The 57,671-nt window shown below is 43.8% G+C and carries 53 protein-coding genes (2 of these 53 running past the window's edge); 24 read left to right on the top strand and 29 right to left on the bottom strand.

From position 1 onward, the window contains the following. Positions 1–1,108 carry the 5' portion of an MFS transporter gene (locus V6259_RS07450; RefSeq protein WP_341584045.1) on the bottom strand. Its footprint begins 74 nt before the window's first position, so 1,108 of the gene's 1,182 nt are visible here — the first part of the coding sequence; it begins with the start codon at positions 1,106–1,108; its stop codon lies beyond the left edge, outside the window. A 133-nt stretch (positions 1,109–1,241) separates the two neighbouring features. Here V6259_RS07450 and V6259_RS07455 point away from each other — a divergent pair, with 133 nt between their 5' ends. Continuing rightward, positions 1,242–2,132, top strand: a complete 891-nt coding sequence (locus tag V6259_RS07455; RefSeq protein ID WP_341584046.1) for a LysR family transcriptional regulator — start codon at positions 1,242–1,244, stop codon at positions 2,130–2,132. A 76-nt stretch (positions 2,133–2,208) separates the two neighbouring features. Here the strand turns inward: V6259_RS07455 and yghU are convergent, their stop codons facing one another. Beyond that, complete coding sequence (gene yghU / locus V6259_RS07460) at positions 2,209–3,060, bottom strand: glutathione-dependent disulfide-bond oxidoreductase (RefSeq protein ID WP_341584047.1); 852 nt, start codon at positions 3,058–3,060, stop codon at positions 2,209–2,211. A gap of 233 nt (positions 3,061–3,293) precedes the next feature. Next, positions 3,294–4,070: a ferredoxin--NADP reductase gene (locus V6259_RS07465; RefSeq protein ID WP_133013203.1), complete on the bottom strand. Its 777-nt coding sequence runs from the start codon at positions 4,068–4,070 to the stop codon at positions 3,294–3,296. Between the two features lie 147 nt (positions 4,071–4,217). On the opposite strand from V6259_RS07465, the gene V6259_RS07470 reads away from it, so the two are divergent. Continuing rightward, a complete protein-coding gene (locus tag V6259_RS07470; protein WP_133013204.1) occupies positions 4,218–5,150 on the top strand; it encodes a LysR family transcriptional regulator in 933 nt (310 codons plus the stop codon). A gap of 343 nt (positions 5,151–5,493) precedes the next feature. After that, entirely contained in the window at positions 5,494–6,075 is a 582-nt protein-coding gene (locus V6259_RS07475; RefSeq protein ID WP_133013205.1) for a porin family protein, read from the top strand. 54 nt (positions 6,076–6,129) lie between these two features. Here V6259_RS07475 and V6259_RS07480 read toward each other — a convergent pair whose 3' ends face one another. Further along, positions 6,130–6,480, bottom strand: coding sequence for a putative quinol monooxygenase (locus V6259_RS07480; RefSeq protein WP_133013206.1), 351 nt, complete (start codon positions 6,478–6,480; stop codon positions 6,130–6,132). Between the two features lie 215 nt (positions 6,481–6,695). Here V6259_RS07480 and nfsA point away from each other — a divergent pair, with 215 nt between their 5' ends. Next, positions 6,696–7,433 carry an oxygen-insensitive NADPH nitroreductase gene (gene nfsA, locus V6259_RS07485; protein WP_133013207.1) on the top strand — a complete coding sequence of 246 codons (738 nt, stop codon included), beginning with the start codon at positions 6,696–6,698 and terminating at the stop codon, positions 7,431–7,433. A gap of 93 nt (positions 7,434–7,526) precedes the next feature. Here the strand turns inward: nfsA and V6259_RS07490 are convergent, their stop codons facing one another. Both V6259_RS07490 and V6259_RS07495 read right to left on the bottom strand, forming a co-directional pair. Next, positions 7,527–8,765, bottom strand: a complete 1,239-nt coding sequence (locus V6259_RS07490) for an NAD(P)/FAD-dependent oxidoreductase (RefSeq protein ID WP_341584048.1) — start codon at positions 8,763–8,765, stop codon at positions 7,527–7,529. Between the two features lie 156 nt (positions 8,766–8,921). Continuing rightward, a complete protein-coding gene (locus V6259_RS07495; RefSeq protein ID WP_341584049.1) occupies positions 8,922–10,082 on the bottom strand; it encodes a TauD/TfdA family dioxygenase in 1,161 nt (386 codons plus the stop codon). Between the two features lie 121 nt (positions 10,083–10,203). On the opposite strand from V6259_RS07495, the gene V6259_RS07500 reads away from it, so the two are divergent. Further along, the gene (locus tag V6259_RS07500; protein ID WP_341584050.1) at positions 10,204–11,103 is read left to right on the top strand and encodes a LysR substrate-binding domain-containing protein; all 900 of its coding nucleotides are present in this window, start codon (positions 10,204–10,206) and stop codon (positions 11,101–11,103) included. A gap of 18 nt (positions 11,104–11,121) precedes the next feature. Here V6259_RS07500 and V6259_RS07505 read toward each other — a convergent pair whose 3' ends face one another. Next, positions 11,122–12,072 (bottom strand): LysR family transcriptional regulator, encoded by a 951-nt coding sequence (locus V6259_RS07505; RefSeq protein WP_133013211.1) that lies wholly within the window; start codon positions 12,070–12,072, stop codon positions 11,122–11,124. A 156-nt stretch (positions 12,073–12,228) separates the two neighbouring features. Here V6259_RS07505 and V6259_RS07510 point away from each other — a divergent pair, with 156 nt between their 5' ends. Next, positions 12,229–12,882: a nitroreductase family protein gene (locus V6259_RS07510; protein WP_341584051.1), complete on the top strand. Its 654-nt coding sequence runs from the start codon at positions 12,229–12,231 to the stop codon at positions 12,880–12,882. 125 nt (positions 12,883–13,007) lie between these two features. Here V6259_RS07510 and V6259_RS07515 read toward each other — a convergent pair whose 3' ends face one another. The 5 genes from V6259_RS07515 to hutU form a co-directional block, all read right to left on the bottom strand. After that, on the bottom strand, positions 13,008–13,976 hold the full coding sequence (locus V6259_RS07515) for a sensor domain-containing diguanylate cyclase (protein ID WP_341584052.1): 969 nt from the start codon (positions 13,974–13,976) through the stop codon (positions 13,008–13,010). 429 nt (positions 13,977–14,405) lie between these two features. Next, positions 14,406–15,236 (bottom strand): N-formylglutamate deformylase, encoded by an 831-nt coding sequence (gene hutG / locus V6259_RS07520; protein WP_341584053.1) that lies wholly within the window; start codon positions 15,234–15,236, stop codon positions 14,406–14,408. Then, positions 15,229–16,452, bottom strand: a complete 1,224-nt coding sequence (hutI, locus tag V6259_RS07525) for an imidazolonepropionase (protein WP_341584054.1) — start codon at positions 16,450–16,452, stop codon at positions 15,229–15,231. Before hutI ends, hutG begins: the two co-directional genes overlap by 8 nt. 15 nt (positions 16,453–16,467) lie before the next feature. After that, positions 16,468–18,006 (bottom strand): histidine ammonia-lyase, encoded by a 1,539-nt coding sequence (hutH, locus tag V6259_RS07530; RefSeq protein WP_133013216.1) that lies wholly within the window; start codon positions 18,004–18,006, stop codon positions 16,468–16,470. A gap of 60 nt (positions 18,007–18,066) precedes the next feature. Next, entirely contained in the window at positions 18,067–19,764 is a 1,698-nt protein-coding gene (gene hutU, locus V6259_RS07535; RefSeq protein WP_341584055.1) for a urocanate hydratase, read from the bottom strand. Between the two features lie 301 nt (positions 19,765–20,065). Between hutU and V6259_RS07540 the strand changes: the two genes are divergently transcribed. Both V6259_RS07540 and V6259_RS07545 read left to right on the top strand, forming a co-directional pair. Next, positions 20,066–21,475 carry a formimidoylglutamate deiminase gene (locus V6259_RS07540; protein WP_341584056.1) on the top strand — a complete coding sequence of 470 codons (1,410 nt, stop codon included), beginning with the start codon at positions 20,066–20,068 and terminating at the stop codon, positions 21,473–21,475. Beyond that, complete coding sequence (locus V6259_RS07545; RefSeq protein WP_341584057.1) at positions 21,465–22,097, top strand: HutD/Ves family protein; 633 nt, start codon at positions 21,465–21,467, stop codon at positions 22,095–22,097. The genes V6259_RS07540 and V6259_RS07545 overlap by 11 nt, the downstream gene beginning before the upstream one ends. A 19-nt stretch (positions 22,098–22,116) precedes the next feature. On the opposite strand, the gene hutC is transcribed toward V6259_RS07545, so the two are convergent. Continuing rightward, positions 22,117–22,875, bottom strand: coding sequence for a histidine utilization repressor (gene hutC / locus V6259_RS07550; protein ID WP_240537167.1), 759 nt, complete (start codon positions 22,873–22,875; stop codon positions 22,117–22,119). Positions 22,876–22,963: 88 nt separating this feature from the next. Then, complete coding sequence (locus V6259_RS07555; protein ID WP_341584058.1) at positions 22,964–23,623, bottom strand: cytochrome b/b6 domain-containing protein; 660 nt, start codon at positions 23,621–23,623, stop codon at positions 22,964–22,966. Between the two features lie 157 nt (positions 23,624–23,780). Here V6259_RS07555 and V6259_RS07560 point away from each other — a divergent pair, with 157 nt between their 5' ends. Further along, entirely contained in the window at positions 23,781–24,812 is a 1,032-nt protein-coding gene (locus tag V6259_RS07560; RefSeq protein WP_341584059.1) for an AraC family transcriptional regulator, read from the top strand. 181 nt (positions 24,813–24,993) lie between these two features. Further along, positions 24,994–26,277 carry a Xaa-Pro dipeptidase gene (gene pepQ, locus V6259_RS07565; RefSeq protein ID WP_341584060.1) on the top strand — a complete coding sequence of 428 codons (1,284 nt, stop codon included), beginning with the start codon at positions 24,994–24,996 and terminating at the stop codon, positions 26,275–26,277. A gap of 100 nt (positions 26,278–26,377) precedes the next feature. Here pepQ and V6259_RS07570 read toward each other — a convergent pair whose 3' ends face one another. Beyond that, a complete protein-coding gene (locus V6259_RS07570; RefSeq protein WP_341584061.1) occupies positions 26,378–26,731 on the bottom strand; it encodes a TfoX/Sxy family protein in 354 nt (117 codons plus the stop codon). A gap of 225 nt (positions 26,732–26,956) precedes the next feature. Here V6259_RS07570 and V6259_RS07575 point away from each other — a divergent pair, with 225 nt between their 5' ends. Genes V6259_RS07575 through arsB form a run of 3 tightly spaced genes read left to right on the top strand, consistent with a single transcriptional unit; the run spans position 26,957 to position 29,067 of the window. Then, positions 26,957–27,292, top strand: a complete 336-nt coding sequence (locus tag V6259_RS07575; RefSeq protein ID WP_341584062.1) for a metalloregulator ArsR/SmtB family transcription factor — start codon at positions 26,957–26,959, stop codon at positions 27,290–27,292. 28 nt (positions 27,293–27,320) lie between these two features. Next, positions 27,321–28,040: an arsenical resistance protein ArsH gene (gene arsH, locus V6259_RS07580; protein ID WP_341584063.1), complete on the top strand. Its 720-nt coding sequence runs from the start codon at positions 27,321–27,323 to the stop codon at positions 28,038–28,040. Positions 28,041–28,050: 10 nt separating this feature from the next. Next, positions 28,051–29,067, top strand: a complete 1,017-nt coding sequence (gene arsB / locus V6259_RS07585; RefSeq protein WP_341584064.1) for an ACR3 family arsenite efflux transporter — start codon at positions 28,051–28,053, stop codon at positions 29,065–29,067. 95 nt (positions 29,068–29,162) lie between these two features. Here arsB and aroQ read toward each other — a convergent pair whose 3' ends face one another. Continuing rightward, the gene (aroQ, locus tag V6259_RS07590) at positions 29,163–29,615 is read right to left on the bottom strand and encodes a type II 3-dehydroquinate dehydratase (protein ID WP_341584065.1); all 453 of its coding nucleotides are present in this window, start codon (positions 29,613–29,615) and stop codon (positions 29,163–29,165) included. A 160-nt stretch (positions 29,616–29,775) separates the two neighbouring features. On the opposite strand from aroQ, the gene V6259_RS07595 reads away from it, so the two are divergent. Next, on the top strand, positions 29,776–30,762 hold the full coding sequence (locus V6259_RS07595) for an aldo/keto reductase (RefSeq protein ID WP_341584066.1): 987 nt from the start codon (positions 29,776–29,778) through the stop codon (positions 30,760–30,762). A 134-nt stretch (positions 30,763–30,896) separates the two neighbouring features. Here the strand turns inward: V6259_RS07595 and oadA are convergent, their stop codons facing one another. Then, on the bottom strand, positions 30,897–32,708 hold the full coding sequence (oadA, locus tag V6259_RS07600; RefSeq protein WP_341584067.1) for a sodium-extruding oxaloacetate decarboxylase subunit alpha: 1,812 nt from the start codon (positions 32,706–32,708) through the stop codon (positions 30,897–30,899). 18 nt (positions 32,709–32,726) lie between these two features. Continuing rightward, the gene (locus tag V6259_RS07605; RefSeq protein WP_133013232.1) at positions 32,727–34,142 is read right to left on the bottom strand and encodes an acetyl-CoA carboxylase biotin carboxylase subunit; all 1,416 of its coding nucleotides are present in this window, start codon (positions 34,140–34,142) and stop codon (positions 32,727–32,729) included. A gap of 120 nt (positions 34,143–34,262) precedes the next feature. Between V6259_RS07605 and V6259_RS07610 the strand changes: the two genes are divergently transcribed. Continuing rightward, a complete protein-coding gene (locus tag V6259_RS07610; protein ID WP_341584068.1) occupies positions 34,263–35,213 on the top strand; it encodes a LysR family transcriptional regulator in 951 nt (316 codons plus the stop codon). Here V6259_RS07610 and V6259_RS07615 read toward each other — a convergent pair. Then, positions 35,207–36,112 carry a DNA-3-methyladenine glycosylase family protein gene (locus tag V6259_RS07615; protein ID WP_341584069.1) on the bottom strand — a complete coding sequence of 302 codons (906 nt, stop codon included), beginning with the start codon at positions 36,110–36,112 and terminating at the stop codon, positions 35,207–35,209. The two genes, V6259_RS07610 and V6259_RS07615, sit on opposite strands and share 7 nt — an antisense overlap. A gap of 346 nt (positions 36,113–36,458) precedes the next feature. Between V6259_RS07615 and V6259_RS07620 the strand changes: the two genes are divergently transcribed. Then, the gene (locus tag V6259_RS07620; protein WP_341584070.1) at positions 36,459–37,769 is read left to right on the top strand and encodes a methyl-accepting chemotaxis protein; all 1,311 of its coding nucleotides are present in this window, start codon (positions 36,459–36,461) and stop codon (positions 37,767–37,769) included. A gap of 167 nt (positions 37,770–37,936) precedes the next feature. Here V6259_RS07620 and V6259_RS07625 read toward each other — a convergent pair whose 3' ends face one another. Then, entirely contained in the window at positions 37,937–38,416 is a 480-nt protein-coding gene (locus V6259_RS07625; RefSeq protein WP_133013235.1) for a peroxiredoxin, read from the bottom strand. An 84-nt stretch (positions 38,417–38,500) separates the two neighbouring features. Continuing rightward, the gene (locus tag V6259_RS07630) at positions 38,501–40,477 is read right to left on the bottom strand and encodes a methyl-accepting chemotaxis protein (RefSeq protein ID WP_341584071.1); all 1,977 of its coding nucleotides are present in this window, start codon (positions 40,475–40,477) and stop codon (positions 38,501–38,503) included. A 216-nt stretch (positions 40,478–40,693) separates the two neighbouring features. Here V6259_RS07630 and V6259_RS07635 point away from each other — a divergent pair, with 216 nt between their 5' ends. The 3 genes from V6259_RS07635 to V6259_RS07645 all read left to right on the top strand — a co-directional run bounded on the left by V6259_RS07635 (position 40,694) and on the right by V6259_RS07645 (position 43,321). After that, on the top strand, positions 40,694–42,145 hold the full coding sequence (locus V6259_RS07635) for an aminotransferase-like domain-containing protein (protein ID WP_341584072.1): 1,452 nt from the start codon (positions 40,694–40,696) through the stop codon (positions 42,143–42,145). Between the two features lie 240 nt (positions 42,146–42,385). Beyond that, positions 42,386–42,796 (top strand): energy transducer TonB, encoded by a 411-nt coding sequence (locus V6259_RS07640; RefSeq protein WP_133013238.1) that lies wholly within the window; start codon positions 42,386–42,388, stop codon positions 42,794–42,796. 9 nt (positions 42,797–42,805) lie between these two features. Next, positions 42,806–43,321 carry a DUF501 domain-containing protein gene (locus V6259_RS07645; RefSeq protein WP_133013239.1) on the top strand — a complete coding sequence of 172 codons (516 nt, stop codon included), beginning with the start codon at positions 42,806–42,808 and terminating at the stop codon, positions 43,319–43,321. 152 nt (positions 43,322–43,473) lie between these two features. Here the strand turns inward: V6259_RS07645 and glpK are convergent, their stop codons facing one another. Continuing rightward, positions 43,474–44,961 (bottom strand): glycerol kinase GlpK, encoded by a 1,488-nt coding sequence (gene glpK, locus V6259_RS07650; protein ID WP_133013240.1) that lies wholly within the window; start codon positions 44,959–44,961, stop codon positions 43,474–43,476. Between the two features lie 165 nt (positions 44,962–45,126). On the opposite strand from glpK, the gene V6259_RS07655 reads away from it, so the two are divergent. The 3 genes from V6259_RS07655 to V6259_RS07665 all read left to right on the top strand — a co-directional run bounded on the left by V6259_RS07655 (position 45,127) and on the right by V6259_RS07665 (position 48,499). Next, on the top strand, positions 45,127–45,900 hold the full coding sequence (locus V6259_RS07655) for a DeoR/GlpR family transcriptional regulator (protein WP_341584073.1): 774 nt from the start codon (positions 45,127–45,129) through the stop codon (positions 45,898–45,900). A gap of 195 nt (positions 45,901–46,095) precedes the next feature. Beyond that, entirely contained in the window at positions 46,096–47,595 is a 1,500-nt protein-coding gene (glpD, locus tag V6259_RS07660; RefSeq protein ID WP_133013242.1) for a glycerol-3-phosphate dehydrogenase, read from the top strand. A gap of 130 nt (positions 47,596–47,725) precedes the next feature. Then, positions 47,726–48,499, top strand: coding sequence for a TSUP family transporter (locus V6259_RS07665; RefSeq protein WP_133013243.1), 774 nt, complete (start codon positions 47,726–47,728; stop codon positions 48,497–48,499). Here the strand turns inward: V6259_RS07665 and gcvA are convergent. Then, on the bottom strand, positions 48,479–49,441 hold the full coding sequence (gene gcvA / locus V6259_RS07670) for a transcriptional regulator GcvA (RefSeq protein ID WP_133013244.1): 963 nt from the start codon (positions 49,439–49,441) through the stop codon (positions 48,479–48,481). The genes V6259_RS07665 and gcvA overlap by 21 nt on opposite strands. Positions 49,442–49,979: 538 nt before the next feature. On the opposite strand from gcvA, the gene V6259_RS07675 reads away from it, so the two are divergent. Further along, complete coding sequence (locus tag V6259_RS07675) at positions 49,980–50,144, top strand: hypothetical protein (RefSeq protein ID WP_341584074.1); 165 nt, start codon at positions 49,980–49,982, stop codon at positions 50,142–50,144. 39 nt (positions 50,145–50,183) lie between these two features. On the opposite strand, the gene V6259_RS07680 is transcribed toward V6259_RS07675, so the two are convergent. The 3 genes from V6259_RS07680 to V6259_RS07690 form a co-directional block, all read right to left on the bottom strand. Then, the gene (locus V6259_RS07680; protein WP_341584075.1) at positions 50,184–51,557 is read right to left on the bottom strand and encodes a glyceraldehyde-3-phosphate dehydrogenase; all 1,374 of its coding nucleotides are present in this window, start codon (positions 51,555–51,557) and stop codon (positions 50,184–50,186) included. A gap of 262 nt (positions 51,558–51,819) precedes the next feature. Continuing rightward, on the bottom strand, positions 51,820–52,149 hold the full coding sequence (locus V6259_RS07685) for a DUF3392 domain-containing protein (RefSeq protein ID WP_133013248.1): 330 nt from the start codon (positions 52,147–52,149) through the stop codon (positions 51,820–51,822). Between the two features lie 36 nt (positions 52,150–52,185). Further along, complete coding sequence (locus V6259_RS07690; protein WP_341584076.1) at positions 52,186–52,767, bottom strand: uridine kinase; 582 nt, start codon at positions 52,765–52,767, stop codon at positions 52,186–52,188. Positions 52,768–53,115: 348 nt separating this feature from the next. Between V6259_RS07690 and V6259_RS07695 the strand changes: the two genes are divergently transcribed. Further along, positions 53,116–53,727 (top strand): uridine kinase family protein, encoded by a 612-nt coding sequence (locus V6259_RS07695; RefSeq protein ID WP_133013416.1) that lies wholly within the window; start codon positions 53,116–53,118, stop codon positions 53,725–53,727. 35 nt (positions 53,728–53,762) lie between these two features. Here V6259_RS07695 and dnaJ read toward each other — a convergent pair whose 3' ends face one another. The 3 genes from dnaJ to grpE form a co-directional block, all read right to left on the bottom strand. After that, on the bottom strand, positions 53,763–54,896 hold the full coding sequence (gene dnaJ / locus V6259_RS07700; protein WP_133013415.1) for a molecular chaperone DnaJ: 1,134 nt from the start codon (positions 54,894–54,896) through the stop codon (positions 53,763–53,765). 213 nt (positions 54,897–55,109) lie between these two features. Continuing rightward, positions 55,110–57,038 carry a molecular chaperone DnaK gene (dnaK, locus tag V6259_RS07705; RefSeq protein ID WP_341584077.1) on the bottom strand — a complete coding sequence of 643 codons (1,929 nt, stop codon included), beginning with the start codon at positions 57,036–57,038 and terminating at the stop codon, positions 55,110–55,112. A gap of 100 nt (positions 57,039–57,138) precedes the next feature. After that, positions 57,139–57,671 carry the 3' portion of a nucleotide exchange factor GrpE gene (gene grpE / locus V6259_RS07710; RefSeq protein ID WP_341584078.1) on the bottom strand. It continues 46 nt past the right edge of the window, so 533 of the gene's 579 nt are visible here — the last part of the coding sequence; the start codon falls outside the window, past its right edge; it ends in the stop codon at positions 57,139–57,141.

Genomic DNA, 57,671 nt, shown 5'->3' on the forward strand with positions numbered 1-57,671 from the left:
GCACAATAACGCCGCCGACCCATGCGGTGTCTATTAGTTGGAATTTATCCACTATGTGGCCACCAATAAGCGCACCAAGCGCAATTCCCACATTAAACGCCGCAATATTCAGTCCAGAGGCGACGTCTACCGCATGTGGCGCTTCTCGCTCAGCAATCTGCACCACATAGACTTGTAGTCCTGGCACATTACCAAAGGCAAAGGCTCCCAAAATCAATACCGTTGCTAATGCCAACCATGGATAAGGCGCTGTAAAGTAAAATAAGAAAAGTACCGCCGCTAATGCTACAAAAAGGTAAGACAAAGCCGACACAGGTCCCATGCGATCCGCCATTCTGCCGCCGTAAATATTACCAACCGCCACAGACACACCATAAACCAGCATGATTAAACCAATCGCAGAAGAGGGAAAGCCACTCACCGACTCAAGAATAGAAGCCAGAAAGGTAAAGGCAACAAACGTGCCGCCGTAGCCTATCGCGGTCATCGCATAGACCAACAACAAACGCGGTTTCGCCAATACAGACAACTGTTTCACCAAGCTCGCACTGGCAGATTGAGGCAAGTTATTAGGTACTAAGATCGCGCTGCCAATCATGGCAACTAAACCAAGAGCAGACACCACTAAAAAGGTCGCACGCCAACCAAAGTGCTGACCGATCCAAGTTCCTAAAGGCACCCCTGTCACCAAGGCAACCGTTAAGCCGGTAAACATCAAAGCAATCGCACTGGCTTCTTTTTCTTTCGACACCAAGCGAGTCGCTATCGTCGAACCAATAGAAAAGAACACACCATGGGCTAAGCCGGTTAATATTCTGGCGGTAATCAAGGCCTCATAGCTAGGTGCAATCCACGCCAGCATATTACCAAGAATAAACAAGCTCATTAAACCAATCAGCAGCCATTTTCGGTTTAACTTACCTGTTAACGCCGTTAATACAGGGGCGCCAACGGCCACACCTAGCGCGTATAAGCTGACCAGCAAACCTGCACTTGGCAAGCTCACAGAAAGATCGTTTGCAATGGTTGGGATCAAGCCAACAATAACAAATTCAGTCGTACCAATTGCAAAGGCGCTGAGCGCCAGTGCCCAAAGAGCAAGCGGCATAATAATGCACTCCTATTAAAAATGAGGTTCAAGTTTTGTTGGAGTGGAGTATGAAGCTTGTTAATATTTACAAAAACAGCATTAATAACAAATCACCTTTTCATAATCGACAACAATATACGAGTGATGCAAGATGAATGGTATACGCTCAAAGACAGAAGACTTAGAAATACTCCTTGCCGTCGCGGATCATGGGGGCTTTTCTGCCGCGGCCAATGCGCTCGACATACAAGTCGCCAAGGTTTCTCGTGCCATCTCACGCCTTGAGCAAGAGCACGCCTGCAGCCTGTTTACTCGTACCACTCGAAAGGTCACAGTGACTCAAGAAGGCGAGCAATTTATTCGCTCGATTCGTGATGCAATGAAGCAAATAATGGGCGCGGAATTCGCCCTCACTGAACAAAAAATACGCCCTAGTGGCCGTTTACGAATCGACGCTGCCAGCCCCTTTGTTCTTCATCAGATTGTTCCTTTGATCAAGCCGTTTCGAATCGCCTATCCAGACATCGAATTAGAGCTGGTATCAAATGACAGCATTATTGATTTGATCGAAAAACGCACCGACCTAGCCATTCGGATCGGCGGCTTAAGTGACTCAGGACTGTACGCGTCACTGCTTGGACGCAGCCCTTTGCATTTAGTGGCTGCGCCTGAATATCTCATGCGCTCAGGCACCCCTAGCACACTGGATGAGCTAAGCCAGCACGATATTATTGGCTTCTCTGATAGTGCGAACTTAAACAAGCTACCCAATACCCCTCCCGTCAATCTGGCGGTTAGCATCAAAGCCAACAGCGGAGAGACCATTCGCCAGCTGTGCTTAGAGGGTAACGGCATTGCCCTGCTGTCTCATTTTATGATTGCCAATGATCTTCAATCTGGCCGCCTAGTTAACTTACTGCCAGACACCATCCAGACACCAAACCCACGAGAATTGATTCAAGCTGTGTATTACAAGCACACAGCACTTGCCTCTAGAATCGACGCGTTTTTGCAGTTTATTGCAGGAAAACTCAGCTTTTAACGTTTTTCAAAGCCATAAAAAAGGGCTAACCATGTTAGCCCTTTTGCTTAATCAATAACGATTCAATCGAGTCGAATTAGTCGAGTAAACCATCAAAGTCGGAAGCGTCATGACGCTCTAGCAGTTTGGCTCCGTCACCAAACCCTTTATTGACGATGCGTCCGCGCTGAACCGCTGGGCGTGCTTCAATTTGTTTTGCCCAACGCATCACGTTTTTGTAGCTTGCTACGTCCAAAAACTCAGCAGCATCGTACAGATTACCTAATACTAGGTTGCCATACCAAGGCCAAATCGCGATGTCTGCAATCGAGTACTCTTCACCTGCAAAGTATTCATTGTTTGCTAAATGCTGATCAAGTACGTCTAACTCACGCTTTACTTCCATTGAAAAACGATCAATTGGGTACTGCATTTTAGACGGTGCGTAGGCATAAAAATGACCAAAACCGCCACCTAAATAAGGCGCTGAACCCATTTGCCAGAATAGCCAATTACGGCATTCTGTTTTGGCTTTAAAGTCACTCGGCACAAGCGCATCAAACTTTTCCGCCAGATACTGCAAAATAGCACCTGACTCAAATACGCGTGTTGGCGGTGTTGTGCTGTGATCCATTAAAGCGGGGATTTTTGAGTTTGGATTAATCTCTACAAAACCGGAACCGAACTGATCACCCTCACCAATGTTAATCAAATAAGCATCGTATTCGGCGGCGTCGATACCCATTGCCAACAACTCTTCCAGCATGATCGTCACTTTCTGACCATTCGGTGTTGCTAAAGAATGCAACTGAAGTGAGTGCTTGCCTACCGGCAACACCTTTTCATGGGTTGCTCCTGCTGTAGGTCGGTTAGTGCTAGCAAATTTACCACCATTTTCAGACTCCCATTGCCAAACCTTTGGCGGGACGTAATTTGTATCAGAACTCATAAATTCTCCTAAGCGTCTTTTCGCAAACCAAGTAGAAAAGCCTTTGTCACCCAATGGCATACAAATGTTAACTGGCTTATCCGTAGTCTCTATCTATATGGGACCTTGCTTAAGGTTAACAAGGCTGCTGCCAGCAAGGCTTAACCACGCCAACAGTGAACGCTAAAATAATGACACAAAAAATCCTTTGTGCACTAGAGCACAAAGGATGAATAAATGGGGAAGTAAAAGCCTTATTTCTCGACAAAAGCCCGTTCGATAACGTAATCCCCTGGCACACCGATCTTAGGCGATTCGTTAAATCCTCGCTGATCCAATAAAGCGGCGGTGTCTTTAAGCATGTGCGGGCTACCACAAATCATCACACGATCATTTTCTGGGCTCAACGGTGGCAAGCCAATATCGTCAAACAATTTTCCACTGTTGATCAAATCGGTCAAACGCCCTTGGTTACGAAACGGTTCTCGCGTCACGGTTGGGTAGTAGATCAATTTCTCTTTCACTAGATCACCAAAGTATTCGTTATTCGGCAGCTCGTTTTCAATAAAGTCCGCATAAGCCAATTCACTAACGTGACGAACACCATGCACTAGGATGATTTTCTCGTACTCATCGTAGGCTTCAAAATCTTGAATCACACTTAGAAAGGGGGCTAGACCCGTTCCTGTTGATAAAAGATAAAGATGTTTACCCGGATGAAGATCACGTGTTACCAAGGTGCCTGTTGGCTTGCGGCTCACTAAAATGTCATCGCCTGCTTTCAGATGCTGCAAACGAGATGTCAAAGGGCCATCGGCTACTTTGATGCTAAAGAACTCTAAGTGCTCACTGTAATTTGGACTAGCGATACTGTAGGCACGCATCAAAGGTCGAGTATCTGTTTCCAAACCAATCATCACGAATTGACCATTATCAAAACGTAGACTCGGATCTCGTGTCACTTTAAAGCTAAAAAGATTATCGTCCCAATGATGGACGCTCAACACTTGTTCTGTTGCAAATGCACTCATGGTTATCCTGTTTTAAATCTATAAGAGGGTTTAGCTGAGGGTTAAAAAGACGTCAGCATTTCATTGTCGTCTATTTTATAAACGACTATAGTATTTGTTAAGTTGATTATTTAGATATTATCCATCTATAAAATAGATATAGCCCTTATGAAATTCACTTTAAGACAACTCGAAATATTTGTCGCTGTTTCGCGAACGGGTAGCGTATCTAGAGCTGCCGAAAAACTGTTCATGTCTCAATCTGCCACTAGCACGGCATTGGGCGAACTCGAACGTCAATACAACTCGCAATTATTTGATCGAGTAGGAAAATCTCTTAAAATAAATGAGATGGGACGTCGTATATTACCCCTTGCCGTAGAACTTTTGGATCGAGCAGAAGACATTAATAACACGTTAAAAGGACACCAAGGTTATGGCTTGATGAAAGTTGGAGCCACCTTAACCATAGGTAACTATCTTGCGGCGTTATTAATCGCCGAATTCCTTCATTTACATTCAGATAGCCAAATTAAATTAGAAGTACACAACACTAGTACTATTATTCAACAAATCAGTAACTACGAACTCGATATAGGTTTAATAGAAGGCGCTTGCCATCACCCGGACATTGAAGTGGAAAAATGGATGGCTGATGAGCTCGTCGTTTTCTGCTCTCCAGAGAATCCTTTGGCGTCATTAGAACAGGTCACAATGGATGAGCTAATTAAGACGCCTTGGATATTAAGAGAAAAAGGCTCTGGGACACGCGAAACATTTGATCATGCTTTTCATCATTATCACGCTCAACTTAATATTCGCTTAGAGCTGGAACATACCGAAGCCATCAAACGCGCGGTTGAGTCTGGTTTGGGCATTGGTTGTATTTCACGCCTAGCCTTAAAAGACGCCTTTCGACGAGGTAGCCTAGTCCCGATTGAAACACCTAATTTAGATTTACAGCGCTACTTCTACTTCCTTTGGCACAAGAAAAAACACCAAACACCTGGCATGCGAGAGTTTCTCACCTTATGTAGAGAGATAACGGAAGGCATAGAGCGCAGTGATCAAGTAGATTTATCCCGCATCCATAATGACTAGCAAATGTAAGCGTCTCTAAATCAGCTCGTCTACCCATCTGCTTGGACGCACTGACGTTTGCTGGACCGTTGTAACTATTTCAAACAACATGAATAAACTACACATAATAGAAATAGAAACCTAAAAAACGGGTCTTGGCATCATGATAACGTTTTCGGATCTAAGAAATTAAATTCGTTCGCATGTTAATAAAGCGACAGTTTTACTGATCTTTTCGCATAGAAAATGAAGGAAAGATGAAGAAAACGCCGCCAAACTAAAACTGGCACACACCTTGTTACTTATCTTAATCAAGCGATACAGCTTGTTTAATTATTTGAAAAAGTAACTGAGGAGTAAGCACATGAAGAACTTCATTCCCGCACTTGCAACCACTATCGCGTTAGCTTCTTTTAGCACAATAGCCAGCGCAGATGAGACACCAGCCAACACTCACGGATTTTATGTTGGTGGTAATTACGGTTATTTAAAACTAGATGGCGACGATAACTTTGATCAAGACAGTAACCACGATGTGAAACAGGGTGTCATCGGTTATCGCATTAACCAATACCTCGCATTAGAAGGCAGTTATATCGATTTCGGACGCTATGGCAATGACGTCACTAGTGCAAAAACAGACGGCTATACTGCTGCTGTGAAAGGTACCATCCCTGTCGGCAATCGAGTGGAGTTGTTCGCGAAAGCAGGTCAGCTTTGGTATTCAACCGATTATTCCGTTGCCTCATACAATGACAGCTCCAACGATACTGGCGTCTTCGCTGGTGCAGGTGTTGGCTTCAAAGTGACTAATAATTTCCTAGTCAACGCTCAGTACACTTGGTATGACATGGATCTGGACGCGAAAAGCGCGACCGACAGCTCTAGTACCCGTACTAATACGGACTTTAACCAAGCTAGCGTAGGTGCAGAATACCGTTTCTAATCGCTATTTGCTCGACAAGTATTACTTGTCGAGCATCATTAGGCGGTTAAAAAACTAGCCTAATTTTGGCGCATCAAAATCTTCTGGTTCATCTGAATACACGCACACATTCCAATCTTCGATTAAGCCATCGCTCGATTTACATTGGCTTTCAAAAAATGCCACCAATTCGCTACGCTGGTTATGCGCTTCGAACGATGCCATGTCTTTCCAAATTTCATTAAAAACAAGAGGGAAACTGGTTCCAGTGGCCATAGGGCAGGCGATTTGGCGCGTGACGCGATATTGGATACAGCCGTCTTCACGTAGCGCATTGGCTTCAAGTCCCTGTAATAACTTGAACACGGCCTTTTCTTGACCTTTTTTGGGTAAAAACTGCGCAACACAATACACTTTACTAGACATAAATAAGCCCTTTCAAAAAAATGGAAAATCCTTTTTGATCTTATGATAAAAAGTCATTCGACCATAACCAATGGTCAACGTACAAACAAGCTCACTGACAACACTTCCCCATGTTGTTCTCTTTGTGCAGAAAAATGCGAAAGATAATAACGACCTTCCATTTTGGTGACTGTCTAATTACTATCTGACCCTATCATTCCCAAGGTAATACCACTATGAACCCTATTATTGACGCTCAATTAGCCCACAAATCCATTCGTAAGTATCTGAATAAAGACATTGAACCAACGCTATTACATGAACTGATTCATAGTGCACAAGGAGCCGCCTCCTCTAGTTTTATCCAAGCCTATTCATTAGTACAAGTCACCAACAGCGAAAACCGCAAGAAGATCGCCACCTTAGCAGGCGGCCAAAAATGGGTAGAATCCGCGCCTGAGTTTTTAGTGATTTGTGCGGATCTAAGTCGAGTAGAATATGCCTGTGTAGAGCAAGGTCTTGGCGCTCTTGAAGGTTACGCTGAGCACTTTCTAGCGGCTACGGTTGATGCGGCCTTAATGGCACAAAACCTAATGCTAGCAGCGGAATCTGTTGGCCTTGGGGCTGTTTTTATCGGCGGCATTCGTAATGACCCAGCACAAGTCTCTGAGCTGCTTGCCTTACCTGAACAGGTTTATCCTGTCTTTGGACTTTGCCTTGGTTACCCTGATGCCGAGCCGGATGTAAAACCTCGCCTACCAGTAGACGTAATCCTTCATACCGACCGTTACGATGCTTCTCGTTGCGAAGCTGATGTCAAAGCGTATGACAACCAAATGGAGGCGTATTACCAAAGTCGTGGCGACAACCAAAAAGTTAGCAACTGGTCAGAGCAAACGGCCGCAGCCGTACAGAAAAAGAAACGTGAGCACATGCTAGGATTCTTACAAGAACGCGGTTTTCTAAAACGCTAAAAACACTAGAAAATTACCCTTATTCATACCAAAAAGCGCGACTCACCCTGTCGCGCTTTTTTATTACTTGCTTACTAAAGCACCATGTTAAAGCTAGTGATTTAGCCTATTCATTGGAGAAAGCGCATCAATCAACTCATTCGATTCACCCGCCATTGCTTTGACCAACAAATCTGACGTGGTTGGACCAAGAGTAAAGCCTTGATGACCATGCCCAAAATGAAACCATAATCCAGTATGGTTGGGAGCGGCTCCCACCAGCGGTAACATATCCGGCATACAAGGTCGCGTTCCCATCCACTGTGGCTCGTCAACCTTTTTACCTAGGTCCATTATTTCATTTAACGCCTTAGTACCGCGCGCCAACTGGCTAATTTCTATTGGCGAGTCCATTGGCACCAAAGCTGCGCCTGTTGTTACTCGCAAGCCTTTCGTCATTGGTGCAGCCAACACACCATTTTCCACATCAAGAAAAGGACGAATCAGAGAAGCTTGTGTATCAAAATGCCCATGATAACCACGTTTATAAATCATCGGGATTTTGTAACCAAAACGTTTCAGCAATTCAGGTGACCAAGGACCTAAAGCAACCACCACGTTCTCTGCGTGCAAATCACCTTCATTGGTTAAAACCTGCCAGCCTGAAACCGTATGTTTCAGTGTATTTGCGTCACCTGAAACAAACCTTCCGCCACGAGATAAAAATAAGTCACAGTAAGCCTTAGTTAAATCACCCGGAGAATGACAGCTCCAACTCTGGTCAAAATGCACCACACCAGCAGGATCTGCCGTTAAAGCAGGCTCTTCTTGGCGATAGCTTTTACCATCGATAATACGTGAAGTGACACCATACTCACTGTCTAAAAAGGCCGCTTTTTTCGTTGCTTTCTCAAACGCCTCAGGCTCACGATAAAGCATCGCTAAACCATTACGTTCGATAAGATGCTCTGATTTAGAATCGCGAATTAAGTCAGCATGATCTGCTGTAGAACGACCCGTTAATTGAGAGTAAATGTGAGAGATTTTCGCATGTTTCTGAGGGGATGAATGCCGAAAATACGACCAAAGAGCGGGGGCCATTTTCAATGCACCACCTACTCGCCAAGTCACATCATTACTGATTTCTAATGAATACCGAAACAACGTTAATAAATCTCTTGGTAAAGCGTAAGGTTCTGCCGCCTCAACCTGAATAATACCAGCATTACCATAACTGGTTTCACAGCCTGCATCAGTCCGATCTATTATCGTCACTGTGTGCCCTTCTGCCTGCAGCGCCAAAGCGCTACTTACACCGACCATTCCCGCACCAAGAACAAGAAAATCTGCCATATCGCGACCTCGATATTATTCCAGCGTATTTAAATCATTGTATTTTTACTATCGTTATACATTCCTACATCACGCTATAGACTTCAACCTGAAATTCCTATTTCCATCCGACAATATTGGTGATTTGGTGCATTCGTAGCGTTTTAACCATGTCCATTACGACCCATGCTGTTGAGCAAGCACCCGTAAGCGGCTTTTGAATTCAGAACGATCAACATAACAACCATGTAAATGACGGCGACCGCTGGTGTCTTCAAATTTGTTACGCCCGTGCAGCACGCGTCGGTTATCAAACACCACCATTTGGCCCGCTTGTAATTTGAGCTCGATTTTAAAGCGCTCATCACGAAAACGTGCCATCAGGTTACGATAAGCAAGGTAATAATCACGCATAATGTCACTGGGTAAGTCAAAAACTGCGGCGATATGTGCGTTGTATTTCACTTCAACAATATTGCCGAAATCATCGACGTTGATCACGCTATGGTGTTGGCGAATATCCTGCTCTTGATCATGGTAACGAAAAGGAATGACTTGCTCGGACAATAACGTAAAGTGATCGGGGCACTGTTCACGCAACTCTTCAGCCACTCGTAAGCCATCAACAAACGTGGACTCTCCGCCTTCGCATTCATTGGCTAGGCAATGTAAAAACTGGTAACCCGGTGGGGTTTCCTGATTGGGCAAATCCGTGTGAAGTGGTAAGGAAATCGAGGTGTAAGCCAAATTAATGGGAGACTCAACAGATACTACATCAAACGTGGTGCCAAAATTTGTCTGACGCAAATAATCTATACGAGTTGCCAACGACACAGTCGATTCAGTGGTGTCTGGCATGCCTTCAATAATGGTTAAGCCAAGCTTATCTAGCGCCACCATCCACTGATACAGCGCCTTATCATCACTAATCACGGCGTCATAATGGGCTCGTGGAATGCTCTGAAGAAAGGACGAATCCCAGCTTTGATAACCACTAATATGGCGTACTTGATCCACACGAGAATAGTCATGTTCATGGAGCCACGACCATAAAAAAGCGCTTTTATGCCCGCCTTCTGACCAGATAATATCCAGACTCATCTCACCAATCTGAACACTCAACGGATGAATGTCTTCACTCACACTCAACAAGTCAAAATCTCGCTCTTGTGTATCAGAATGAAACGCAGAAGAGCAATTGTCTCTTAGCCAAATATAGTGATAAAGAGACTCTGAGCCATCATCCCACGTAACCGTTAAGCTGTGTTCTTCCTGTTGAACTGACGCTATTCGTCTATTGGTAAGCCGGCTATTTGAATGGCTAATATTGGCGATCATGGAGCGCTCCTGAGGGCAAAAAATTCATCGACTCAAATCATAGGACCATGCTAGATCTATTGTATTTTTTATTCAAACAACATATTTTGACAAAGTTGATAAGCAATTGTGATGGATCAGTATGAAAACAGACCTTCCTCCCATGAACTGGGTCAAAACCTTTGAAGTGGCTGCTCGCCTGCTGAATTTTAGTGCGGCGGCGCGTGAACTCAACATGACACAATCCGCTGTTAGCCAGCAGATTAAGCTACTCGAGCATCATTTAGGCGATCCCTTGTTTATTCGAAAACACAGAAAAGTCAGCCTCACGAATAGTGGGCTCGCGTATCTTCCTGTGGTACAAGGCGTGTTGAATAATGTGCAGCGCAAAACGGCAGATATTTTTTCTCCCATTGGAAAAGGCCGCTTAGTATTGAATGTGAATTACGCTTTTTCGTCGCTCTGGCTAACCCATCACCTTTATAAGTTTTGCGCACGTTATCCGGGGATTAGGCTGCAATTAATGCACTCGAATTGGGAAAGCGATTTTTCTGAAAGCAGCTACGACTTGTCTATCATGAATGGCAATGGTCGCTGGCCCGGACTGAACTTAGAGGCTCTGCTGCAAGCCAATGTGCAGGCCTTTTGCTCGCCTAACCTTGCCAAACATATCGACTCGCCTAATGACCTCCTTTCATTACCACTCATTGAAGTCATGGGCAGTAGCCACTCTTGGTCTCAATGGTTTGAAAAAGTAGGCATCGACATGGACGATAGCAAGGTCGTGTGCCACAAGGTAGACACCCTAACCGCCGCAACCCAAATGGTAACATCCGGACTTGGCGTGATGCTCGCTTACCCAGATTTCTTTATCGGAGAAGAGTTTGAAGACACATTATGCTCTCCTTTCAAGGTTCAGTTGCCCACAGAAGACAATTACTTCCTTGCCTTTCCTGAAGGCAAACCGCTGTCTAAATCCGCCACGGTTTTTCGCGACTGGCTGCTTGAAGAACTAAGAATCGTCGCTATCAATGTCTCCTAACACTCTGTAATGAAAAGGCTATTTATCTTTGGTTTCTTCCAATGCGCTGCTGTCGATAAAGCCTTTTTCTACCAATTGCGTGAGCAGAACTTTGGTTTGTTCTCGAAATAAGTCTCTAAGGAGGCGCACTGTCGGTGTAATTGACTGGCGGCTAGAACAAATTAACCAAAGCTCGCCTTGAGCAACTTTATAATCCTGCATCAATGGCAAAAGACGACCCGTTAGCAGATCATTAGTAATATCTAGCGAGGATTTAATCGCTACACCTTTTCCTGCGATACACCAACGCCTCACTAGATCACCATCGTTTGCAGCACAATACGCTTTAGGTTTCACCTTGTAGCTACGCTCGTTATCAGAGAAGCGCCATGTGTCGTTTAGAATGTCTTGCAGCTGGTAAAACAACCCCTTGTGGCTCAAGAGATCCTTTGGCTGTAATGGCATGTCGTGCTGATCAATATAGTCTGGACTGGCCACCAGCAAGCGCGGCACATTACAAATTTTAAAACCATACAAATTCGAATCCGCAGGCGGCCCATAGCGCAGCGCCATATCCAAGGCATCCCGATAGAAATCGATATTACTGTCGCTGATGTGTGCTCTCAGCGTCACTTGTGGATGCTGCACCATAAAATCGTCAATCCAAGGAATCGCAAGGTTGCGACCTAAATCGGATGAGACAGCAATACGAATCTCACCACTAATAATATCTAGATCGTTATGGATAGTTTGCTTGGCTTGCTCAAGTAACGATAATGCCTCTGCGCATTGTGGCAAATATCGCTCCCCAGCACTCGATAAACGCAAATGCCGTGTCGTCCGCACAAACAATTCCACCCCTAATGACGCTTCAATTCGTTTCACCGCGGCGCTGGCTGTGGCCATTTGCATATCGAGGTGTCGCGCCGCGGCCGTAATGCTACGGAACTCCGCAACGTTCAATACCACTCGGAGATCTTCAAGTTGCATAATTCCGCCTTTCTCATAAAAATGTCATGAAAAGATTATCAAATAAGAATTGATAATAATTCAATAAAAACCATGTTTTTCATTCGATAAAGAAGCGTTACTATAGCGCCATCTTACTTGGTAAACGCCAAGCTATTTCTTTTTAGGGAAGCAAACATGTCAAACCAGATCATTACTGAATTAGAAAAACGTCACACTGTAAAACATTACGATGCCTCTAAACGCATTTCACAAGCGGATTTAGAGACTATTTACGAAGCGATTCGCCTATCTCCGTCTTCTATCAATTCACAACCTTGGAAATTCATTGTGATTGAAAGTGACGAAGCGAAACAACGTTTCCACGATACTTTTGCAAACAAATTCCAGTTCAACCAAAAACACGCTAAAGCCGCGTCACACACTATTCTTTTCGCTCAGAAAAAACAGTACACACGTGATGATTACTCAAAAGTAATCGACGCCGACATCCAAGCAGGCCGCACTAAAGCAGAAAACAAAGAACAAGCTTTTGGCGCTTTCGCTTTCGTTGACATGAACACAGACGATAAAGGCATCAACGCTCCTTGGACAAGAGCACAAACATACATTGCGCTGGGTAGCACAATGACAACGCTAGCTCGCATGGGCATCGACTCCACACCTATGGAAGGCGTTGATCACGAACTTATCAGTGAATTGTTCCCTGAACTTGAAGGCTACCAGTGCGACGTTGCATTAGCGATGGGTTATAACGATCCAGAAAACGACTACAATGCCGCGCTACCAAAATCTCGTCTAGCACTAGCAGACGTTATGACTGTTCTGTAATACTGCCATCAAGTATTGCACTTATTAGCTGAAGCTAGATAGTCAAAAAAAGCAAACCATGAATTTGGTTTGCTTTTTTTATGGGCGTTTTATGACACAAAAAACCGTCTAATCTTGTTCTAGTTCTAGTTCTGGCTATTACTTTCTAAAAGGGCAGAAACTGAATCGGACGGAGAGACAATAAAACTGACCACTTTATTTCGACCGCTTTCTTTGGCTTTATAAAGCAGATCATCCGCTTGTGCTATCAAGTCTCTGGGCTCCAAAAGCCGATTCGGTGTCATCTCCACTAAACCAATGCTGGCGGTCAAATACGGCGCAATAGGCGAGCATTCATTGAGTATTTTTAGCTGACGAATTTCCTCCAGCAACGCCTTGGACAACACCTCAGCCTCCAGCAAGGTCGTATAACTCCAAATAACCGCAAACTCTTCTCCACCATAGCGGGCACAGACATCGCCCGTGCGTCGAGCAAAGTTTTTTAACAATGAACTCACCGCGATTAAACAATCATCCCCACTTTGATGACCATAATTATCGTTGAGCAATTTAAAATGGTCTAGGTCGATCACCGCCAAACTTATCGACTGCTTCAGGGTTAAACATTGCTGCCATTGTTCACTCAAAATCTCATCAAACGCCCGTCGGTTATAAATGTTGGTCAGGCCATCTCGACGCGCCAGCTTTTCCACCGCTTTTTCAGCCAGTTTCCTCTCGGTAACATCCTGATGGGAAATAACAAAAAAGCGCTCTTGTTTAAGCGCAAAAGGAGACACTCGCATGATAAACCAACGCTGTTCGTCAGCACTGTGACAAGGGTATTCTAAATTGAAATACGCCTCTTTTTGATCGATAACACTTTTAATCCCTGCCCCTGCTTGAATCCCAAATTCATCCCCTGCCAATGCAGCGCTATCGCAAACAGCAAGGTAATTCACCTTATTCCAATCAAGCGCGACGGAGCAAGCATTATCATTACCAAACTGAGCCCAACTGCGATTAATAAAACGGATATCTCCACACACATCAATCACCGCAATATTCTCTGCAACCGAGTCTAGAATTAATCTCAAAAAATCATCTGACTCTTCCACGTAAAGCTTCCTTATCCTAAAAAATCGCTCTATTAACCCTTGGTAGATCAACCCAATACGGTGAAAATCAGCCAGTTAAACGGGTCATGGCTTTTATTCTTTATACCGCTAAACACACAATAGCGTCGCATCAAAAAACACACTGTATGTAAGCCTAGTACAGCCTTAACAACATCACTATTCAGAATTGTAAGCTTTTGAAAAAGGCCCTAATCAAGACCTATTTTTAGAAAATATAGAAAACCCACTTAACCAAAAAGCCAAATTCGCCTTGGCGAGAAGGTCTGGTGGAAGATGAATCTATCTACAGTCAACGACGGTCAATAAAAACGCCCGTCTTTTACAAGACAGGCGTTTTTGTTTATTAACAATAGAGAGAGAGCTCAACATAAAAAAATTCAGCTCATAATAGAAAGAGATAAAAGCTAACTAAAGCTTAACTCTCAACAAAGCGTCCACCAGCGTACTAAGCGGTGTCTGGATCACGGGTAGTTTGTGTTCATCCAGTAGGTATTGGCCTTGCTTTACTAGCTCATCATTGAGGTAAGTGGCTTGCGAAAGCTCTAGCTGAATCGCATGAATACCTTTGGCTGGTTGGCCAAAGCCTCGGGTGATGTAGCCCCCTTTGAAGCGGCCATTGGCGACTTGACTATAGTCTGTTGATAAACACGCTTGAGCGCTTTTTAATACCGCAGGATCACAAGACTCACCGGCATTGGTGCCCCAGTTAAAGTCTGGTAATTTGCCTTCAAACAACATAGGCACTTCGGCGGCGATGCTGTGTGCATCCAGCAAAATAGCATAACCAAATTTCGCTTTAATACGCGCTAACTCATCTTCAATTTGCTGATGATATGGGCGCCAGATCTGTTCTTTGCATAGCGCATGATGGACATCGGTTGGCTCTTTTCCTGCCAAAAACGTCGGGCTTTCATCAAACAAGATCTCTGGAAACAAGCCCGTTGTCTTGCTTGCGTATAACGCGGCATCGTCATAAGGGCGATTAAGGTCAATGACATAGCGTGAATAATTCGCTGAGATCACACTCACACCCCGTGCCGCTAAATCACCATAAAGCTCTGGAATGTACCAGTCAGTATCCGGCAAGCGTTTCGCTTTGTCGGTCAGTAATTCCTCTTCTGTCGCTGTTAAGCGCAGTCCAGAGTGAGGCATACTAATTAACAGCGGCGAATCCCCTTGATGGAACTCAAAAGGCGATTCAATCCGATTATGAACAGGCTGAAGCTCTACATTACTCATGGGATACTCCGTGTTGGATACGTTGTTTTACTAATTGCCCACCTAACCAATAACAAAGTTCACCAGGACTTTCCACATCCCAGCAGACGAAGTCGGCCACTTTGCCCACTTCTAAAGAGCCATGGGAGTCACCGATCCCCAAGGCTTTTGCCGCATGAATCGTTGCTCCTGCGAGTGCTGCTTCAGGTGTCATACCAAATAAGGTGCACGCCATGTTCATCATCAAACGCAACGACAGCGCAGGCGATGTGCCTGGGTTCGCGTCCGTGGCAATAGCGATGTCTACGCCATATTGACGTAATAAATCCATCGGCGGCAATTGGGTTTCTTTCAAGGTGTAAAACGCCCCCGGTAACAACACAGCCACAGTGCCTGATTCAGCCATGGCTTTTACATCCGCCTCTTCCATAAACTCCAAGTGATCCGCTGACAACGCCTGATAAGACGCCGCCATCCTCGTGCCACCTAATGCCGAAAGCTGCTCCGCATGGATCTTAACCGGCAAGTCTAGCTCACGGGCTTTTTGGAAATAACGTTCAACCTGCTCAGTACTAAAGGCAATGCCTTCACAAAACGCATCGACCGCATCAGCAAGACCCAAAGCGGCCACTTTCGGCAATAGTGTCTCACATAGATAATCAATGTAGGCATCTTTATCGTCATATTCTGGCGGCATGGCATGAGCTGCCAAACAAGTTCGCTTAATGGTCACTGGAAATTGCTGCCCCAATAGCGTTGCCACTCGCAGCATTTTTAATTCGCTGTCTAATGACAAACCATAGCCCGATTTGATTTCGACGGTAGTCACACCATCCGCCATCAGGCTTTTTAAACGTCGCGTTGCACTGGTCATCAATTCGGCTTCACTGGCTGCACGAGTAGCGTTCACAGACGACGCTATCCCGCCGCCTTGTTTGGCAATGTCTTGATAACTCACGCCATTCAAACGCTGCTCAAATTCGCCCGCTCGATTACCACCAAACACCAAGTGCGTGTGACAATCGATCAAACCAGGCGTGATCCAACCACCATCGAGAGTGTGTTCTTGTTCTGTCTGATAAGCGGGTAATTTGTCGGCTTCGCCCAACCAAGCGATGCGACCATTAACCACACCAATGGCGGCGTTTTCAATCACACTGTAACGACCCTCTTTCATCGTCGCTAGGTGCGCGCCGCGCCACAGGCTATCTAGTATTAATGGCGTATCGTTTGTCATATCTTTCTCTTCTTCCTAAACCGCCAGACTTGGCAATAAACCGGCTGGCATGATCTCGTTATGCACCGCTTCTAATAACAGGTCATTGGCTTTTTCAATGTCGGTCGCAAAATAGCGGTCTTTATCGTAAAAAGGCACACGCGCACGCAATGTGGCACGAACTTCTTCAAGACGTTTGGTGGATTTCAATGGCGCACGGAAGTCCAATCCTTGTACCGCAGACAAAATCTCAACCGCCAAAATACCACGGGTATTTTCCGCCATGTCTTTCAAGCGGCGTGCCGCGAATGTCGCCATGGAAACATGATCTTCTTGGTTCGCCGACGTTGGTAAACTATCAACTGACGCTGGATGTGCGTAGCTTTTGTTTTCACTCGCCAATGCCGCTGCGGTAACTTGAGCGATCATAAAACCTGAGTTCACGCCACCATTGTCCACAAGAAAAGGCGGTAATTTACTTAAATTGCTGTCGATCAATAGCGCCATACGACGCTCAGACAAACTGCCAATTTCGGCAATGGCCAAGGCCAAATTATCCGCCGCCATGGCAACAGGTTCGGCGTGGAAGTTACCACCAGAAATAATGTCGCCACTTTCTGCAAATACCAATGGATTATCAGACACCGAGTTGGCTTCAACACACAAGACTTTCGCTGTGCTGCGAATTTGTTCCAAACACGCACCCATAACTTGTGGCTGACAACGCAGAGAATACGGATCTTGAACCTTCTCACAACCTTGATGAGAGTCACCCAGTTCACTGGTTTCGCCCAATAAATGGCGATACGCGGCCGCCGAATCAATTTGTGTTTGATGGCCACGAGCTTGATGAATACGATCATCAAACGGACTACGACTACCCAGTGCAGCTTCCACAGAAAGAGAGCCACAAACTACCGCTGAGGCAAACAAATCTTCTGCTTCAAACAGCCCTTCTAGGGCAAATGCCGTCGATGCTTGAGTACCATTTAACAGCGCCAAACCTTCTTTTGGCGCCAAGGCAATCGGCTCAAGTCCTGCAATAGACAAAGCGGCTTGACCTGAGATCACTTCGCCACGGTAACGGGCTTTGCCTTCTCCTAGCAAGATCGTACTCATGTGTGCCAACGGCGCTAAATCGCCCGATGCGCCTACTGAGCCTTTCTTTGGAATGCATGGATACACTTCTTTATTGATCAGCGTTAGCAAGGCTTGGATTACTTTTAAACGAATACCAGAAAAACCTCGCGCTAGACTGTTTACTTTCAGCGCCATGATCAGTTTCACGGTTTTATCGTCCATCAATTGGCCTATTCCCGCCGCATGAGACAAAACAATACTGCGTTGCAATTGATCCAAATCTTCTGGTGCAATTCGGGTATTTGCCAACAAACCAAAACCAGTATTAATCCCATAGACGGTACGATTTTCTGCAATCACGTCATTGACCACTTGAGTGCTTGCGTGGATCGCAGGAAACGAACTTTCGTCTAAGCTCAACTTTACCGAGCGACGGCTGATTTGGCGTAATTCATTTAGCGTCAACTGACCTGGTTTAATCATTAATTCAAACATGATGATCCTTAATTTTAATTCTCTGCGTTGCAATGTTGTTCGCACCAACGCCTAGGATTTTTATTTTGTTTGGTTGCCCGTAATCATCGGCAAATTCAAGCCTTGCTCTTTCGCGCAGTCAATCGCGATATCGTAGCCCGCATCTGCGTGACGCATAACGCCTGTAGCTGGGTCATTGTGAAGAACACGAGCAATACGCTCAGCCGCATCATCACTGCCATCACACACAATCACCATACCGGAATGTTGTGAGAAGCCCATGCCAACGCCGCCGCCGTGGTGCAAAGACACCCAAGTAGCGCCTGAGGCTGTGTTCAACAAAGCGTTCAATAATGGCCAATCCGATACCGCATCAGAACCGTCCTGCATTGCTTCTGTTTCTCGATTTGGGCTTGCTACTGAACCAGAATCCAAATGATCTCGGCCGATCACAATAGGCGCTGACAATTCACCGCTGCGAACCATCTCATTAAATGCCAACCCAAGCTTCGCGCGCTGACCTAAACCAACCCAACAAATACGCGCAGGAAGACCTTGGAACTGAATACGTTCACGCGCCATGTCTAACCAATGATGAAGATGTTTATCATCAGCAATCACTTCTTTTACTTTCGCATCGGTTTTATAAATATCTTCTGGGTCACCAGATAACGCTACCCAACGGAATGGACCAATACCGCGACAGAACAACGGACGAATGTACGCAGGCACAAAACCTGGGAAATCAAACGCATTTTCTACGCCTTCTTCCATCGCCATTTGGCGGATATTATTGCCGTAGTCAAACGTTGGTATGCCTATTTTTTGAAAATCCAACATCGCTTGAACATGCTTCGCCATAGATTGCTTCGCGGCCGTCACTACCTCTTTTGGCTGTGTTTTTGCCTTCTCACGATACTCATCCCAGCTCATGCCGATCGGTAAATAACCGTTCAAAGGATCATGGGCAGACGTTTGGTCGGTCACCATATCGGGGCGTACTCCGCGTTTTACCATTTCAGGCAAAATCTCAGCGGCATTACCACAAAGCGCAATCGATACGGCTTTGCCTTCTGCTGTGTATTTTTTGATGCGCGCTAGTGCGTCGTCTAAATCCGTCGCTTGCTCATCCACATAGCGTGTACGTAAACGGAAATCGATGCTGGTCTGCTGACATTCAATGTTCAATGAACACGCACCGGCTAAGGTCGCCGCCAATGGCTGAGCGCCACCCATACCACCAAGCCCTGCTGTTAATACCCAACGACCGGTTAAATTGCCATCGTAATGTTGACGACCCGCTTCAACGAAAGTTTCATAGGTACCTTGTACTATGCCCTGACTACCGATGTAGATCCAAGAGCCCGCCGTCATTTGGCCATACATTGCCAAACCTTTCACATCCAACTCATTAAAATGTTCCCAGTTAGCCCAATGTGGCACTAGGTTTGAGTTTGCAATCAGCACCCGTGGCGCGTTGCTGTGAGTTTTAAACACGCCGACCGGCTTACCTGACTGGACCAATAAAGTTTCGTCATCTTCTAGCTCAGTTAGGGATTCAACGATTTTGTCGTAGCTTTCCCAGTCACGAGCGGCGCGACCAATGCCACCATAAACGACTAAGTTTTCTGGGTTTTCTGCTACATCAGGATCTAGGTTATTCATTAGCATGCGCATTGGCGCTTCGGTGAACCAAGATTTAGCCGTCAGCTTTGTACCCGTTGCAGCTTTAACGACACCAGCACGATAGCGTTTTTGAGTAATCGTTTGTTTAGTCATTTTTGCACCTTTTAAAAGAAAGCCAATTAGGCATCTTGAGATAAAACAGAACCTACATGTATATACAATTAATATAAAGATAAAATCTAACATTTATAGTTGCAAGTCTTTTTTCTACAAAACATCGGAAAAATACACTCAGACTCGGACGAAAAGCACCAAAAAACGCGTCAATCCCTTATAAAACAAGGAGTCTATTCAGCTGATAAATAAGTCGATTTAAAACAGACAAAAACAAACTTGTATATACATTATTTTATCTATTACACTCAAACTATTCTAATTAACCTAGGAATTAACAGTGAACAGCCTTAATCAAGCCAATTCTGACCTTCAACACTTCTTTGCGGAACGCGCCTTACTGCCATCAGGTTGGGCGGATAATGTGCTTTTTTCTGTTAAAAACGGTCGATTTCATTCATTTTCAACAAACTGCGCAGCAACCGATCAGGCCACAACTTTGTCGGGGCCGGTGTTGCCGACCATGGCCAACGTTCACTCTCACGCCTTCCAGCGGATCATGGCAGGCGCTGCAGAAGTCAGCCTTAACCCAAACGATAGTTTTTGGAGTTGGCGTGATCTGATGTATAAAATCGTCCAAAAACTCACTCCAGACGATGCGCACATTATTGCGAAGCAGCTCTACATCGACATGCTAAAAGCAGGCTATACCCAAGTCGGAGAGTTTCATTACTTACACCACGACATCGGTGGTAAGCATTATGGACAGCTCGGTGAAATGTCGAATCAACTCATCAGTGCCGCTGATGACGCAGGCATGGGATTAACCTTGCTGCCGGTACTCTATAGCCACTCAGGCTTTGGCGGGCAAGCCCCCAACGCAGGGCAAGCACGCTTTATTCACTCCACCGATTCTTATTTAACCTTGCACCAAGCGTGCGCGGAAAAATTAGCCAATCACGCGACTCATAAGTTAGGGATCTGCTTTCATTCATTACGCGCGGTCACTAAGTCACAAATTGACACCGTGTTGCAGACACTCAATACGACGCCTCACAAAACAAGTCCGATCCACATTCACATCGCAGAGCAACAAAAAGAAGTACAAGACAGCGTGAGTTGGAGCGGACAGCGTCCGGTGGAATGGCTGCATAACGAAATCGGTTTGAACGATCGCTGGTGTCTGGTGCATGCGACCCATTTAACGGATACCGAGCGCCAAGCCATCGCCACCAGCCAAGCGATTGCCGGACTTTGTCCGACCACAGAGGCCAACCTAGGTGACGGTATTTTCCCTGGGGTTGAGTTTGAACAAGAACAAGGACGCTGGGGTATTGGCTCTGACAGCCATGTGAGCTTGTCTATTGTCGAAGAGCTACGTACTCTAGAATACGGCCAACGCTTACGCGATCAGCAACGCAACCGGTTATACCGACCAGAGCAAACCAGCGTTGGCGACAATCTCTACCAGCAAGCATTATTAGGCGGCAATCAAGCCTGTGATGTGTCTTTGGGCTTGGCCGTTGGCCATCGCGCAGATTTTATGGTGCTTGATGAAAGCCAGCCGTTTATCGCCGCTAGCGAGAGTAAAGACTTACTAAATCGCTGGTTATTCGCGACCAATGAAAACCTAGTAAAAGACGTATTCGTGGCAGGCCAACAGCGCATCAAAAACTTCCACCACGAAGAGGAAGAAGCCAGCCGATGTGCCTTTATTCAAATCATTAAAAAGGTGATGTATGACGCTTAATACTCCGCTTCACTATCAAATTATTAAACAAGATAGTTACCTGCGAATGCCATGGAAAAATGGCTTAGGAGAAACGCTTGAAATACAGCGTCATGACGATGAGCAAGGCTTGCGTTTTCGCATTAGCCAAGCGTCTGTTAAAGACGATGGCGTATTTTCAGATTTCAGCGGTTTGCATCGTACTCTGGTTTTATTGTCTGGTAATGGCATGCTGCTTAGCCATCGTAATGCGAGCTCTGAAAACGATGAAACCACAGAGCATCAGCTGACCACGCTACTCGATATGGCGAGATTTTCCGGTGGCGATGAAACCCACGCCAGACTCATCAATGGCGTGATTGAAGATTTGAACATCATGGTGCGAGACAGTGATTGTCGCTCGTCCGTACAAGCAGGCTTTGCCCCAGCGTTCTTATCACTAGCTCATGAGGCAACATTGTTTACAGGGTTTTATGCCAACGAAGATTCGATTGTCGCGTTTCAGGCAGATGAGACAGGCGAAACAAATACACTCTTGATTCCTTCACAAAGTTTGATGCTTCTCAGCCAGCACGCTATTAATCTAGACGCTATTCAGCTTATCAGTGGCTGCGGTATTTTGATCGAAATAGCAGACCATTAACAATATTGCTCTGCTCGAATCAGCCGCGCCCAAAATGCCCAAATAACTGAAAGCGAGAGCCTGGGTGAACTAAACGAGCAGCAGTAATAATATCCTCACCCGCCCAAGTACGACGTTTTATTTGTAAACAGGGCTCATTCGCAGCGATCTGCAAACGCTCGCATTCTGTTTCGCTGGGTAAAATAGCTTCAACCAAATGTTCGCCTTCTGTCATTGGCGCTGTTGTCATCAGGTATTCGTAGGAAGTGTGTTGGGAAAAATCCTGTTTGTCGTAATCTGGTGCTCGACTTGCATTAACGATACGTTCTTCAATTTGAATAGGGATATCGTTTTCATAATGCAAAACAACAGAACGAAAAATGCCATGATTAGTGCGAACACCTAACATCATGGCCTCTTCAACACTGGCTCTAGCAGACTCCAGTGTTAATAATTTTGATACATGCTGATGACCACGAGCGGCAATTTCTTCAGCAATGTTATGCACTTCAAACAAGGCTGAATGCGCTTTTTTTTCTGCGACGAATGTCCCCAGTCCTTGGTGGCGAATCAGCAATCCTTCAGCGGTTAATTCGCGTAATGCACGGTTTACAGTCATGCGACTAACACCAAGAAAATTAACAATCTCAGCTTCAGATGGAACCCGTTGATTCGTTTGCCATTCACCCACGGAAATTTTATGCGAAATGGCTTGCTTTAATTTTGCGTAAATGGGCTGTGGCACATCTGGCAAGCCATCAAATAAGTGTTCTAATATCGTTGTAGTTTGATCAGACAAAGCGTATTCCATCTGTTTATCAATTAAGTAACATCATTATATCGCTAGTATCATTCAGCAAACAATAAACCTGTATAGACAATTAAAACTAAACAGGTAATGTCCATAGCCAAACGAGCCACGCAAAACCGATTATCATTGAAAAGATAACCCCCCAACGCGGAGTTTTGATATTAAAATTCGAGGCTATATCAGTGCGCTTTTTACCCGTAATCATTGCCAATGTAAGACGTTCTTTTAGACATAACTCATGATACAAAACAGCGGCAATATGTAGCCCGACAAGCGCTAATAATATATTTGGTAAAGCATGATGAATCCATGACATTTGGCCTATCCAGTCATTGGACGCATATTGGTTTAAAGGTCCAAACCAAAAAATATCATCACTGGTGAATAAACCTGAGACCCATTGAAATGTTAATGTTAGAAGCAAAATAACAACCATCCATCCACCGGCTGGATTATGCCCTAGATAGACCCGAGACTCGCCATTTAACATGCTCTTCATAAAGGAAAAGACCGCTTTAGGCCCTTTAAGAAACTGGCTAAACTTCGCATATTTAGAGCCATATAGGCCATATAACAAGCGAAAAACAATCACGCTGGATAAGCCATAACCTAAATAAAAGTGGTATTGAAAGAGATCACCTTGAAGTTTCCCTGTAACAATCAGCCCCGTGAATAAAAACGCCATAAGCCAATGGCTGACTCTGATAGGCCAATCCCACACAAGTACGGATTTCATATTCCACACCACCTTTATTTTGGTCATTTATATTCTTCTATAAAGTACTATCACCAGCCAACTATCCATATAAAACAACGTGTTTACCAGCAGATTTTCCTATTCGGCACTATAGTTAGCCATTGGAGAAATCATTTATAAAAGTTGGAGTCACGGCATGGCAATGAGCTTTATTGTAATCACAGTCGTCATTGTTCTTTTGTTGTCTTATTATTTCTTTTGCGAGGATCGATTTGTCGTCAGACGCAACGCCGTCATTAATTTACCAATAGACACTATCGCACAAGACTTAAGCGACTTAAATCAGTGGCCTCATTGGATACCTTGGCTTATTTATGAACCTAACGCTAAAGTGGATTTTAATTACTCAAATACAGGCAACAATGCTGTTTTACCTTCTTATTTAGAGTGGCAAGGCGAACTTGTAAAAAACGGTTATATTTCAATTATTCCAGCCCGTTCTAACGTTCATTATTGCCATGCAATCATTGAAGTTGAAGCGTTTTTCCCTGGTGAACTGCACTTTAATATTGATCTTAGTAAACAAGGTTCCCACACCCTAGTTTCCATACAGATTACCGGCGACATACCCTTTTTAAAACGCTGGCAAGCAGCCTGTTATTTAGTCCGTGCGACTCGTGATTTAGAACTGTCTATCATCCGCTTAACCGCGCATTTAGCACGATATAACCAATCTGATCATTATCAATACGACAACCCTACTTTTAGAGCATTAACTCAGACGAAGCTTAAGCATTTCGATGCTGTCACTCGGCCTTTTACTGTCCGTGACCAGCCTATGTCACAAAAAATGGAGCAAGGTTTTCATGATTTACTCACTCTATTAGGACCAAACAATCCACCCGCTGGCCCTAGCTTCGCTATTTATACAAAAGCTGACCCTGTTCATCATTATTTTTCGGGCAAGCTTGGTATTTCGACACAAAACCTCGAACCCTGTGACTCACGTCCAGAACGCATTACTTTAGATGGAAATTACCTAACCATACTTTATGGTGGAAACTATCAGAACTTATCGTTAGCTTGGCATATCGCCCATAATCTAAGGCGCTTGCATAACCTTCGGTTTGATCGTAAACGCCCCGGTGTCGAAATATTTGAAAATGGCCCTTGCGATACATCTGATTCTAAAGACTACGTCACAAAGATTTGTTTGCCGATAAAATAACGTGTTTATGTGGAGACTTTAAAATACTCAAAAAAGAGTATCAAGGAGCTGAAACAAAGCCCCCTATTTGATGTATCCTAATGGCTTGGAATCTCCCCCCTTAATGTTGTTAATTTGTCCGCCAATCCTTTTTGATATTTGGCTGGCTGACGCTTCCTTTTACCAATACGAGTTCCGATTTATGAATACATCATCTTATCAAGAACATATCGCGACGCTACAAGCTCGCTACGCCAAAGCAATGCAGCACTTTAACCTCGATGCTATTGTTCTCGCTTCTGGCCAAAAAACCTATTACTTCCAAGACGACCATACTGCGCCTTTTCATGCTTATTCAGGCGCTCAACAATGGTTACCATTCACCTTAAATACCGACACTTATCTCATTATTCAAGCCGGGCAAAAGCCACGTATTGTTTGGCCTATTCGTGACGATTTTTGGCATGCGCCTAATCCTGTTCCTGCCGGTGAGTGGCAAGACGAATGGGATATTTCTCCAGCTCGGGTAGACGACAAATGGTTTTCTGGCTTACCTCAAAAATGCGCTTGGTTAGGGCCTCAACCTCAGTCTTTTGCACAAACAATTGAAGGCCTAAATGCCTATGTCGATTTTTCAAAAGCCGTTAAAACACCCTTCGAAATCAATGCTATGCGCTTAGCAACCGAGCGAGCTGTAAAAGGCCATCTTGCCGCTAAAGAGGCTTTTTTAGCTGGCATGAGTGAATTAGAAATTCATTTGGCGTTTTTACAAGCCAGCCAACAAACGGCAGCTCAAGAACCTTATCCAGGCATTGTTGGCGTTAATGAACACGCCGCGGTATTACATTACGAGCACAAAGACATTAACCGTTCGGCTCGTCCGCTGACTCTGCTTATCGATGCAGGCGCCAATGAACATGGCTACGCCAGTGACATTACCCGCACCTTTGTACGTCATGATGACGAATTTAGCGCGTTGGTAAACAGCTTAGACACTATGGAACAACATTTAGCCTCCAGCGCCATGTCAGGTGTAGATTATCGTTCCATTCATCAAGAGGCATTAGTGGGTATTGCTCATATTCTTCATGACCATAAAATCTGCCGATTAAGTGTCGATGAGCAAATGGCGAAAGCCATTCCACAAGTATTCTTTCCACATGGCATTGGTCATTTACTTGGCTTACAGGTACACGATGTAGGCGGTTTTCAAATTGATGAGTTGGGCACAACAAGAAAAGACGAAAACTCGCCTTTCTTACGACTCACTCGGACGCTTAAAAAAGACATGGTCATCACCATCGAACCGGGGCTCTACTTCGTACCAATGCTGTTAGAAAAAATGCAGGCGGATATTCCTCAGCATGGCTGTGATCTAGAGCTAATCGAACGCTTCAAGCCTTACGGCGGCATTCGTATAGAAGACAACATCGTGGTTAAAGATGATTTGCCAATCAACCTGACGCGTAACGCGTTCGGACAGTAAAACGGTCATTAGAAATCGTAACTGATCTTAAAAGGGCCTAATCATAGGCCCTTTTTATATGGAATTTTATGTTCATCACACGATCTAGTTTGCTCTAATGCTACAGACTGTTTTTTAGTTTTGGCCGCTTAGGCGGTAAAGACTCAGCAAACGACACGCAAACACTAAGCCATCCATTTAATTCCTCATCAGACTCCAGTCCCGCAGACGCAACATACACCATGGTTTTTATCGGCTTGCCCGTAAAATCCATTTCTCTTGCGTGAGGCTTGGCTAAATATTTTTCATAATCCTTTGGGCCAACACGCACCATCAACTCATCACCGACGATGACACAGCACATATGCTCAGACAGTAAAAAGCACAAACCACCAAACATCTTCCTAACGTCTAAATCTGGTCGCCCTTGAAAGTACTCACACAACCTTTCTTCCAACCCTCTGTCATACGCCATCACTATTCACTTTTCTAGGATCAACACCGGGATTATAGCAGCGAATAATTAACCTCCTATTATCTTTTACCCTAGTCCATAGCAATTCTTCGCGCTTGCATGGGGAGCGAGGTGTTGTACATGGAAGCATCTCTACCAATGAACAAACCCGTCTAAACATTTCTCTTGTTGACTTTTATTTCAATATATTCGAAATTACACATATGTTATTTTTCGGATATGTATATGAACCCTTGTAAGTTTTATAAGTGCCTCGCCGACGACACTCGTTTGAAGTCCATCATGCTGATCCAGCAAGCAGATGAAGCCTGCGTTTGCGACCTAATGGCTGCGCTGGAGCTTGATCAACCCAAGACCTCGCGTCACCTTGCTGAACTGCGTAAATGCGGCATATTGCAAGACGAACGGCGTGGCAAATGGGTGTATTACCGTTTGCATCCTGAGTTGCCGGACTGGGCGAAAACGGTAATAAACACAACCGCTCAACATAACAAAGACTACTACCAAGCCGCGCTGGACAAACTGTTGTCCTGCAAATCATCCGTCAATAATTGCTGCTAACACCACTTACGCACAATGGAGAAGAGTAATGCCGTCACTTGAAAACAGCTTACCAAACATCAATCATGAGCAACTTAACATTCCTAGCCATGAGCAGTTTTCCGCCACACCAAGCACCCACAAACCGCGTCTATTATTGCTCTATGGATCGCTGCGTGAGCGCTCTTACAGCCGCCTAGTGATTGAAGAGTCTGCCCGCTTATTAACGTCCTTTGGTGCCGACGTGAAAATATTCAACCCAGCGGGTTTACCACAGCCAGATTCAGAAGACGACAGCCATCCAAAGGTACAAGAACTTAGAGAATTAATGATGTGGTCTGAAGGTCAAGTATGGTGCTCGCCAGAGCGTCATGGCTCGATGACCAGCATATTGAAAAGCCAACTTGATTGGATGCCTCTCAGCATCGGCAGCGTGCGCCCGACACAAGGAAAAACGCTGGCGGTTATGCAAGTCAGTGGCGGTTCTCAGTCGTTTAACGCGGTCAATCAAATGCGCATTTTAGGTCGCTGGATGCGCATGGTGACGATTCCAAATCAGTCATCTGTGGCGAAAGCCTTTTTAGAATTTGAAGAAGATGGTCGTATGAAACCCTCTGCTTACTACAACCGTATTGTCGATGTACTGGAAGAGTTGATGAAGTTCACGCTCTTGCTTCGCGATCAAAAAGACTACTTAGTAGACCGGTATTCTGAGCGTGCCGAAAGCGCAGAACAGCTTAGTAAACGGGTTAATCAAAAATCGATATAGGACGAATACCATGGGATTGTTTGAACGTTATCTTACCATCTGGGTTGGATTGGGTATCATCGGTGGCATTCTGGTCGGCAGTCTAATCCCCGATGCTTTCTCAGTGATCGCCGGTGTAGAATACGCCCATGTTAACTTCGTGATCGCCGTGCTTATCTGGCTGATGATTTACCCTATGATGGTGCAAATCGATTTTTCATCCATTAAAGACGTTGGCAAAAATCCAAAAGGGATTCTACTGACTCTCGTGATTAACTGGCTGATTAAGCCCTTCTCTATGGTGCTGTTGGGCTGGCTCTTCTTTAAAGTATTGTTCGTATCTTGGGTCGATCCAGAAACCGCGAAAGAATACATAGCAGGGATGATTTTGTTGGGCGTTGCTCCTTGTACTGCCATGGTGTTTGTCTGGAGTCAGCTGACTAAGGGGAATCCGAATTATACCTTGGTACAGGTGTCTATTAACGATGTGATCATGATTTTCGCATTCGCCCCTATCGCCGGTTTCTTACTCGGCGCGACTGACATTAGTGTGCCTTGGGACACCTTACTGATTGCGGTGGTTTTATATGTATTAGTGCCTCTTTTAGCGGGTTTATTCACCCGTAAAGCATTAGATAAAAACAATGACCACTCAAGACTCGATGCTTTTTTGCGTACCATGAAGCCTTGGTCTATCGTCGGTTTGCTTGCCACTGTGGTTTTGTTATTCGGTTTTCAATCTGAAACTATTTTGGCAAAACCACAAGCGATTCTATTGATTGCGATTCCTCTGCTGATCCAGACTTATTGTATTTTTGCCGTCTCTTACTGGTTAGCAAGAAAATTCAAATTGCCTCATTCTGAAGCGGCTCCTGCCAGCCTTATAGGAACGTCTAACTTTTTTGAATTGGCCGTCGCTGTCGCTATTTCGTTATTCGGATTGCACTCTGGTGCTGCGCTGGCGACCGTTGTCGGTGTGTTAGTAGAAGTGCCGGTTATGCTGTCATTGGTTTGGTTTATTAACCGCACCCGTCATTGGTTTGCCTAAGCTATTAAAAACAGCACAGTCTCAAACGAAAAAGACCGTATTGATGTCACTTCATCAATACGGTCTTTTTTGCATTAACCCAAGAGCAAATCTGTTTAGGCTTTGAGTTTATGAACTAGCCCTTGAATGCCCAAGGCATAACCTTGCACGCCCATACCGACCACGATACCCAAAGCAACAGGTGAAATGTAAGAATGATGACGAAAAGCTTCGCGGGTATGTACATTAGAAATATGCACTTCAATCACAGGCACATCGGCCCCTTTAATCGCATCGTGCAATGCGACAGAAGTGTGTGTGTAAGCGGCTGGGTTAAACACCACACCTAGCACTTCCCCTTCTTTAATACGACGACCCGCTTCATGAATGTAATCGATCAGCACGCCTTCATGGTTAGATTGGCGAAAATCAATATCATGTCCTAATGCCGCGGCAGTATCTCGGCACAAGACTTCCACATCAGTAATAGTTTCATGGCCGTACATTTCTGGCTCACGAGTACCCAATAAGTTCAGGTTCGGGCCGTTCAATACCATAATGGTAGACATACAGAGTTCCTCGATAGACTGAGATTTACACTAAGCAGTGCATAAGAAATATTGTTAAGTAAAAAGATAATACGATGATGCTGATCTAGGTACTAGAGCAAACCTCTTTCAAAGTGCAATATAGCTATTCTAATAATCCCTAAACAGCCATGAGGTACCTATGCCTAAACATCCCCACCTAAGCAACCCAACGATTGGCTTAGGCTGTATGAATCTTTCCCATGCTTATGGCGCACCGCTGACAGAAGACGCGGGTATTGAAGCGCTGCAAGCGGCGTTTGAAATGGGTTATCGCCACTTTGATACAGCGACATTATACGGCGCTGGCAAAAACGAGATGCTGGTTGGCATCGCATTAAAAGATCGTTGCAACGAGTTCTTTCTTGCCAGCAAATGTGGCATGGAAATGGTCGATGGTAAACGCATCATCAATGGTCGCCCTGAAAACCTACGTCGCCAATGTGAAAATAGCCTAAAGCGCTTACAAACGGATCACATCGATTTGTATTATTTGCATCGCATGGACCCAGATGTGCCGATTGAAGAAAGCGTGGGTGCGCTCGGTGATCTGGTTAAAGAAGGCAAAATTGGTGGCATCGGCTTGTCTGAAGTGTCTGCTGAGGTAGTCGAACGTGCTCATAAAGAATCTCCGCTTACTGCATTACAGACCGAATACTCTCTTTGGACTCGCAACCCAGAAATTGCTGTATTGGAGACAACGAAAGCCCTCGACATTACTTTTGTAGCCTTTAGCCCGGTCGCTCGTGGTTATTTGTGTGGTGAACTGACCGATGTTACGACACTAGTAGACACCGACATCCGCAAAACAATGCCGCGCTTTAGTGTGGAAAACTATCCTAAAAACATAGACTTGTTGCAGGATTTTCTCGCTATGGCAAAAGACATCGGCTGCACACCAGCGCAATTGGCCTTGGCATGGACCCGCATGAAAGGCGAACATATTGTGCCGATTCCTGGTACTCGCTCGATCTCTCATATGCGAGATAACCTTCATGCGGGACAACTTACCTTGGACAGTAAAAAAATGATTCTGCTGGATGACATAATTAACCAAAATAACGTCTTTGGTTCTCGTTACAATCTGGCACAACAGGCTGATGTGAGTACCGAAATGTTCGACGCATAATTCAGTTATTGATAACCCGTATTTTCACAGTAAAAAGGTCGCTTTCCTAATAAAGGAAGCGACCTTTTTTGAGTCTATTTAGACTGAAAACTCATTTTATAACGTGATAAAAAAAGCGTTAATCCTGAAATAGATCACACAATTTCAATCAACATTTCACCTGGCGTGACACGATCACCTTTCTTAACGCTAACCGTTTTCACTGTGCCTGCGATATTAGCATGTACTTCGGTTTCCATTTTCATGGCTTCCGTTACGAGTACTGCTTGCCCTGCTTTCACTGTGTCACCTTCGGCTACCAATACATCGATGATATTGCCCGGCATAGCAGCACTAACATGACCTGGCTCAGTGGCTTTAGAACGACCACTACCACCTTCAGAAACGTATTCATTCAATGATTCAAATACGACTTCTTCAGGCATGCCATCAAGGGACAGGTAAAGTTTGCGCTTACCGGCACCAAAGTCACCCACACCTGTGATAGCAACGTCATAAACTTCGCCATGTACATCAATTTTAAATTCAGTCGCCAGACCAGCAGCCGCAGTCGCATTGCCCGCTTGTTCAGGCGGTAGTAATACTTCTGGTTGTAACGCTCCATCAGCACGTTGCTGCAAAAATTCACGTCCTAGCTCTGGAAACATAGCAAACGTTAGTACATCTTCTTCTGACTTAGCCAACTCACCAATGTCTTTACGCAACTTAGCTAGCTCAGGAGTTAATGAGTCTGCAGGGCGACCTTCATTAACGTGCTCATTGCCTACTGCTTTTTTCTGTACATCGGCATTCACAGCCGCTGGTGGTTGACCGTAACCACCCAATAAATAGCGTTTTACTTCATTAGTAATCGTCTTGTAGCGCTGACCAGCTAAAACATTATAGACAGCTTGAGTACCTACGATTTGCGATGTCGGCGTTACTAATGGAGGAAAGCCTAGGTCTTCACGGACACGAGGAATTTCGTCAAATACATCACGAATTTTGTCTAGGGCATTTTGCTCTTTCAGCTGATTTGCCAAGTTAGACATCATGCCGCCCGGTACTTGATTGATCTGTACCGACACATCTTCACGAGTAAACTCACTTTCAAACTGATGGTATTTTTTACGTACATCACGGAAATAGTCAGCAATTTCAGACAATAGAGCCAGATTTAATCCGGTGTCATAGTCCGTATCTTTCAAGGCCGCAACTTGAGACTCTGTCGCTGGATGGCTAGTGCCGCCCGCAAAAGAAGAAATCGCGGTATCAATATGATCAGCGCCCGCTTCAATTGCTTTTAACTGACACAATGGCGCTAGACCAGAAGTTGAGTGGCTATGAACAACAAGCGGTAAATCCACCGCTTCTTTGATGGCTTTGACCAAATCATATGTCGCGTAAGGCGTTAGCAAACCAGCCATGTCTTTAATCGCAATAGAGTCTGCACCCATCGCTTGCATCGCTTTCGCTTGTTCAACAAACAATTGAGCGGTATGAACAGGGCTAGTGGTATAACAGATCGTACCTTGAGCATGTTTACCGGCTTTTTTAACCGCTTTCATCGCTGTTTCAATATTACGCAAATCATTCAATGCATCAAACACACGGAATACGTCGATTCCGTTATCCGCTGCTTTTTGTACAAAGGCTTCCACAACATCATCTGCATAATGACGGTAACCCAATAAGTTTTGACCGCGCAATAGCATTTGTAGACGAGTATTCGGTAGCGCTTCTTTAAGTTGACGTAAACGCTCCCATGGATCTTCTTTTAAGAATCGTACACAGGCATCAAAAGTAGCGCCGCCCCATACTTCTAGGGACCAAAAACCGACTTGATCTAATTTCTCACAAATAGGCAGCATATCTTCTGTGCGCATACGTGTCGCAATAAGAGACTGATGTGCATCACGCAGAGTAACGTCCGTGATTTCGACTTTTCTTTTGTTAACTTGACTCATGTTACTTCCTCCTGCGGATTATCGACCAACGTGTGCGGCAATAGCCGCCGCTAATACAAGCGCAATATCGCTTGGGTTACGTTTTACGGAATAATTTAATAGCTCTGGATGGGCTGGTACAAAGCCCGTATTGAACTCACCTTTGATAAAATCAGGGTGTTTGAGAATTTCTTGGTAATAGTTGGCTGTTGTTTTGATACCGTGCAAACGCATATCATCGATCGCCCGGCGACCACGAGCTAACATTTCATCCCAAGTCAGCGCCCATACAACCAACTTCAAACACATGGAGTCGAAGTAAGGTGGGATTTCATAACCTGTATAAATAGCCGTATCAACTCGAACACCTGGACCACCTGGCGCATAATAATGAGTAATACGTCCAAAACTTGGCATAAAATCATTTTTAGGGTCTTCGGCGTTGATCCGAAACTGCATCGCGTACCCGGTATAGCTAATATCTTCTTGGCGAAAACTTAATGGCAAACCAGAAGCAACACGCAATTGCTCGCGTACAATATCTACGCCTGTAATTTGCTCAGTAATCGTGTGCTCTACTTGAACACGCGTGTTCATTTCCATGAAGTAGATTTCATTACCAGACAACAAGAACTCAACGGTACCCGCATTTTCGTAGCCCACTGCTTGGGCTGCGGTAACGGCAAGATTACCAATGTATTGGCGCTGCTCTGGTGTTAATTGCGGGCTAGGTGCAATCTCAATCAATTTCTGATTACGGCGTTGAATCGAACAATCACGCTCATAAAGGTGAATCACATTGCCTTGAGAATCTGCCAAAATTTGTACTTCGATGTGGCAAGGGTCGACGATACACTTCTCAAGAAATACTTCTGCAGAACCAAAAGCCTTAGTCGCCTCAGAAATAACGCGAGGATACTGACTAACCAACTCTTCTGGTGTATCACAACGACGTATACCACGCCCGCCGCCACCTGAAGTGGCTTTAATCATGATGGGATAACCAAATTTATCCGCTAAAGATAAAGCCTCATCAAGATCTTTTAAATTTCCTTCCGAGCCAGGAGTAACAGGCACCCCCGCTGCACGCATGCTGTCTCGTGCTTGGGTTTTATCACCCATTTTATTGATTACAGTGGATTTTGGCCCAATAAACACGATACCTTTTTGCTCACATAGTGCGGCAAAATTTGCATTTTCTGATAAAAATCCATAGCCAGGATGAATCGCATCACAGCCGGTTTCTAATGCTAAATTTACAATGCGTAAGGGATCCAAATAACCAGCGATAGGGTCGTCGCCTAATGAATAGGATTCATCCGCACGCTTAACGTGCAATGCATAACGGTCCGGCTCGGTAAAAATGGCAACAGAACGAATATCGGACTCTGAACATGCACGTATTATACGAACCGCGATTTCACCACGGTTAGCGATCAACACTTTCTTCAACATGGGTCACTCCTTAACTTGGTGTTCATTTAGCCTACGCAAAGAAAGACAAAAGTAAAAATTGATATTTCAAAGGTTATCTATAAGGTATACGTGATAGATAAACAGAAAATGAGAGAAGAAATGTCATCACCCGTCCAAAATATAGCCAATCGGTTAACCTTTAGGCAGCTACAAGTATTCAAAAGCGTCTATGAGCTAAGCAGCTACAGTCGTGCTGGTGACATGCTCGGCTTAAGTCAGCCCGCGGTAAGCAATCAAATCCGCCAATTAGAGCAAACCATCGGTCAACCTTTGTTCGAATACGTCGGCCGTCAGCTTTACAGCACGGCCATCGCGAAACGCTTAGCAGAATGTACTTTTTCTGTTTTCAATGAAGTTCAACGATTTCAAAATGACCTTGCCGCCGAGACAGGATTGATATCAGGAGAGCTGAAGTTAGTTGCCGTTTCCGCGGCTCAATACATAGTGCCATATTTACTTCGCGCTTATTCAGATCTAAACCCTGACGTCACTATCTCGCTGGAGGTGGTTAATCGAGAAAAAGCCATTGATCGATTAGAAAAAAATCGCGATGAGTTAACGATTATGGGCATGGTGCCAAACGATAAACCTATGCTGAGCATACCTTTTTTAGGTAATAAGTTGATTGCTGTGGCGCCTAAAGGCCACCCTCTACTACAAGAGGAAGAGGTCACATTATCGATGTTTTTAGAGCAAACATTGCTGCTTAGAGAAGTAGGTTCTGGTAGTCGCTTAACACTCGAACTACATTGCCAAAAACAGCGAGTGCGCTTTCAGAATAAAATGGTTCTTGGTTCAAATGATGCCATTAAACATGCTGTGCTGGCGGGGTTAGGCGTTGCTGTTTTACCGCGTTTAGCCATTATTTCCGAGTTAAAACTAGGCAGTTTAGTCGAACTGCCTATCAAAGATTTTCCATTGCGACGATCTTGGTGTCTAGTCAGCCCTCAAGGCCAACATCCAACGCCAACCATGCGCTCTTTTATTGATTATGTGCAACAGAATATTAGCCAGTTTGAGCCTATGTTTCAGCGCATGATAGATCAATAACTTATCTCTGAATCCATGGCCCACAGGTGGGCGCCAACTAGCGCCCTCCAAGGTGAATAATCGGCTAACCATTGTTCCGTTGCCTTGGCATCTAACGGCACTGACGACTTTAGTAAAGTGGATAGATTGCGGCGTACAGCCACATCCCCGTGTAACGAACCATCAAGCCAACTAAAGCCGCGCAACAAGCCATAACTAACCGTCCAGGGACCAATGCCTTTCAAGGCAAGCAATTGCTCTGTCAATGACTCGATTGCCAATCGATCAGGTTGAGAAGGCCAAATCAACTTTCCTTGACGGAGATGCTCAGACAAAAGCAAAAGCGCAGCGGCTTTCGCTTTAGAAAAACCTGTTGCTTGTAAATCCTCAGGGACAACCTCGCTCAATGATTTAGCCGTTGGATAACACATTAACCCACTTGAGTGTTGCACTCCAAAGGCTTGAATGAATCGCCGACGTATTGAAATAGCAGCCTTGACACTAATCTGCTGACCAACAATAGCCCAACTAAAGGCTTCAAAAGGTGAAGCGCTCTGTGGAATACGCAATCCCATTTGTTGCTTCACTAACGATGACATAGGCGAGTTTTGTGTAATACATTGCGCTTCGAAAGTATCAACATCTTGATCTAAACCCAGCATATGATCCGCTAATTCGGACAAAGCTATTTTATCAGCGTCTGTCACTTCCCTTGATATATCTAATAAAATAAGTACCTGACCTATTTGATTGAAATTAAACGAAATAACCGCAGCTTCATCCTGCCAAAAAAGCCCTTTCTCAATAATGTTTCCACTGCATCGCTCTGCAATAGATTCACTATCGCGACCATGAAAATCTAGAAAACCTTGTCGTTGAAAATGGCATGGAAGTGGTTTAATCAAAGACAATATTGACATGGTATTCCTTAAGAAATGAGTGAAACTATTTTATTCCTAAACCGCACCCTATGAACCGCTCGATCAAAATAGGGCTTACTTAATGATTAGGTTGCTTCACTATCCTACTCAACATGACATTGATCTAGAAGCGCATCTTGCTTTGTAACAATAAGTAACCAAAATATCTAAAAAGTCGGTATTTTATCATTTTCTAATCAATATCAATTTTTCAAGTCACCTTTCTAAACAAAAAACCAGCATCAATCACACTAAAATTTTTTTATACTACTTAGCTGTAATGTAGGAATCAGCCTACAAGGAAAAGTAATAAAACTTACTGATCATAGAAGTAAAAAGGATAATTATGTTTTTTAACAAAAAAGACAACGCGGCTGCCCTTGAGCAGCAAGCCCTTGCGGAGTCTAATCGCGCTTTCATCAACTCACTACAAAAACACTGCGCGATGATCAGCTTCACCCTTGATGGTAAAATTATAGAAGCGAATCCTCTTTTCCTGAATGCTACAGGTTACACACTAACAGAAGTCAAAGGCCAACATCATTCCATGTTTTGTCTTGATAACCTAACGAACAGCGCAGAGTACAAACAGTTTTGGCAAAATTTAGCAGCAGGAAAAAGCCAAAAAGGCACCTTTCAACGCAAGCGCAAAGATGGCTCTGATATCTGGTTAGAAGCCACTTATGTCCCTATCGAATTAGACGGGGAAATCATTAAAATCATCAAAACGGCCAATGATGTTACCAAAGAAAAACACCAAGCAGATAATCAAAAGGCCGTTTATACCGCCATTAATCGTTCCTCTGCTCTCATTGAGTTTTTACCAGACGGCACGATTCAATACGCTAATAAAAATTTCTTAAGTACCATGGGCTACCATTCTAAAAAAGAAGTCATTGGTAAACATCACCGAATGTTCTGCCAAGATGATTTTTATGTGTCGCATCCAAATTTTTGGCAAGAATTGGCTGCAGGAGAATTCAAAACAGGGCAGTTTTTACGCCTTGATAAACAAGGTAATAAAGTCTGGTTAGAAGCCAGCTATAACCCCATCTTTGATGATCAAAATAACGTCATAAAAGTAGTAAAATTAGCCTCTGATATTAGCGAACGCGTATTGGCTCAAATGGCAGTACAAAGTGCCGCAGAAGTCGCCCACAGCACCTCAATTCAAACAGCCAAAGTATCTGAAAACGGTGTGCAAATTTTGCAGGATACGGTCAGCTCCTCGAATAAAATCATCAATGAGGTCAATCAATCTACAACATTAATCGAGCAGCTAAACAGCCAATCAGAAAACATTGCAAAAATTGTAACAACCATTGCCTCGATTGCAGATCAAACGAATTTATTAGCGCTGAATGCCGCCATTGAAGCTGCACGAGCCGGTGAACATGGACGAGGCTTCGCGGTGGTCGCCGATGAAGTCAGAACCCTAGCGTCACGCACCAGTACTTCTACCGTTGAGATAGAAACCATGGTGGCACAAAATAGCGAACTTACCCGCAAAGCAAAAAATAGCATGAGCAGCATTCGGGACTATTCGAGCGACAGTGCGCAATTAATAAGCCAAGCAGCCGACATCATCAATGAGGTTTTAGCTGGCGCAGAGCATGTGTCAGAAACCGTTGATAAACTACTAAAAAGCTCTACCTAATAAGGGGATTAGGTGGATAAAGACTATATTACTACTCTCTTGTATGGTGCAGGTTCAATAATTTTCGAGCCGGCATGATCGCTATAATTTTGACAACTAATCATTTGTACTAAAAACAAAAAAGCCGCTTCAAATAGCGGCTTTTACGATTACTTCAACATTATGTTCTAGATTTGTGTCAATACATATTCAGCTGAACTAACTTTGTATTCACCTGGCTCATCAAGCCAAAGTTTCTGTACTATTCCGTGGTCAATTAGCATCGCATAACGACGACTGCGAACACCCATCTTTGCTGCTGATAGATCTAATTCTAAACCAAGAGAGCAGGTAAATTCGGCTAAACCATCCGCTGCCATCACAAGGTTTTCGGCATTGTTAGCATCACTCCATGCTTTCATAACGAAAACATCATTCACAGATAAACACATTAGTTCGTCGATACCTTTTTCTTTAAACGCATCGTAATGAACAATATATCCAGGTAGATGGCTCGCGCTGCAAGTCGGTGTAAACGCACCATGCAAAGCAAACATAAGCACTCGCTTTCCTGAGAAAAATTCAGTCACGTCAACACTTTCAGGGCCTTCTACACCCATGACCTGAAACTGACCATTAGGCAACATATCCCCAACTTGAACAGCCATATATTTTCTCCACAAAGTAATAATGGCGATATATTACATGAAAAACACTTAAAGTCAGGAGTCTATATTTTAAATATTCATTCATTAAATAATTTTAAATTGTGCCAGTAGCTGCTTTTGATACGTTGCCAAATCAGAAAGTCCCTCGCTGTCCTTTTCACTTTGATCGGCACTGCGTGTTGCTTGGTCAGACATATCGGAGATTTCATGAACACTTTTACTGATATCTTGAGCCACCAGCGATTGCTGTTCTGCGGCCGTGGCGATCTGAGTACTTAAGTCACGAATTTCTGTCATACCGCTTTGTAGTTCATTGATGGCAAGGCCGACAGCTCGAGTATCTTCAACACTAGAATAGGCGCTATCACGACTCTCTTTCATACTTGATACTGTCTTTTTCACCCCTTGTTGCAGCTGATTAATAACACTTTGAATCTCTTCTGTTGAGCTATGTGTTCGTGTAGCAAGGGTTCGGACCTCATCCGCAACAACGGCAAAACCACGACCATGTTCTCCCGCTCGAGCGGCTTCAATGGCGGCATTTAGGGCTAACAAATTAGTTTGTTCAGCAATTTCTTGGATCACCACCAAAATGCGACCTATATTTTGCGAATATTCATCGAGTTGATTTACCACTTCTGTGGATAGCTCAAGCTGCTCAACAAGACGCTCAACCTCTTTTACATTACGGCTCATTTGTTCGCGGCTTTCACTTGCTCGCTGATCCACATGTTGAATTTGGCTTAATGTGATTTCTGAGTTTTTCGCAACCTCATGAACTGTTGCCGCCATTTCGGTCATTGCAGTTGCCACATTGGATGTTTGATCGTTTTGTGAGCGCATCAAAATTTTCGTTTCACCAGACAAGCGAACGTTATTTTGTGCCGATTCTGAGACGTTATTAGAAGCTTTGTCTATTTCCACCATGACCTTTTGAAGTTTTGCTACTAGGTTATTAACCCAGCGGGATAAGTCGCCAAACTCATCTTTCGTTTTCACATTACTGCGTTGTGTGAAGTCACCTTCCGATATTTTACCCAGCACATTCATTACTTCATTCAAGGGAGTACGAATACTACGGCTCACCCAGATAGCAATTAAAACAGCAATAATGATAGAGATGAGTAAAACAGTACCTATCATAATAGTAGAAAACGATGATGTTTCTTTAGCATCTAGCTCTACTTGGTTTCGCATCGCGGTTGTGCTAACAAGTAGCTTTTCAGACAACGCATCTACTTTGTTCATACTACCTGATAGCTGTTTAGCCAATACTTCTGATTCTTGGCTTAAGCGCATGTAATCATAGAAATGATTAATCACGCTGTCTTTACCTTGAATTTCATGACTTACCGTATCGATAGACTCTTTAATATCTCCGTTATTTAAATAACTTAATTTATCATCAAGCCCGACAAACGCTTTTGACATGGTTTCAATCATATTTTTCAGATCTTTTAGACTTCTAGTATCAAAATAATCATCAATCGATACCTGAAGACTTTCTAAACGACTGCGTATATAAGCAGCCGCAAATTTAGATTGTTGTGATCCATCGCCTTCTTCTATGGCCTTAAGATCATCAATGGTATAAGACAAGTCATCCTTAAGATCAAACTTCTCATCTGGGATTTTTGCTTGTGTTGTAAGCATCAGTTGATGGTTCGCAAACGCTACTTTTGTATACTTATAAAAAAGCTGAACCTCATTATTCACGTCTTGCAAAAGCCCAGACATTTCCGTGTCATTACTCACCTGTTTTTGCAGCGTATCTGACAAGGTATTGAGAGCTGTTTGTTGCTCCTCGAAGGATTTTTTTAAGCCACTTAATGCTGACGGTGATTTGCTTAACAAATACTGTAGAACTGTTGAATTGGCTAATGATAAGTCATGGCTTAATTCATTGCTGGAGGCCGTGATTTTCGCCACATGACCCGTTATTTCATCCAGATTCTTCTCTACTTGGTTAATCCCTGTAAAACCTGAAGCGGCAATCACCAACAATAGTAACAATAGAACGCCAAAGCCCAACAGGATCCTCTGGATAACAGATAATGACATAACCAACCTCTAAAAATTGAGTGTACTTCATACTAAAAACAGACTATATATTGGCAGAAAACTGACCTATTAGACAGATTATACCAAGCGAATTATTATCTTTTTTGTGCTGTGACACTAAAAACAAACATCTGCTAGAAATCGAACGTTAATTTCCTTCCACAAAAGGATCTGTTAAATTCAGGTCACAATAGCGAACCGACGTTGCCTATCATTATGGATCACCTTCTTTACGAAAAAGTGGCAGAACAAATAGAAAAACACATTACCGAAGGTACTTTTCTGCCCAATACACGCATCCCTTCCGTCAGAAAGTCTAGTAAACAATTCAACGTCAGCATTGCTACTGTCATGCAAGCTTATAGCGTATTAGAAGACAAAGGCATCATTAAAGCGCGTCCGCAGAAAGGCTATTTTGTTCAAACCAATCAGCCTACGACGGAAGCAACGCAAATATCCCCAAAAAAATACGATGGCCATATACACCTGCTACTAAACCGGCTATTACATGCATCTCAAGATGCAAACATCGCGCCATTTGGCGCAGCCATTCCACAAAGTGAATTTTTACCACTTAAACAACTACAGCGCTCCGTTGGGCGCTTGATGCGCACAGAGCCAGAGATTTGTGCAAGCTATGAATTCACACCTGGCTCATTAAACTTACGCCGACAAATCGCCATCCGAATGCTTGATACAGGATGTCGCCTTCAGCCCGATGACATCACCATCACACTCGGGTGCCAAAATGCCATCATGCTGGCTCTTCAAGCAATCACACGACCAGGCGACACTATTGCCATAGAAAGCCCTGCCTATCATGGCGTATTACAAGCCATTGAAGTACTCCATCTTAAAGCAATAGAAATCCCCTGCTCAGAACAGCATGGGATAGATTTGACACTGCTTGAACAAGCCGCTCGACAATGGGACATCAAAGCCTGCATTGTGACCCCAAACAACCAAAATCCAACCGGAGCAACACTCTCCAGTGAAGCTAGAAGAACACTGCTAGGAATTGCTAACGAGCATGACATTATTTTGATTGAAGATGATGTTTATGGAGAATTGAGCTATCAAGACAAACGTGAAAAAGCATTAAAAGCTGACGACCATGAAGGCCGTGTTGTTTATTGCAGCTCCTTTTCAAAAAGCATAGCGCCGGGGTTTAGAATCGGCTGGATTGTGGGCGGGAGGTTTCGTAATGAGATAGAGCATTATGCTTATGTTCAGTCTCTTGCCATTCCTACTATCACTCAAATTGCCATCGCCAACTTTTTAGAACACGGCGCTTACGATCGTCATCTACGAAAAACACGACAAGCCTACCAAGCTAATTTAGCTCGCTGTCGAGCCCTCGTTCTTGAGACGTTTCCTGAGGGCACAGAAGTTTCCAACCCATGTGGTGGTTTCTTGCTTTGGGTGACTCTCCCTGAAACCATTAATGCTATGCAGCTTCATCAAGAAGCACTAACTGAGCAAATCGGCTTACTACCAGGTCTAGCCTTCGGTCTTTCTAATCAGTTTTCTCATCACTTTAGACTGAATTATGCTGTTATTTGGGATCAAAAAAACCTAAATGCGCTTTTAGAACTAGGGAAACTAGTACATACACTGCAAAACGACATATTGACCGATAACGACATTTACACCCAGTTCACGACATAATTAACAGAAACATATGATTTAAAAGGTGTTTTTAGTGACAAAAGCAGTGAAAATGAATTACTCATAAATAGCGTCTCAAGAGAGATATCTTTCTTATAAGCTGAGGTTATGAAAGTCTGTTTTGACATCTTAAAATTCGTCTGTACAGCCCGAACGAAAAGCGTACAATTCGCATTCTTTTTTAAACACTCTGCCCTTGTGGCCGATAACTTTAATACTTGAATTAACTGGCTCGTTGCGATGGAATTTGTTGCACATCCGAAAGAACTTCCTTTAGAGATAACTCTCATAGAGGATCAAGCCTTTCCGACTTTAATGGAAGAAAGGGATGGGTTCGTCGGAATTACCTACCTTGCCGCCCAACATCTCGAACGTGGGCGCTCAGTGCGTATTACCCTTCAAGAAATTGATCCTAATTTTTGTGTCACTGGACGCGTCGTCTCGTGCTGTAATGAAGTAGGTGAATACCGAATTGCAATTGAATTCCCAATCAAAGACGAATGTTACTGTGTTCGTATGGTTGAACAGCTTTCTCAAATAGAACATTACCGACGTCAAGCAAAAACACAAGGCCGCCGCCTTAACTATAATGAGGCCGCTGCTGAATGGATTCAGAAATTCGCCGCCTCTTTTCCTGCATTCATTATTTAAAAGACCGCTATGACCCAACCTCTTTCTCAACGTGATATTGATATTATCACCACCCAACTTGGCCGTACGCCTAGTGGTATCAGTGCCATTGCTCATTACTCTCCAAATCAAATCCCTCAAGTTCTCGAAATGGAAACATGGGTGTTTAATCAGCCCTTCCCGACATTGTATTGGTTATCGAGTAAAGCGATTGATAAAGCGTTGGCTAAAATCGAAAGCCAAGGTGTTGTAAAAGAACTAGAGCAACGAATTAAAGACGATGAAGTATTGCGAGAAGCGCACCATAACTCTCATCGTGATTACATTGCTCGCCGCTGGGCAGCAATGAACGACGAGCATAAAGCTATCCTTGAAGAGAAAGGCTTTAAACCATTGTTCGAAGAGCTTGGCATTGGCGGCATTAGGAACTGGGATCAAGTACGTTGCCTACACATGCAATATGCCCATCATTTAGCGGGTGATAATGTGATTGGTCGCATTCTTGATGAAGAATACGGCATTAGAGCAATCGCTGACGCAGAATAATTTGCACCGAAATAGACCGTTATCTACGCTAAGGTCAAATGTTTGGTATAAATCATAGCAATAGAAAAGCCAAAATAAGACACCTCTTATTTTGGCTTTATTGTTTAGACTTAGTCACCCAGAGTATTTAGAGCATCAATACACTTACAGGCTTATTCAGGTCGGGTACGAACTCGATTCACCGCTTCTTGCCATCCTGCATACAATTTTTCACCCGTACCTTTCTCCATACTAGGTTCAAAATGTTTCTCCGCTTGCCATAATTCTGTAATGGCCTCGAGTGAGGTATAAATACCGACATGCAATCCAGCCAAATACGCGGCGCCTAATGCGGTTGTTTCCGTAATTTTAGGACGTTCAACCTCTACTTCTAATAAATCGCTCAAGAATTGCACCATGACATCATTAATCACCATGCCGCCATCTACTCGCAACGAGCGAAACGTCGCGCCATCCTGCGCCATAGCACCGACTAGATCTTTGGTTTGATAACACACAGACCTCAATCCAGCACTAACGATATCCGCAACGCTGGTGTCTCGCGTTAGCCCTATCATCGCGCCTCTAGCATCCGGGTCCCAATGAGGTGCACCTAAGCCAGTAAACGCAGGCACTAAATACACAGAATCGCCATTAAGAGCTTGTTTCGCCAAGCTTTGCGTCTCTTTCGCGTCTTTAAACAGATTTAACCCATCTCTCAACCATTGAATAGCGGCTCCAGCAACAAATATACTGCCTTCTAAAGCATATGTTACTTTTCCATTTAGTCGATAACCTACTGTTGTTAATAGCTTATTTTCTGAACGTAATGGTTTATCACCGGTATTTAATATAAGAAAGCAGCCAGTACCATAAGTGCTTTTCACCATGCCAGGTTTGAAGCATGCTTGCCCGACTAGCGCAGCTTGCTGATCGCCAGCCATGCCATTAACAGGAATACTCGCACCGAGCCATTCTTCGTCAATAACGCCAAAATCAGCGCTGCAATCCATCACTTCTGGTAACAGGACATCCTCAATACCTAAAGAATGAATCAATTCCTGATCCCATTCTTGAGTATGTATATTAAATGCCATGGTACGTGCCGCATTAGTCGCATCCGTTTTATGAGACTGCCCTTTGGTTAAGCGCCACAATAAAAAGCTATCAACAGTGCCAAACGCTAACTTTCCAGCTTTTGCCTTATCTTTAGCACCTTCAACATTGTCCAATACCCAACGAATTTTAGTCGCAGAAAAGTAAGGGTCTATAAGCAGGCCTGTTTTATCTTGGACTGTTTCACTTAAGCCTTGGTCATGAAGCATGCGACAAAACTCACTGGTTCTCCGGTCTTGCCAAACAATGGCATTATAAACCGTCTCACCTGTTTCTATATCCCAAAGCAGCGTGGTTTCACGCTGATTGGTAATACCAATACTGGCTACCGATTTGGCATCGATACCTGTATCCTTAAGTACAGACTGGCACACACTTAACGTTGAGCTCCATATATCTTCAGGATCATGTTCCACCCAACCATCGTGCGGAAAATGCTGTGGAAATTCTTGTTGTGACTGCCCAACTCGTTGACCTAATTCATCAAATAAAATGGCACGAGAGCTTGTAGTTCCTTGATCGATTGCAAGAATATATTTTTTCATAGAGAGTACTCTTTTATGTCTCAGTCCCCTGGCAACGAAAACAACACCAGTGAACTTGTATTTTTGTCATTTTGAACATTGATGTTCAGATATGAATATGACGTATTAAAAACCAATCTAGGCTTCTTTAGCAAGCAGTAAACTTTTTTAGGAGTATGTATAAAGATGGGGCAACAAACTCGCCAAGAGAAAATAGTCGCGATTACTAAAGAAAAAGGCTACGTGACGATTGATGAATTGGCCAACAAATTTGCTGTGACGCCTCAAACCATTCGCCGCGACATCAATGCGCTTGCCGAAGCGGAACAGATCCGTCGTCACCATGGCGGTGCAAGTTACGACTCTAGTACAACCAATGTGGCCTACGCTACACGACAAATATTGCAACTATCAGCCAAAGAACAAATTGCTAAAAGAATCGCCGCCGAAATACCTAATAATGCCTCATTGTTTATCAACATAGGCACAACGACAGAAACTGTTGCACGAGCCTTACTAAACCATCAAGGTCTACAGGTCATCACGAACAACCTAAACGTCGCGGCTATTCTTAGCGGCAAAGAAGACTTCACTGTCATTATTGCTGGCGGTACCGTCCGCTCTCGCGATGGTGGCGTTATGGGTGAAGCGACCATTGATTTCATTAGTCAATTCCGAGTCGATTACGGCATTATCGGCATCAGTGGTATCGACCCAAATGATGGTTCATTACTTGACTATGATTATCAAGAAGTTCGTGTTGCACAAAGCATTATCGTTAATTCACGCAATGTTTTTTTGGCCGCTGACAGCGCCAAATTTGGACGAAATGCAGTAGTAAGATTGGGGAATATAACCCAAGTGGATCGCTTATTTACCGAAGAGCAGCCACCAAAACCAATTCTTGAATTAATGAAAGAACACCAAGTACGTCTAGAACTGTGCTCTTCACAAAACTAATACTTCTCCATAATAAAAGCAGCCTTTACCTCTAGTCGGCTGCTTTTATTTCTCTTTGCTTATTTTTTGCCTCGATACCTTTTAAAAACCTTAATTAACGACTTGCCATCGTGCATATCAGGGTCTAATATCGAACATTAATGTTCGTTTTCGAAAATGAAGACGTAAAAACCGAAATAATTAATGAGGCAAGGCATGGCACAAACACATTTTGACTTATTTGTCGTCGGCGGCGGCATCAATGGAACAGGCATCGCTGCCGATGCAGCAGGACGCGGCTTAAATGTTGGATTGTGTGAAATGGGCGACCTTGCTCATGCGACGTCTTCCTCAAGTAGTAAGTTGATTCATGGTGGATTACGCTACCTTGAACATTATGAATTCCGCTTGGTTCGAGAAGCACTCACCGAGCGTGAGGTACTATTAAAAATAGCGCCACACCTTGTTACCCCATTGCGCTTTCAAATGCCTCATCGACCTCATCTACGACCTGCTTGGCTAATTCGCATTGGCTTATTTTTATATGACAATCTAGGTAAAAGGGAAACGCTGGCCGGATCTAAAGGCGTTAAATATGGCGCTGACAGCCCTTTAAAAAAGGACATTACTAAAGGATTTGAGTATTCAGATTGCTGGGTAGATGATGCAAGATTAGTCGTGATCAATGCTTTGAGCGCCCAACAAAATGGCGCCAACATATATGCTCGTACGCGCTGCACATCAGCCAAACGTGTAAATGGAAAATGGCACATTACGCTTGAAGATCAAATGACGAAAGAATCTCAAGACATCACAGCGAATGCACTCGTCAATGCCGCTGGACCTTGGGTATCTTCTTTTATCAAAACACAAATGGATCTAAAACCGCCCTACGGTATTCGCATGATCAAGGGCAGTCATATTGTTGTGCCGAGACTTTATCAGCACTCTAATGCTTTCATTATGCAAAACACAGATAAACGCATTGTCTTTGCCATCCCTTATCGTGAAAATTACACACTGATAGGCACAACGGATGTGGAATATCATGGCGACCCTGACAAAGTAAAAATCTCTGAAGAAGAAACCCAATATATTCTTGGCGTAGCCAATCAGCATTTTAAAAAGCAATTAACCCCTGCAGACATTGTTTGGAGTTACTCAGGTGTTCGTCCGTTATTAGAAGATGAGTCATCAGACCCTTCTGCCGTAACTCGTGACTACACATTGCACTTAGATGATGAGGATAATAAAGCGCCATTATTAAGCATTTTCGGTGGAAAAATAACCACTTATCGTAAATTAGCGTTATCTGCTATGAAGCACTTGGCGCCTTATTTCCCTTCTATGGGAGAAGCATGGACACACTCAAAAGCCTTACCAGGCGGTGACTTGTCTATGTCTCTTGATGCTTTTACTTTGCAAATTCAGAAAAGATATCCGTTCCTGACAGCTCATATGGCACGACGCTTTACCATGGCATATGGCACCTTAACCAATACATTATTGAATAAGGTTACGTCACAGGAAGGGCTAGGCAAACACTTTGGCGGTGAATTATATCAAGCAGAAGTAGACTACTTGATTGAGCATGAGTGGGCGCATACTGCAGAAGACATTCTATGGCGCAGAACAAAGTTGGGGCTTGAATTTACACCAGAGCAAACAACTTCTTTGGAAAGCTATCTTAAAGAAAGGTTTGAAAACGCAGCTTAACCTTCACTGAATACTATCGAAGTCCACTTAAGATGTTGTCTAAGTGGACTTTTTTTGGTCTACTCCTAAGTAACAAACACCAAGCCTGCCAACGTCTCATTTCTGTAGCTTACTAGGAATTGTCTCCAACATGGACTTTATGATTTTCGATGTTTCATTATGGGTTTACCTTGCCCTATTTGCCGCAGCATTCTTGGCCGGTACCGTTGACTCTATTGCCGGTGGAGGCGGGTTAATTACGGTTCCTGTTCTTTTGGCTGCTGGACTTTCTCCCGTAGAGGCATTGGCCACCAATAAATTACAAGGCTGTGCAGGCACCCTATCCTCTTCTTATCACTTTATTAAAACAAAAAAAGTTAAACTGTCTGAGATGTGGCTGCCCATTATAATGACCGCGATAGGCAGTATCACAGGAACGCTACTTGTTTCCTATCTGGACAGTCGATTACTACTCAAAGCCGTGCCTATTATCTTAATTGCCGTTGCTCTGTTTTTTTTCTTTATGCCCAAATTACAACCATATATCGCTAGCAAAATATCACTGACACACGTGCAATTCGCAGTGTTAATTGGGACAAGTATTGGTTTTTATGACGGTCTTATTGGTCCGGGTACAGGGGCATTTTTTTCAACTGCTTATTTATGCTTTATGGGGTTCACTTTAGTAGCAGCTACCGCTCACACTAAAATATTGAATGCGACTAGCAACGGCGCCTCACTCTTAATGTTTGCTTTCACTGGGCATATCGTTTGGGCACTCGGTATTGCCATGGCATTAGGCCAGTGGTTTGGGGCACAAATTGGCTCTAGACTCGTGATCACCAAAGGGACTAAATTAATTCGTCCCATGGTCATTATTATGTGCTTAGCGATGTCGGTAAAACTACTCTGGAGTAATACCTAGCTTAATAAGGTCATCTGGTGTTGTTAGGCAATCTAGCGATGAATAAGCGAAACATTCTTCGACTAACCAAGCCAGCAATTGCTGAACGGCCTCGCGCTGACGCTGCACTTCAGGACAAGAAAATAAATAAGCGTTCCCTTCGTCCAATGATTCTGGAAACGGCTGGACTAAGCGCCCTTGCTGAATATCATCCATGACTAATGGCGTTCTTCCCAACGCAACGCCTTGACCAGCAATTGCAGCCTGCACAGCCAAATCACCGCGGTTAAAACTGATACCACGTGAAGGCTTAACCCCTTGTGCTTTCACCAACTGCAGCCATTTATCCCATTCTGCATACGGGCTAGAAAAACGCCATTCTGAGTCATCATTAAGCAATGGAACAGACGCAAGTTGATTGGGTGATTGCAGCATTCTATCGTTGGCAAATGCCGGGCTACAGACAGGAAATACCTTATCCTTCATGAGCGGTACAACATAACCGTTGTTCCGGCCAAGCATATAACTATGAATGATGGCGACATCAATACGATCTCGTTGAAAATTCATTTCCCGATCGTCGGCTTGAATCCGCAACTGCAGATCAGGGTATTTTTCCTGCAGACTACCCAGTCGAGGAATTAACCACTTGGTCGCAAACGACGGCATGACGGAGATCGTTAATATATTTGACGACTCCTCTTCTTTTAAATCACTAATCAGTGTGCTGATCTCGGTAAAGCTGTGATTCACCTGAACCGCTAACCGAGCGCCCGCCACACTAAGCTCCAAGCGGCGATGATGGCGAATAAAAAGCGTTAGCCCTAAACGCTCTTCTAATTGTCGAATTTGCTGACTTACCGCTCCTTGAGTCAGGCTTAATTCCTGCGCTGCTTTTGTAAAACTTAAATGGCGCGCAGCAATAGCAAAAGTCTCTAACCCATACAGTGGAATAATTTTCATAATAATCTCGTATTAAAGACACGTCAGCTACTGCAAATATTTTTAAAAACATTCATTAAATAAAATTAAACATCAAAGAATTCAATTTAGCACTAAGCTTTTCCTTACAAAACATAGTCTTATTAGAATTAAACGTAGAATATCTAGAAGTTCATTTTATCAATACTAAACGATTATAGCATTAGCCATACTAATGCTATAAACCAATTTATATCGTTTGAAAATACACATCAAAAAACTAAAATGGCGTCATCTCTTAGGTTGAACAGCGACCTAGTATGACCCTTAAATACAGCCCTAACTGTATTTAACTCCTTGCTCAATCCATGCCCCCACAGGCATGCTTTGAGTGCTGTCTTGCCGTATTTCCCACAGAATATGGCCAGGCAGTAGATAGTTACTTTTGTTTAAGCCGGACTTTGTCCGGTTTTTTTTTACTTAAAAAAACCTTTTCGAGCAAGATCACAAACGCTTTAACCTTTCCAGTATGGCGATTGATGCGGCGGTGAAAGGCAAAGGCTTGTTGTTATGACAAAATATGATGATAAAACATGAGCTGGAAACTGGGCAGCTCATTCCATTGTCTGATATTCGCTTACCTTTAGGCGAGGCCTATTACCTCACCTACCCGAAACGAACTCTTAACAATCCTCAAGCGGCCAATTTCATTCATTGGATAAAGCAAAAGGCTAAGGAGAATTAACCCCTTAGCCTTTTAAGATGCTAGCTTAATGAGTAGCGACTAAGCCGCTTTATCTTCGACTAACTGCTCACTCAATAAATTGGCTTGTGCCAGTTTTTCCATCAATCGAACCACTTGACAGCTGTAGCCGTATTCGTTGTCGTACCAAACATACAATGTCGCTTGGTTACCACGCACTTTTGTCGATAATGAATCTAATATACCAGCCTGCTGAGAGCCGATGAAATCGGAGCTTACTGCATCAGCTTCTGCACTGTATCCAATTTGACCCGTCAGTTCCGCACTATCTGATGCAGATTTAAGTAAGGTATTAATCTCTTCAACAGATGACGCTGTTTTTAGATTTAAGCTCAATACAGCGATAGACACATTGATCACTGGGACTCGAATCGCACTGCCACTCAATTTACCTTCTAAAGAAGGGATCGCTTTAGAAACAGCTTTTGCCGCGCCCGTTTCAGTCATCACCATATTCATGCCCGCAGCACGACCGCGACGATCACCTTTATGGATATTATCAATTAAGTTTTGGTCATTGGTGTAAGCGTGCACGGTTTCAACATGACCAGACACAATACCAAATTTGTCTTCTAATACTGACAAAATCGGAGTGATTGCATTCGTCGTACAAGACGCCGCCGAGACAATACGATCATCAGCAGTAACATCACTATCATTGACACCAAAGACAATGTTTTTCATTTCTTTACCCGGCGCCGTTAATACTACTCGCTCAATACCTGGACGATTCAAGTGTACACTTAAACCATCACGGTCACGCCAGCGACCTGTATTATCAACAAGTAAGGCATTATCGATGCCGTAAGCTTGGTAATCGACAGAAGCAGGATCTGATGAGTAAATCACTTTCACAGGAGAGCCATTGATAATTAAAGCTTGATGCTCTTCATCAACTTTTACTAAACCTTCATAGGTTCCATGAACAGTATCGTATTTAAGCAAGCTTGCACGCTTAGCCAAGTCATTATCACACGCCTTACGAACAACAATAGCGGCTAATTTCATACCCGGTGTTGTGTTACCCAACATACACATACGACGAGCCAATAAACGACCGATACGACCAAAGCCATATAGAACGACAGGTGTTTCAACACCGGTATCTGGCTGTGCCGCTAACAATGAAGCAACATCTGCTTCAGCAAGCAAATCTTCTAGTTCAACAACCGTTTGGCTTACATCACTACTGAGTATCTCTTCGAGTACCTGATACACCTGTACAAGATCCAATTCTGGATGCTTATCAAAAAGCGCCATCAGCCCAGTAACAGAATCTGCCATTAAGGTTTGCCCTGTAAGCTGAACTTTTATTGCTTTTTCACGACCAAGTTTTCCTAATAAAGGAATCATGGATTCAACTTGCGAAAGAGTTTGTAGCCAAGTGCTTGTCATTTTTTGCCCCCGAAAAAAGACGCTGTTTCATCAATATGGGGCAAGTTTAAAGACACTTTGAAAGGAAGACAAACTGAAACAAGACTACAAAAAACCTTTAAAAACGGGTATTTAGTAGCTTTTGTTATGGAAATAACGAAATTAAAAAAGAAGGCTAGAAAGTTTACTACATTGCCATCAAATCCGATCCTTCAAAATTAAAAATGATCGCAAAATTCCGTAATTTGATAACAAGAAAAGAGAGAAAGTTTCATGAATTATTTTATAAATTACGCTTTCGCTCTGCTAAAACGCCTAATAAACAGAAACAACTCACAACCAGAAGAGGCCTATAAAGATAATCGACCTGAGAAATTAGCCAATACACCAATGGTTGACTCCATAATGTCAGTAGGCCATAACCAAAAGTACACATCAAAATAAAGGCCATCACCCGGGCAACAAACATCCAAGAAGAAATCGCTCGTTTTAAGAAACCATTCACTTTATCCCCATAAATAACGAGACAAGTTGCGACTATTGCCAGAGATATTTCATGCAAGTGAGGTTGCATGAAATGAGCAAAACGTACATTTAAATCCAGTATTATCATTTTTCTACTATTTCAATATTTTAGAGAGTGCTTTATTTAAGGTTTAGATTGTTCATTTTTCTCGTACAAAGCTTCTACGTCAATTTGTCCGGACTCTGAAGGCACCTTCGGTTGCTGGTCCACGTAGATAACCAATACATTAAAGGTCGTATTGTGGAGCTCTACATAGGTTCCATCCTTAAAAACCCATTTTGCCCGCCCATAACCATTGCGTACAAAACCAATATTAGGCGTACCATATTTTTTTACCAGTAAACGCCCAAGTGACTGACGCTTTTCACTACTTTTCACCACACCTGACATCGTTGCTTTTATAAGGTAGTCGTCGTCATTAAAGGCAATGCTCAACTCTTTGACGCCCAGAATCCCATCAGGGCCCAGACTGTACGTCGCTACATCCTTTTTATAAGATGGATAAGGCTGCAACCCCATTGTCGCAAGGCGTTTTTCAAGACTCTCCTTACTCAGATTATTCACTTTTAAGCCAAATAACTCAGCACCTTGCTCTGCAATTGGTGTTGTTTGACGATCAGTTGAGTTATCAGCGGCAAAGCTGACCTCAGATAAAGAAAACAAAATAAATACAGACAAAACAATTGAAATAAAACGCTTAAACATCAATACATTCCCTTTCAAAGACACAACGACCAATCCTGCTATAAGCGGCTAAATAGAACAGTACATTGATAGAATTTAGCGATCAAGAATTCAATTTTACTCGCACTCAAACTAGCCACTAAGATTACCTTAGCCGCGTTACTATTATATGACTTTTTGACTCCAGCAGCCCCTTAAAGCAAAAGACATGCCTCATTTACTTACCCTAAAAACAAGCTAAACTGGTTAATAAGTACACCGAATTTTCTAGATTCAAGACAAGCAGAGGCTAGGAAAATCTGCTAATATCCTCCGCCATTCAAGCCTCTCATATTGAGAGACGCATCAATTTATTGACTGAGGTAATACATGGCGCTTGTTATTGGCATCACAGGGGTATCTGGCAGTGGAAAAAGCCGACTTTGTTCACTATTAGCCGAAGGCCAAGGTGATAAAATCACTGTTTTATGCCAGGACAGTTTTTATAACGGATGCGGCAGTATAGACCCTGATGTCTACAATTTTGATGACTTAAGCTCATTGGACATAGAGAGCTTAACGTTAGCCATTCATAATTGCAAAAACCGACAGCAGCCAAATGAAATCCCTGAGTATGACCATTCACAGCACAAACGCGTAGGTTACCGAAACCTTGAGCCAACACATATCGTCCTCGTCGAAGGTCACATGATGTTCCAAGATGCAGGTATTCGTGATGCTGTAGACTATCTGTTTTATGTCGATACTGACATGGACATTGCCATTGTTCGTCGCCTTAAGCGTGACATCGCTGAGCGCGGTCGCAATGTAAATGAAGTGACAAGTCGCTATATGCGTCACGTCCGTCAAGCGTCATTAAAAACCATCGATATTCGGGGAAAAGCAGACTTTATTATTCCGAATAATAAAAGTTTCACCAATGCGGCTAACCTATTACGCAGTCATATCGATTTTTTACTCAAAGAAAAAGGCGCTAAATAAGCGCCTTTTTAATACTTTTAAGTAAGATCAAACCATTACTTTTTAATATCATCAAAGAAACGTTTTACACCATCAAACCAGCTCTTCTGCTTAGGAGAGTGATCCGTTTCATCGCCCATACTATCAGCAAGTTCAGTAAGTAATTCTTTCTGGCGTGCCGTCAAATTCACGGGCGTTTCCACTGCAACCTTACAAATCAAGTCACCTTGTGGACCACCACGAACAGGCTTAACACCTTTATTTCGCAGACGGAACAACTTCCCGCTCTGACACTCAGCCGTCACTTTCAGTCGCACACGACCGTCTAAAGTAGGAACATCAATTTCGCCACCTAGTGCCGCTGTTGTAAAGCTAATCGGTACTTCGCAGTACAAGTTAGCACCATCGCGTTCAAAGATGCTATGCGGCTTAACAGAGACCTGAACAAACAAATCACCCGCTGGGCCACCATGTGCTCCGGCTTCTCCTTCCCCAGAAAGACGAATACGGTCACCCGTATCAACACCCGCTGGAATTTTAACATTAAGCGTTTTGTATTCTTGAATACGACCTTGACCATGACACTCAGGACAAGGGTTAGAAATAACCTGACCTTGACCGTGACATTCAGGACAAGCCTGCTGTACAGAAAAGAAGCCTTGCGACATACGAACTTGACCAGCACCACCACAGGTATTACAGGTCTTCGGTTTCGAGCCCTTCTTGGCGCCAGAACCATCACAAGGTTTACAATTAACCAAAGTAGGAATACGAATTTTTTCATCGCAACCCCAAACGGCTTGTTCAAGATCTAACTCTAATGTGTAACGTAAATCGGAACCTCGACGTGTACGGCTTTGACCACCGCCACCGCCTCCTCCGCCAAAAATATCACCAAATACATCACCAAAAATATCACTAAAACCACCAGCGCCAGCACCACCGCCGTAGCCGCCGCCTTGGCCATTAACGCCTTCATGACCAAAACGGTCATACGCTTCACGCTTATCATCAGACGATAAGATTTCGTAAGCTTCCGCGACTTCTTTAAATTTTTCTAATGATTCGGCATTGTCTGGGTTTTTATCTGGATGGTACTTATTCGCTAAAGAGCGATAAGCTTTTTTGATGTCTTTTTTATCCGCGCCTTTGGCCACCCCAAGAACGTCGTAATAGTCTCTTTTGCTCATCGCTGGCATTCCTGAATTGATAAAGTCTGAATTAAAAATTTGAAAGAAAAACTTGTCGTTAATAACTGGATAAAAGATTCTCAGTTAAAAGAGTCATAAAGCTTTTATAGACCTAACTTTATTCACCGGTTTACAAATAGCAAAACACGGTCCTAAAACCGTGTTCGCTATATCAACCCATAAAGTTAGGGTAATCAAAACAAGCGTTACGGCTTATTTTTTATCTTCTTTTACTTCTTCGAATTCAGCATCTACTGCATCGTCCTGAGCTTTACCAGAAGTAGCTTCTTCAGCACCTGGTTGAGCGCCAGCTTGAGCACCTTCAGCTTCTGCATACATCTTCTGAGCCAAAGAGCCAGACGCTTGAGTCAACGCATTGGTTTTCTCTTCGATCTTCTCTTTGTCGTTAGATGTTAATGCTTCTTCAAGTTCAGTAATCGCAGTTTCAATCGCTGTTTTCTCTTCTTCTGTTGCTTTATCGCCAGCATCAGTCAAAGTTTTGCGAGTTGCGTGAATCATACCATCAGCCGTGTTGCGAACTTGTACAAGCTCTTCAAACTTACGATCTTCTTCTGCGTTTGCTTCAGCATCCTGAACCATTTTTTCAACTTCTTCATCACTAAGACCTGAAGAAGATTTGATAACGATAGACTGTTCTTTACCCGTCGCTTTATCTTTCGCAGACACACTCAAGATACCATTGGCATCAAGGTCGAAGCTTACTTCGATTTGTGGCACGCCACGTGGAGCTGGCGGAATGTCAGCCAAGTCGAAACGACCTAGAGACTTATTCTGAGACGCTTGTTTACGCTCACCCTGCAATGCATGGATAGTTACTGCATTTTGATTGTCTTCAGCAGTAGAGAAAGTTTGCGATTTCTTAGTAGGAATCGTAGTGTTTTTCTCGATCAATGCCGTCATAACACCACCCATAGTCTCGATACCTAGAGACAATGGTGTAACGTCTAGAAGAAGAACGTCTTTTACATCACCAGAAAGTACCGCGCCTTGAATAGATGCGCCAATAGCAACCGCTTCATCAGGGTTCACGTCTTTACGTGGTTCTTTACCGAAGAACTCAGTCACTTTCGCTTGCACAAGAGGCATACGAGTTTGACCACCAACCAAGATAACTTCATCGATATCAGAAGCTTTCAGATCGGCATCTTTCAATGCTTGACGGCAAGGCTCAAGAGAGTTCATTACAAGCTCTTCAACCAAAGACTCCAACTTAGAACGAGTCAATTTAACGTTCAAGTGTTTAGGGCCTGTAGCATCAGCAGTGATGTAAGGTAAGTTAACTTCTGTTTGAGAAGAAGAAGACAACTCAACTTTCGCTTTTTCACCCGCTTCTTTCAAACGTTGTAGCGCTAGTGGATCGTTGTGTAGATCAATACCAGACTGTTTCTTAAATTCAGAGGCTAAGAACTCGATAACACGCATATCGAAATCTTCACCACCTAGGAAAGTATCACCATTGGTAGACAATACTTCGAATTGTTTCTCACCATCTACATCGGCGATTTCGATGATAGAGATATCGAAGGTACCACCACCAAGGTCATAAACCGCGATAGTAGAGTCGCCTGTACTCTTGTCTAGGCCGTAAGCCAACGCTGCCGCTGTTGGCTCGTTGATAATACGTTTAACTTCTAGACCAGCAATTTTACCCGCATCTTTAGTTGCTTGACGCTGAGAGTCGTTAAAGTAAGCAGGAACAGTAATTACCGCTTCTGTTACTTTCTCGCCTAGGTAATCTTCTGCTGTTTTCTTCATTTTCTTAAGAACTTCAGCAGAAATTTGTGGTGGTGCTTTCTTCTCGCCTTTTACTTCAACCCAAGCGTCGCCGTTATCGGCCGCTACGATTTTGTAAGGCACCATAGAGATATCTTTCTGAACAACCGCATCTTTAAATTTACGGCCGATCAAGCGCTTAACAGCAAACAATGTGTTTGTTGGGTTAGTCACTGCTTGACGTTTAGCAGACTGACCAACTAGAACTTCACCATCTTCAGCAAAAGCAACGATGGACGGTGTGGTGCGATCGCCTTCAGCGTTTTCAATTACGCGAGCTTTTTCGCCATCTAGTACAGCAACACAAGAGTTTGTTGTACCTAAGTCAATACCAATGATTCTACCCATGGTGTGTCTCTCCTATAAATTCGTTTATTTCAATGATAATTCTGTATTTGGGTACGCTTTTGAGCTTTTCAAGCGCCTAGTGTCAAAAAAATGACGGTCTTTATGCTGCGCTCGAAACAACGACCATTGCTGGGCGCAATATACGGCCATGAAGCGTATAACCCTTCTGCACAACATCCATCACGGTGTTCGGCTCTAACTCAGGGTTTGGTACCATGGTAATCGCTTGGTGCAACTCTGGGTTGAATGGTTCGCCATGCGGGTCTACTGGCTTCACTTCAAAACGAGCCAAGGTTTCTAACAAATCTTTCAACGTTAACTCAACACCTTCACGAACCGGGTCAGATTCGCCAGTCTCAGGCGCAGACGTTAGCGCTCGCTCAAGATTGTCAGCGACGTTGACAATGGATTTGGCAAATTTCTCTAGACCAAACTTGTGCGCTTTCTCAACATCTAGCTCTGCACGTCTGCGAACATTTTGCGCATCCGCTTGAGCACGAAGTGCAGCTTCTTTGTACTGCGCCGCCTCTTCCAATGCTTTAGCAAGCTCTTCATTTTCAGGCGTTTCTTCTAGAAGCTCTGCTTCAGGTTCTAAAAGCCCTTCTGTTGCTTGATTTTCTGCTTCGCTATTCA

The organism is Marinomonas sp. TI.3.20 (assembly GCF_038155025.1).
Classification (GTDB): Bacteria; Pseudomonadota; Gammaproteobacteria; order Pseudomonadales; family Marinomonadaceae; genus Marinomonas; species Marinomonas flavescens.

What these genes read in the sequence shown, in the direction of transcription:
- V6259_RS07455 (WP_341584046.1), top strand. Translation starts at nt 1,242, where the DNA reads ATGAATGGTATACGCTCAAAGACAGAAGACTTAGAAATACTCCTTGCC.
- yghU (WP_341584047.1), bottom strand. Translation starts at nt 3,060, where the DNA reads ATGAGTTCTGATACAAATTACGTCCCGCCAAAGGTTTGGCAATGGGAG.
- V6259_RS07465 (WP_133013203.1), bottom strand. Translation starts at nt 4,070, where the DNA reads ATGAGTGCATTTGCAACAGAACAAGTGTTGAGCGTCCATCATTGGGAC.
- V6259_RS07470 (WP_133013204.1), top strand. Translation starts at nt 4,218, where the DNA reads ATGAAATTCACTTTAAGACAACTCGAAATATTTGTCGCTGTTTCGCGA.
- V6259_RS07475 (WP_133013205.1), top strand. Translation starts at nt 5,494, where the DNA reads ATGAAGAACTTCATTCCCGCACTTGCAACCACTATCGCGTTAGCTTCT.
- V6259_RS07480 (WP_133013206.1), bottom strand. Translation starts at nt 6,480, where the DNA reads ATGTCTAGTAAAGTGTATTGTGTTGCGCAGTTTTTACCCAAAAAAGGT.
- nfsA (WP_133013207.1), top strand. Translation starts at nt 6,696, where the DNA reads ATGAACCCTATTATTGACGCTCAATTAGCCCACAAATCCATTCGTAAG.
- V6259_RS07490 (WP_341584048.1), bottom strand. Translation starts at nt 8,765, where the DNA reads ATGGCAGATTTTCTTGTTCTTGGTGCGGGAATGGTCGGTGTAAGTAGC.
- V6259_RS07495 (WP_341584049.1), bottom strand. Translation starts at nt 10,082, where the DNA reads ATGATCGCCAATATTAGCCATTCAAATAGCCGGCTTACCAATAGACGA.
- V6259_RS07500 (WP_341584050.1), top strand. Translation starts at nt 10,204, where the DNA reads ATGAAAACAGACCTTCCTCCCATGAACTGGGTCAAAACCTTTGAAGTG.
- V6259_RS07505 (WP_133013211.1), bottom strand. Translation starts at nt 12,072, where the DNA reads ATGCAACTTGAAGATCTCCGAGTGGTATTGAACGTTGCGGAGTTCCGT.
- V6259_RS07510 (WP_341584051.1), top strand. Translation starts at nt 12,229, where the DNA reads ATGTCAAACCAGATCATTACTGAATTAGAAAAACGTCACACTGTAAAA.
- hutG (WP_341584053.1), bottom strand. Translation starts at nt 15,236, where the DNA reads ATGAGTAATGTAGAGCTTCAGCCTGTTCATAATCGGATTGAATCGCCT.
- hutI (WP_341584054.1), bottom strand. Translation starts at nt 16,452, where the DNA reads ATGACAAACGATACGCCATTAATACTAGATAGCCTGTGGCGCGGCGCG.
- hutH (WP_133013216.1), bottom strand. Translation starts at nt 18,006, where the DNA reads ATGTTTGAATTAATGATTAAACCAGGTCAGTTGACGCTAAATGAATTA.
- hutU (WP_341584055.1), bottom strand. Translation starts at nt 19,764, where the DNA reads ATGACTAAACAAACGATTACTCAAAAACGCTATCGTGCTGGTGTCGTT.
- V6259_RS07545 (WP_341584057.1), top strand. Translation starts at nt 21,465, where the DNA reads ATGACGCTTAATACTCCGCTTCACTATCAAATTATTAAACAAGATAGT.
- V6259_RS07555 (WP_341584058.1), bottom strand. Translation starts at nt 23,623, where the DNA reads ATGAAATCCGTACTTGTGTGGGATTGGCCTATCAGAGTCAGCCATTGG.
- V6259_RS07560 (WP_341584059.1), top strand. Translation starts at nt 23,781, where the DNA reads ATGGCAATGAGCTTTATTGTAATCACAGTCGTCATTGTTCTTTTGTTG.
- pepQ (WP_341584060.1), top strand. Translation starts at nt 24,994, where the DNA reads ATGAATACATCATCTTATCAAGAACATATCGCGACGCTACAAGCTCGC.
- V6259_RS07570 (WP_341584061.1), bottom strand. Translation starts at nt 26,731, where the DNA reads ATGGCGTATGACAGAGGGTTGGAAGAAAGGTTGTGTGAGTACTTTCAA.
- V6259_RS07575 (WP_341584062.1), top strand. Translation starts at nt 26,957, where the DNA reads ATGAACCCTTGTAAGTTTTATAAGTGCCTCGCCGACGACACTCGTTTG.
- arsH (WP_341584063.1), top strand. Translation starts at nt 27,321, where the DNA reads ATGCCGTCACTTGAAAACAGCTTACCAAACATCAATCATGAGCAACTT.
- arsB (WP_341584064.1), top strand. Translation starts at nt 28,051, where the DNA reads ATGGGATTGTTTGAACGTTATCTTACCATCTGGGTTGGATTGGGTATC.
- aroQ (WP_341584065.1), bottom strand. Translation starts at nt 29,615, where the DNA reads ATGTCTACCATTATGGTATTGAACGGCCCGAACCTGAACTTATTGGGT.
- V6259_RS07595 (WP_341584066.1), top strand. Translation starts at nt 29,776, where the DNA reads ATGCCTAAACATCCCCACCTAAGCAACCCAACGATTGGCTTAGGCTGT.
- oadA (WP_341584067.1), bottom strand. Translation starts at nt 32,708, where the DNA reads ATGAGTCAAGTTAACAAAAGAAAAGTCGAAATCACGGACGTTACTCTG.
- V6259_RS07605 (WP_133013232.1), bottom strand. Translation starts at nt 34,142, where the DNA reads ATGTTGAAGAAAGTGTTGATCGCTAACCGTGGTGAAATCGCGGTTCGT.
- V6259_RS07610 (WP_341584068.1), top strand. Translation starts at nt 34,263, where the DNA reads ATGTCATCACCCGTCCAAAATATAGCCAATCGGTTAACCTTTAGGCAG.
- V6259_RS07615 (WP_341584069.1), bottom strand. Translation starts at nt 36,112, where the DNA reads ATGTCAATATTGTCTTTGATTAAACCACTTCCATGCCATTTTCAACGA.
- V6259_RS07620 (WP_341584070.1), top strand. Translation starts at nt 36,459, where the DNA reads ATGTTTTTTAACAAAAAAGACAACGCGGCTGCCCTTGAGCAGCAAGCC.
- V6259_RS07625 (WP_133013235.1), bottom strand. Translation starts at nt 38,416, where the DNA reads ATGGCTGTTCAAGTTGGGGATATGTTGCCTAATGGTCAGTTTCAGGTC.
- V6259_RS07630 (WP_341584071.1), bottom strand. Translation starts at nt 40,477, where the DNA reads ATGTCATTATCTGTTATCCAGAGGATCCTGTTGGGCTTTGGCGTTCTA.
- V6259_RS07635 (WP_341584072.1), top strand. Translation starts at nt 40,694, where the DNA reads ATGGATCACCTTCTTTACGAAAAAGTGGCAGAACAAATAGAAAAACAC.
- V6259_RS07640 (WP_133013238.1), top strand. Translation starts at nt 42,386, where the DNA reads ATGGAATTTGTTGCACATCCGAAAGAACTTCCTTTAGAGATAACTCTC.
- V6259_RS07645 (WP_133013239.1), top strand. Translation starts at nt 42,806, where the DNA reads ATGACCCAACCTCTTTCTCAACGTGATATTGATATTATCACCACCCAA.
- glpK (WP_133013240.1), bottom strand. Translation starts at nt 44,961, where the DNA reads ATGAAAAAATATATTCTTGCAATCGATCAAGGAACTACAAGCTCTCGT.
- V6259_RS07655 (WP_341584073.1), top strand. Translation starts at nt 45,127, where the DNA reads ATGGGGCAACAAACTCGCCAAGAGAAAATAGTCGCGATTACTAAAGAA.
- glpD (WP_133013242.1), top strand. Translation starts at nt 46,096, where the DNA reads ATGGCACAAACACATTTTGACTTATTTGTCGTCGGCGGCGGCATCAAT.
- V6259_RS07665 (WP_133013243.1), top strand. Translation starts at nt 47,726, where the DNA reads ATGGACTTTATGATTTTCGATGTTTCATTATGGGTTTACCTTGCCCTA.
- gcvA (WP_133013244.1), bottom strand. Translation starts at nt 49,441, where the DNA reads ATGAAAATTATTCCACTGTATGGGTTAGAGACTTTTGCTATTGCTGCG.
- V6259_RS07675 (WP_341584074.1), top strand. Translation starts at nt 49,980, where the DNA reads ATGATGATAAAACATGAGCTGGAAACTGGGCAGCTCATTCCATTGTCT.
- V6259_RS07680 (WP_341584075.1), bottom strand. Translation starts at nt 51,557, where the DNA reads ATGACAAGCACTTGGCTACAAACTCTTTCGCAAGTTGAATCCATGATT.
- V6259_RS07685 (WP_133013248.1), bottom strand. Translation starts at nt 52,149, where the DNA reads ATGATAATACTGGATTTAAATGTACGTTTTGCTCATTTCATGCAACCT.
- V6259_RS07690 (WP_341584076.1), bottom strand. Translation starts at nt 52,767, where the DNA reads ATGTTTAAGCGTTTTATTTCAATTGTTTTGTCTGTATTTATTTTGTTT.
- V6259_RS07695 (WP_133013416.1), top strand. Translation starts at nt 53,116, where the DNA reads ATGGCGCTTGTTATTGGCATCACAGGGGTATCTGGCAGTGGAAAAAGC.
- dnaJ (WP_133013415.1), bottom strand. Translation starts at nt 54,896, where the DNA reads ATGAGCAAAAGAGACTATTACGACGTTCTTGGGGTGGCCAAAGGCGCG.
- dnaK (WP_341584077.1), bottom strand. Translation starts at nt 57,038, where the DNA reads ATGGGTAGAATCATTGGTATTGACTTAGGTACAACAAACTCTTGTGTT.